48 protein-coding genes and 1 other annotated feature (2 of these 49 running past the window's edge) are annotated in these 57671 nt (G+C 30.7%); of the genes, 45 read left to right on the forward strand and 3 right to left on the reverse strand.

Annotated elements, in window-relative coordinates:
* The 32 genes from ACTNBA_RS04960 to rlmD all read left to right on the forward strand — a co-directional run.
* Window positions 1-632 carry the 3' portion of an NAD(P)H-hydrate dehydratase gene (locus tag ACTNBA_RS04960; protein WP_441072889.1) on the forward strand. It extends 271 nt beyond the left edge of the window, so the window shows 632 of its 903 coding nt (coding positions 272-903); the start codon falls outside the window, past its left edge; its stop codon occupies window positions 630-632.
* Between the two features lie 98 nt (window positions 633-730).
* Window positions 731-1348 carry a germination lipoprotein GerS-related protein gene (locus ACTNBA_RS04965; protein WP_346873746.1) on the forward strand — a complete coding sequence of 206 codons (618 nt, stop codon included), beginning with the start codon at window positions 731-733 and terminating at the stop codon, window positions 1346-1348.
* A gap of 84 nt (window positions 1349-1432) precedes the next feature.
* Entirely contained in the window at window positions 1433-2596 is a 1164-nt protein-coding gene (alr, locus tag ACTNBA_RS04970; RefSeq protein WP_441072890.1) for an alanine racemase, read from the forward strand.
* 126 nt (window positions 2597-2722) lie between these two features.
* A complete protein-coding gene (locus tag ACTNBA_RS04975; RefSeq protein WP_051823997.1) occupies window positions 2723-2986 on the forward strand; it encodes a hypothetical protein in 264 nt (87 codons plus the stop codon).
* 15 nt (window positions 2987-3001) lie between these two features.
* The gene (locus ACTNBA_RS04980) at window positions 3002-3355 is read left to right on the forward strand and encodes a type II toxin-antitoxin system PemK/MazF family toxin (RefSeq protein ID WP_035132183.1); all 354 of its coding nucleotides are present in this window, start codon (window positions 3002-3004) and stop codon (window positions 3353-3355) included.
* A 363-nt stretch (window positions 3356-3718) separates the two neighbouring features.
* Window positions 3719-4546, forward strand: coding sequence for a transketolase (locus ACTNBA_RS04985; RefSeq protein WP_035132181.1), 828 nt, complete (start codon window positions 3719-3721; stop codon window positions 4544-4546).
* Window positions 4546-5484, forward strand: coding sequence for a transketolase family protein (locus tag ACTNBA_RS04990; protein ID WP_441072891.1), 939 nt, complete (start codon window positions 4546-4548; stop codon window positions 5482-5484). The genes ACTNBA_RS04985 and ACTNBA_RS04990 overlap by 1 nt, the downstream gene beginning before the upstream one ends.
* A 116-nt stretch (window positions 5485-5600) precedes the next feature.
* Window positions 5601-5978 (forward strand): hypothetical protein, encoded by a 378-nt coding sequence (locus ACTNBA_RS04995; protein ID WP_441072892.1) that lies wholly within the window; start codon window positions 5601-5603, stop codon window positions 5976-5978.
* A gap of 171 nt (window positions 5979-6149) precedes the next feature.
* Complete coding sequence (gene ftsE / locus ACTNBA_RS05000; protein WP_035132175.1) at window positions 6150-6836, forward strand: cell division ATP-binding protein FtsE; 687 nt, start codon at window positions 6150-6152, stop codon at window positions 6834-6836.
* Window positions 6826-7719 carry a permease-like cell division protein FtsX gene (gene ftsX, locus ACTNBA_RS05005; RefSeq protein ID WP_441072893.1) on the forward strand — a complete coding sequence of 298 codons (894 nt, stop codon included), beginning with the start codon at window positions 6826-6828 and terminating at the stop codon, window positions 7717-7719. Before ftsE ends, ftsX begins: the two co-directional genes overlap by 11 nt.
* 164 nt (window positions 7720-7883) lie before the next feature.
* On the forward strand, window positions 7884-9113 hold the full coding sequence (locus ACTNBA_RS05010; RefSeq protein ID WP_035132172.1) for a S41 family peptidase: 1230 nt from the start codon (window positions 7884-7886) through the stop codon (window positions 9111-9113).
* A 208-nt stretch (window positions 9114-9321) separates the two neighbouring features.
* Window positions 9322-10626, forward strand: coding sequence for a hypothetical protein (locus ACTNBA_RS05015; protein ID WP_441072894.1), 1305 nt, complete (start codon window positions 9322-9324; stop codon window positions 10624-10626).
* A 28-nt stretch (window positions 10627-10654) separates the two neighbouring features.
* Entirely contained in the window at window positions 10655-12640 is a 1986-nt protein-coding gene (gene uvrB / locus ACTNBA_RS05020; RefSeq protein ID WP_441072895.1) for an excinuclease ABC subunit UvrB, read from the forward strand.
* Between the two features lie 11 nt (window positions 12641-12651).
* The gene (gene uvrA, locus ACTNBA_RS05025) at window positions 12652-15477 is read left to right on the forward strand and encodes an excinuclease ABC subunit UvrA (RefSeq protein WP_441072896.1); all 2826 of its coding nucleotides are present in this window, start codon (window positions 12652-12654) and stop codon (window positions 15475-15477) included.
* Between the two features lie 70 nt (window positions 15478-15547).
* A complete protein-coding gene (locus tag ACTNBA_RS05030; protein WP_035132164.1) occupies window positions 15548-15976 on the forward strand; it encodes an FHA domain-containing protein in 429 nt (142 codons plus the stop codon).
* Between the two features lie 16 nt (window positions 15977-15992).
* Window positions 15993-17309, forward strand: a complete 1317-nt coding sequence (locus ACTNBA_RS05035; RefSeq protein WP_441072897.1) for an FtsW/RodA/SpoVE family cell cycle protein — start codon at window positions 15993-15995, stop codon at window positions 17307-17309.
* Complete coding sequence (locus ACTNBA_RS05040; protein ID WP_441072898.1) at window positions 17302-18720, forward strand: peptidoglycan D,D-transpeptidase FtsI family protein; 1419 nt, start codon at window positions 17302-17304, stop codon at window positions 18718-18720. Before ACTNBA_RS05035 ends, ACTNBA_RS05040 begins: the two co-directional genes overlap by 8 nt.
* Window positions 18721-18847: 127 nt before the next feature.
* On the forward strand, window positions 18848-20710 hold the full coding sequence (gene uvrC / locus ACTNBA_RS05045; protein WP_441072899.1) for an excinuclease ABC subunit UvrC: 1863 nt from the start codon (window positions 18848-18850) through the stop codon (window positions 20708-20710).
* 152 nt (window positions 20711-20862) lie between these two features.
* On the forward strand, window positions 20863-21786 hold the full coding sequence (gene murB / locus ACTNBA_RS05050; RefSeq protein WP_441072900.1) for a UDP-N-acetylmuramate dehydrogenase: 924 nt from the start codon (window positions 20863-20865) through the stop codon (window positions 21784-21786).
* A 24-nt stretch (window positions 21787-21810) separates the two neighbouring features.
* Window positions 21811-22995, forward strand: a complete 1185-nt coding sequence (locus ACTNBA_RS05055) for a pyridoxal phosphate-dependent aminotransferase (protein WP_441072901.1) — start codon at window positions 21811-21813, stop codon at window positions 22993-22995.
* A 248-nt stretch (window positions 22996-23243) separates the two neighbouring features.
* A complete protein-coding gene (gene rapZ / locus ACTNBA_RS05060) occupies window positions 23244-24128 on the forward strand; it encodes an RNase adapter RapZ (protein WP_346847672.1) in 885 nt (294 codons plus the stop codon).
* The gene (mgfK, locus tag ACTNBA_RS05065; protein ID WP_346847671.1) at window positions 24125-25468 is read left to right on the forward strand and encodes a gluconeogenesis morphogenetic factor MgfK; all 1344 of its coding nucleotides are present in this window, start codon (window positions 24125-24127) and stop codon (window positions 25466-25468) included. Before rapZ ends, mgfK begins: the two co-directional genes overlap by 4 nt.
* 4 nt (window positions 25469-25472) lie before the next feature.
* The gene (whiA, locus tag ACTNBA_RS05070) at window positions 25473-26423 is read left to right on the forward strand and encodes a DNA-binding protein WhiA (RefSeq protein ID WP_346847670.1); all 951 of its coding nucleotides are present in this window, start codon (window positions 25473-25475) and stop codon (window positions 26421-26423) included.
* Between the two features lie 2 nt (window positions 26424-26425).
* Entirely contained in the window at window positions 26426-27730 is a 1305-nt protein-coding gene (locus tag ACTNBA_RS05075) for a DRTGG domain-containing protein (RefSeq protein WP_346847669.1), read from the forward strand.
* Between the two features lie 32 nt (window positions 27731-27762).
* On the forward strand, window positions 27763-28053 hold the full coding sequence (locus ACTNBA_RS05080) for a Dabb family protein (RefSeq protein WP_346868083.1): 291 nt from the start codon (window positions 27763-27765) through the stop codon (window positions 28051-28053).
* Window positions 28054-28251: 198 nt separating this feature from the next.
* Window positions 28252-28842 carry a class D sortase gene (locus ACTNBA_RS05085; RefSeq protein WP_343826017.1) on the forward strand — a complete coding sequence of 197 codons (591 nt, stop codon included), beginning with the start codon at window positions 28252-28254 and terminating at the stop codon, window positions 28840-28842.
* A 60-nt stretch (window positions 28843-28902) separates the two neighbouring features.
* A complete protein-coding gene (locus ACTNBA_RS05090; RefSeq protein WP_441072902.1) occupies window positions 28903-32466 on the forward strand; it encodes a DNA polymerase III subunit alpha in 3564 nt (1187 codons plus the stop codon).
* Window positions 32467-32585: 119 nt separating this feature from the next.
* Window positions 32586-32923 (forward strand) — a binding site (T-box leader).
* Between the two features lie 161 nt (window positions 32924-33084).
* Window positions 33085-34605, forward strand: coding sequence for a lysine--tRNA ligase (gene lysS / locus ACTNBA_RS05095; RefSeq protein ID WP_441072903.1), 1521 nt, complete (start codon window positions 33085-33087; stop codon window positions 34603-34605).
* A gap of 511 nt (window positions 34606-35116) precedes the next feature.
* A complete protein-coding gene (gene pfkA / locus ACTNBA_RS05100) occupies window positions 35117-36076 on the forward strand; it encodes a 6-phosphofructokinase (RefSeq protein ID WP_441072904.1) in 960 nt (319 codons plus the stop codon).
* Window positions 36077-36184: 108 nt separating this feature from the next.
* On the forward strand, window positions 36185-37942 hold the full coding sequence (pyk, locus tag ACTNBA_RS05105) for a pyruvate kinase (RefSeq protein ID WP_346847661.1): 1758 nt from the start codon (window positions 36185-36187) through the stop codon (window positions 37940-37942).
* Window positions 37943-38263: 321 nt separating this feature from the next.
* A complete protein-coding gene (locus tag ACTNBA_RS05110; protein ID WP_441072905.1) occupies window positions 38264-38623 on the forward strand; it encodes a DUF1540 domain-containing protein in 360 nt (119 codons plus the stop codon).
* 149 nt (window positions 38624-38772) lie between these two features.
* Window positions 38773-40311: a 23S rRNA (uracil(1939)-C(5))-methyltransferase RlmD gene (gene rlmD, locus ACTNBA_RS05115; protein ID WP_441072906.1), complete on the forward strand. Its 1539-nt coding sequence runs from the start codon at window positions 38773-38775 to the stop codon at window positions 40309-40311.
* 370 nt (window positions 40312-40681) lie between these two features.
* On the opposite strand, the gene ACTNBA_RS05120 is transcribed toward rlmD, so the two are convergent.
* The gene (locus tag ACTNBA_RS05120) at window positions 40682-41008 is read right to left on the reverse strand and encodes a hypothetical protein (protein ID WP_441072907.1); all 327 of its coding nucleotides are present in this window, start codon (window positions 41006-41008) and stop codon (window positions 40682-40684) included.
* A 141-nt stretch (window positions 41009-41149) separates the two neighbouring features.
* On the reverse strand, window positions 41150-41458 hold the full coding sequence (locus tag ACTNBA_RS05125; protein ID WP_441072908.1) for a hypothetical protein: 309 nt from the start codon (window positions 41456-41458) through the stop codon (window positions 41150-41152).
* Window positions 41459-42131: 673 nt separating this feature from the next.
* Here ACTNBA_RS05125 and ACTNBA_RS05130 point away from each other — a divergent pair.
* The 7 genes from ACTNBA_RS05130 to ACTNBA_RS05160 all read left to right on the forward strand — a co-directional run bounded on the left by ACTNBA_RS05130 (window position 42132) and on the right by ACTNBA_RS05160 (window position 49187).
* The gene (locus ACTNBA_RS05130; protein ID WP_441072909.1) at window positions 42132-44576 is read left to right on the forward strand and encodes an ABC transporter permease subunit; all 2445 of its coding nucleotides are present in this window, start codon (window positions 42132-42134) and stop codon (window positions 44574-44576) included.
* Window positions 44577-44604: 28 nt separating this feature from the next.
* Window positions 44605-45585 (forward strand): ABC transporter ATP-binding protein, encoded by a 981-nt coding sequence (locus tag ACTNBA_RS05135; protein WP_346847657.1) that lies wholly within the window; start codon window positions 44605-44607, stop codon window positions 45583-45585.
* On the forward strand, window positions 45575-46519 hold the full coding sequence (locus ACTNBA_RS05140; RefSeq protein WP_441072910.1) for an ABC transporter permease subunit: 945 nt from the start codon (window positions 45575-45577) through the stop codon (window positions 46517-46519). The genes ACTNBA_RS05135 and ACTNBA_RS05140 overlap by 11 nt, the downstream gene beginning before the upstream one ends.
* A gap of 11 nt (window positions 46520-46530) precedes the next feature.
* A complete protein-coding gene (locus tag ACTNBA_RS05145; RefSeq protein ID WP_035132123.1) occupies window positions 46531-47493 on the forward strand; it encodes an ABC transporter ATP-binding protein in 963 nt (320 codons plus the stop codon).
* Between the two features lie 220 nt (window positions 47494-47713).
* A complete protein-coding gene (locus tag ACTNBA_RS05150) occupies window positions 47714-48394 on the forward strand; it encodes a YeeE/YedE thiosulfate transporter family protein (RefSeq protein ID WP_441072956.1) in 681 nt (226 codons plus the stop codon).
* A 19-nt stretch (window positions 48395-48413) separates the two neighbouring features.
* Window positions 48414-48647 carry a sulfurtransferase TusA family protein gene (locus tag ACTNBA_RS05155; RefSeq protein ID WP_035132122.1) on the forward strand — a complete coding sequence of 78 codons (234 nt, stop codon included), beginning with the start codon at window positions 48414-48416 and terminating at the stop codon, window positions 48645-48647.
* A gap of 12 nt (window positions 48648-48659) precedes the next feature.
* Window positions 48660-49187, forward strand: a complete 528-nt coding sequence (locus tag ACTNBA_RS05160; RefSeq protein ID WP_035132120.1) for a YeeE/YedE thiosulfate transporter family protein — start codon at window positions 48660-48662, stop codon at window positions 49185-49187.
* 31 nt (window positions 49188-49218) lie between these two features.
* Here ACTNBA_RS05160 and ACTNBA_RS05165 read toward each other — a convergent pair whose 3' ends face one another.
* Window positions 49219-50109, reverse strand: coding sequence for a LysR substrate-binding domain-containing protein (locus ACTNBA_RS05165; RefSeq protein ID WP_035132118.1), 891 nt, complete (start codon window positions 50107-50109; stop codon window positions 49219-49221).
* A gap of 278 nt (window positions 50110-50387) precedes the next feature.
* Between ACTNBA_RS05165 and ACTNBA_RS05170 the strand changes: the two genes are divergently transcribed.
* The 6 genes from ACTNBA_RS05170 to ACTNBA_RS05195 all read left to right on the forward strand — a co-directional run.
* Entirely contained in the window at window positions 50388-51656 is a 1269-nt protein-coding gene (locus ACTNBA_RS05170; RefSeq protein WP_441072911.1) for a YeeE/YedE family protein, read from the forward strand.
* Between the two features lie 17 nt (window positions 51657-51673).
* Window positions 51674-53371, forward strand: a complete 1698-nt coding sequence (locus tag ACTNBA_RS05175; RefSeq protein ID WP_441072912.1) for an FAD-dependent oxidoreductase — start codon at window positions 51674-51676, stop codon at window positions 53369-53371.
* Window positions 53372-53383: 12 nt separating this feature from the next.
* Complete coding sequence (locus tag ACTNBA_RS05180; RefSeq protein WP_441072913.1) at window positions 53384-54721, forward strand: APC family permease; 1338 nt, start codon at window positions 53384-53386, stop codon at window positions 54719-54721.
* 255 nt (window positions 54722-54976) lie between these two features.
* On the forward strand, window positions 54977-55699 hold the full coding sequence (locus tag ACTNBA_RS05185) for a GntR family transcriptional regulator (protein WP_441072914.1): 723 nt from the start codon (window positions 54977-54979) through the stop codon (window positions 55697-55699).
* 82 nt (window positions 55700-55781) lie between these two features.
* The gene (locus ACTNBA_RS05190) at window positions 55782-57542 is read left to right on the forward strand and encodes an NAD(P)/FAD-dependent oxidoreductase (protein ID WP_441072915.1); all 1761 of its coding nucleotides are present in this window, start codon (window positions 55782-55784) and stop codon (window positions 57540-57542) included.
* A protein-coding gene (locus tag ACTNBA_RS05195; RefSeq protein ID WP_441072916.1) for an NAD(P)/FAD-dependent oxidoreductase crosses the window boundary here: on the forward strand, window positions 57529-57671 show its start. It continues 1141 nt past the right edge of the window; the window shows 143 of its 1284 coding nt (coding positions 1-143); the start codon lies at window positions 57529-57531; the stop codon falls past the right edge of the window. Before ACTNBA_RS05190 ends, ACTNBA_RS05195 begins: the two co-directional genes overlap by 14 nt.

A 57671-nucleotide genomic window follows, 5' to 3' on the forward strand; every position in this document is an offset into this window, starting at 1 on the left:
TAAAGTTAAATGAGGCTATGACAATCAATTTTGAACAAAGTGAAAAAATAGGTAATATTATGGTTAAGTCTAATTGTATTGCTATTGGACCAGGAATGGGAAATACTAAGTTAACTTTTAATATAGTGAAAAGTATGATTGAAAATGCAGAATGCCCTATTGTAATAGATGCGGATGGACTCAATGTACTACAGGGAAAACTTGAATTGCTTCATAGTAAAAATAATAGCATTATATTAACACCTCATTATGGAGAGATGGCAAGATTAACTGGATTATCTGTTGATGAAATAAAAGAAAATAGGGTAGAAGTAGCAAGGAATTTTGCTTATGAGTATGATGTAATAGTTTTATTAAAGGACCATAGAACTGTAATAACTGATGGAACACAGGTTTTTGAGAATACTACAGGAAATAGTGCAATGGCATCAGGTGGAATGGGAGATACTTTGACAGGAATTATAACTTCATTTATTGCTCAGGGATATGATGCTCTAGAAGCTACATGCATTGCTACATTTATACATGGATATTGTGGTGATAGGCTAGCAGAGAATATGTTTTGTGTCAATGCTACCCATATTATAGAAGAATTACCTTTTGGAATAAAAGAAATTTTGGATAGTAATTGATACATAGAAATAACTGTGGATTATAATAAAATAAATATGGTTATAGAGAGTAGAAAACTATAATAAACATATAGTGTAATAAGTAATTGGAGGAATTTATGAAAAAAAGACTAACTTATACACTATTTATTATAGCTATATGCCTAACCATTGCAGTGGCTTTATTCATTAAAGGAAGAACAAGGACTTTAGATGAGTATAATGTAATTGATTCCTTAAGTGAGATTAAAGCCTATAAGAGTGATATAACTATAGAGGTCGTAAATGACAGAGAAACAAATAAGTATGAAGGGTTTCAAACCTATAAAAAAGATATAGGATATAAACTGGATTTAAAGGATAAGAGATCTTTTACTTTTAAAGGCGATGAGATACTTGTTAAAGATAAGGAGAATATCAAAGAGTATACCTTAGATAAAGGGTTTGATGAAGTATTTAAATATGGATTTATTGGTGAATATATAGGATTAATATATACAAATGAAGAATTAGAATTTGAAACTGAAACAATAAATAATAGTGAGTGCTTTGTGATAACAACAGTGATTCCTGGAAGTAATAACAACATTTGCCAAGGTAGCTTATTTTATGATATTAAAAATAATAGACCGAAGAAAATAATAATCTATGATAATAAAGGTAGAGAAAGAATTATATATACTTATGAAAACTTTAACTGGACTGATAAGGTTGAAGATGTGGAGTTAGATTTATAACAATGATACAAAACAGTAAGAGCGAATCTAGTATTTACTATGAGGTAGTTCTTGACAACTGGAAAGGTGAGCAAGGTGAGTAATATGGGAAAAAAGATAAGACCCTCTTGGGCAGAAGTGGATTTAGATGCTTTAAGGAATAATGTAAGGGAAGTAAAAAGGGTTTCAGAGGGGAAGGAAATAATTGCTACAATAAAAGCTGACGGATATGGCCATGGAGCTATAGATATATATAAGTCTATGATTGATGAAGGTATAAATAGATTTGCAGTAGCTATTGTTACAGAAGCTGTAGAACTAAGAAAAGCTGGTGTGGAAATTCCTATTATTATATTGGGATATACACCAAAGGAATTTTATGATGAAGTTATTGATCTAAACCTAGAGCAAACTATATATGATTATGAAGATGCTAAAATACTTTCAGACATAGCTGTAAAGAAGAATAGTATAGCTAAAATTCATATAGCTGTAGATACAGGTATGGGGAGGATTGGATTTTTAACAACGAGGGAGCAGGCTAGAGAAGTACATAGGATAACTAAGTTAAAAGGAGTAAGAATTGTAGGAATATTTACTCATTTTGCTACTGCTGATGAGAAAGATAAAACTTATGCTAATTTTCAAATTGAAAAATTTAATATATTTAATAAATATCTTGAAGAATTAGGTGTAATTATACCATTTAAACATGTAAGCAATAGTGCTGCTATAATAGATTTTCCTGACTTACCATATGATGGAGTTAGAGCTGGTATTATGCTTTATGGATATTATCCTTCCAAGTATGTTAATAAAAATAATGTTAACTTAATACCTGTTATGTCGTTAAAGTGTAAAATTGTTCATTTGAAAATAATACAGGAAGGCGATTATGTAAGCTATGGTAGATTGTATAAAGCACCTGCAGAACGGATAATTGGAACTCTTCCTATAGGATATGCAGATGGCATTTCAAGAGCATTAACAGGGATAGCTAAAGTAATTGTGAATGGCAAAGTAGTACCTGTTGTAGGTCGTATTTGTATGGATCAATGTATGATAGATGTAACAGATGTATCTGGTGTGAAAATTGGGGATGAAGTTATATTAATTGGAAAAGATAATAGAGGGAATGTTATAACAGCAGATGATATAGCAGAATCTATAGGCACGGTCAATTATGAAGTAATTTGTGATATAAGTAAGAGAATTCCAAGAATATATACAAAAGATGGTAAAATTCTCAGCGTAAGAAACTACGTATAGTAAAAAGTATAAAAAAATGTTGTAAAAAGTAGAAATTGAGGATAATTTCTTTGACATAATAACAATTGATGATTTATAATTAAGTTGTACATAAAGTTGTTATTTAAATTGGAGGTAATGAAATCCATGGGTAGCTCAAAGAAATTTATTCTGAATTTTGGTAGTAGTTTTTGTGAAAAATTTAATGATGTAGATAAAAAACAATTTATAACAAATAGTAAATTAATTATGGATTATGGAATAGTATATAGTGAAGGCTATAATAGTAATAGCTATATAGAGAAAATGAAACAAGGATATTTAGCTATGAGAGAATTAAATTTAGAATTATCAGAATATGGCTTTGAGAGTTATATTAATGACTTAAGTGAATATGAAGCTAGCCTTTAGGAGTGTGAATGCCTAATGACAATTGTTATAAAGAGAGGCGATATATTTTATGCTGATTTAAGCCCAGTGGTTGGATCAGAACAGGGTGGAATAAGACCTGTAATAATTATACAAAATGATGTGGGAAATAGATATAGTCCAACTGTGATAGTTTCAGCTATAACCTCTCAGATAAATAAGGCAAAACTTCCAACTCATGTAGAGATTTCTTCTGAAGAATACGGATTAAATAAAGACTCGGTAGTTTTGCTAGAGCAAGTTAGAACTTTAGACAAAAGAAGATTAAAAGAAAAGATAGGTCATATGACCGATGAAGATATGATTAAAGTTGATGTTGCTCTTAAAATTAGTTTAGATTTAAAAATGTAAAAATAAACTTAATATTAAGGGGCTGTTTCAAAATACACTAAATCTTAATTGGATGTGGAGTATGCACTAACAACAATATTTTAGTGAAACTTAACATTTTATAAAGATTAGTGAATTATTTTGAAATAGCTCCTTTTAAATTAAATCGGTAGATGGACAAAAAAATATAAAGTATTTATTACTTTTATAATCATAGAAGGATAGTTGTATTTAATTGAAGTGTAAGGTGAATAATATATTAATAATTATTGGAGATTTCTTATAATGAAATGTATTGATAAAAGGAAAATTTCAACTAAATAGTTGAGAATAAATAAATTATTGATATAATGAGTTTAGAAGAAAATCAGGGAGGGATAAGCAATGGAAAAGTCATTAATAGCATTAGAGAATATAGCGAAAGTTTTAAGAAAAGATATTATAAAGATGGTAACAGAGTCAGCATCTGGTCACCCAGGCGGTTCTCTATCAGCTGTAGAAATCATTACTACATTATATTTTAATGAAATGAATATTGATGTAGAAGACTCTAAGAATCCTAATAGAGATAGATTTGTATTATCAAAAGGTCATGCTGCACCAGTTTTATATGCAGCTCTTGCGGAGAAGGGTTTCTTTAATAAAGAAGAACTTATGAAATTAAGAAAAACTGGAGCAATGCTACAAGGTCATCCAAATATGAATTACATACCAGGAGTAGATATGTCTACAGGTTCATTAGGTCAAGGAGTTTCCGCTGCGGTAGGTATGGCACTAGCAGGAAAGCTTGATAATAGCTCATATAGAGTATATACCCTACTAGGAGATGGAGAATTAGAGGAAGGTCAAGTTTGGGAAGCAGCGATGTGTGCAGCTCATTACAAACTAGATAATTTAACAGCTTTTGTAGATTATAATGGACTTCAAATAGATGGAGATATTGATAAGGTTATGAATCCTAATCCTATAGCAGATAAGTTTGTAGCATTTGGATGGAATGTGATTTATTTAGAAGATGGTCATGACTTAGTTAAGATAAAAGATGCTATAGAAGCTGGAAAAGGAGTAAAAGATAAGCCTACAATGATAGTTTGTAAAACAATTAAAGGAAAAGGTGTATCTTTTATGGAGAATCAGGCAGGTTGGCATGGTTCAGCTCCAAGTAAAGAGCAATGTGAAATAGCATTAAAAGAGATAGGGGGAGAAGAATAATGAAAAGTGTTGCAACTAGAGAAGCCTATGGAAAAGCATTAGCAAGAATAGGTAAAGAAAATGAAAATATAGTAGTTCTTGATGCAGACTTATCTAAGTCTACTAAAACTGCTGATTTTAAGGCTGTATGCCCAGAGAGATTTATTAATATGGGAATTGCTGAAGGTAATATGATGACTGTGGCAGCAGGAATGGCAGCTTGTGGGAAAATTCCTTTTGCATCTACTTTTGCTATATTTGCAACAGGAAGAGCTTTTGAACAAATAAGAAATTCTATATGTTACCCTAAACTAAATGTAAAGGTATGTGCTACTCATGCTGGTCTAACAGTAGGAGAAGATGGTGCTTCTCACCAATCTGTAGAGGATATTTCATTAATGAGAAGTATACCTAATATGGTAGTAATTAGTCCAAGTGATGGAATTGAGGCTGAAGCAGTAATAGAAGCTATAATAAAATATGAAGGTCCTTGCTATGTTAGACTTGGTAGAAGTGCAGTACCTATAATAAATGATAATGAAGATTATAAGTTTGAAATTGGTAAAGGAATAACTTTAAGAGATGGAAAAGATGCTACTATAGTTGCAACTGGAATTATGGTAGAGGCAGCATTAGAAGCGTACAATATTTTGGCTGAAGAAGGCATAAGAGTTAGAGTTATTAATATACATACAATAAAGCCTATAGACGAAGAATTAATAACAAAAGCTGCAAGAGAAACAAATCTTATAGTTACAGCAGAAGAGCATAGTATCATAGGTGGCCTTGGTTCAGCAGTGGCAGAAGTAGTAACTACACATTGTCCAGCTACAGTTTTAAGAGTTGGAATAAAGGATACTTTTGGTGAAAGTGGTAAGCCTGCAGAATTATTAAAAGCTTATGGATTAACTGCCGTAGATATAGTTAAAGCAGTTAAGACTGGAATTAGTATGAAATAAACAATAAAATTAAATAGGGAAGAAATCTAAGGATATCTTAGGTTTCTTTTTTTTATAGCCTATGATATAATTTATAAATAATTTGAAAATTCGATTTACTAAGGAGAGCGTTATAGATGAAACAAGATGTTAAAGGATATATGAGTGATGTAGTCTTTTGTTTTAAATTGTCTTTAAAATTAGTCATTATACCCGTAGTCTTAGGTATAGTTATTAGTTGTATATATCTATTAATTAAAGGTCAAGCTATGGACCTTTATCGAATACTTAGGGCAATAAGAAATACAGGAATTATATTTTCTTGTGGAGGATTATTTGTATCAGCATTAGCATTTTTACAACCGACAAAGTTATTGAGACCTTTAAGCTATGAGAAAACTTGGAGACAATATCTTTATAAATTTGGTTTAGTAGGAACTATATTCTGCACCTTTGCATTATTAGCAACATATTTTTTGGTATATGATATACTAATTCACAACTTATATGTGTAGTTAACATACATAAAGAAGCATGAGTGGAAAAAAATATATATGTTTCCACTCTTTTTTCATGAAGAAAAATAAGAATTTATTATTTTTTAACTTATGTAGGACTTGCATTTTAAATTTTTATGTTATAATATACACAGATAAAAAGTAAAAAGTCGAGGAGAGTTAATAATTATGATAGATTTTAAAAATGTTACTAAGGTTTATAATAACAATGTACTAGCTTTATCTAATTTAAATGTACATATTGACCAGGGTGAATTTGTTTTCTTAGTAGGCCCAAGTGGAGCAGGAAAATCTACCTTTATAAAGATGTTATTAAAAGAAGTTGATCCAACAGCGGGTTCGGTTATAGTTGCAGGATCAGATTTAACAAAGCTAACAAGGAAAGAAGTGCCTTATTATAGAAGAAAAATTGGAGTAGTGTTTCAAGATTTTAGATTGATACAAAGTTTGAATGTATTTGATAATGTAGCTTTTGCACTAAGAGTTATAGGATCAAGCGAAAAGGATATACAAAAAAAGGTTCCAGCAGTGCTTTCAATGGTAGGATTATCAAAAAAGAGAGATGCTTTACCTACAGAGTTATCAGGTGGAGAACAACAAAGAGTATCTATAGCTAGAGCTATAGTAAATAGTCCATCATTATTAATTGCTGATGAACCAACAGGTAACCTAGATCCTGAAACTTCATTAGAAATTATGGATATTTTAAGTGATATTAGTAGAGCAGGAACTACCATTGTTATGGCAACCCATGCAAGAGACATAGTTGACTCTATGAAAAAGAGAGTTATAGCTATTGAGAAGGGTGTTATTGCCAGAGATGAGGAAAGGGGGAAATATGGTTATGAAATTTGATTCTTTTAAATATTCATTTAAGGAAGCACTTAAAAGTATAAAAAGAAATAAAACTTTAAGTATAGCATCTATAGCTACAGTAACAGCTACACTTTTTTTATTAGGAGCTATAACACTAGGAGTTGCTAATGCAGATAAATTAATTACGCAATTAGGATCCATGGTTGAGGTGAAAATCTACTTAAAAGAGGGTATAAGTGATAATAATAAAAATGCTATAGAGAATAAAATTAAAGAAGTAGAAGGTATTGATAATATAACTTTTCAAAGCAAGGATGATGCTTTGAAGGATGTAAAGGAACAAATGAATGATGAATTGGGTCAGTTAACATCTGGATTTGAGGACAATAATCCATTCCCAGCTTCCTTTACGGTAAATGTTAAAGAGCCGCTAGTAGTAGATAAAGTTGTAAGTGGTATTAAAGATATGGATGGTATTGATGAGATAAAAGATGCAAGATCCATAATTGCAAAAATTTCTAAGCTTACAGATTCATTTAAAATAGGAGCTGCAGTAGCATTTGTAGTTTTTATTATGATTTCTCTATTCTTAATAGGAAATACCATAAAAATTACAGTGTTTACGAGACAAAAGGAAATAGGAATAATGAAGTATGTAGGAGCTACTGATTGGTTTATTAGATGGCCATTTATAATAGAAGGTATGATACTTGGAATATTTGGAGCAGCCATTTCAGTATTAGCACTAGGCTTCATATATGCTATTATAATTAATAATTTAAGTGCCGATACACTATTTGGATTTGATTTAGTAGGTATTTCTTATATATTGAAGGTGATTATTTGGGAATTCCTAGGATGTGGAGTTTTCATAGGTGCTATTGGAAGTATAATATCCATGAGAAAATTCTTAAAAGTTTAAATTATAAAGAACAAATAAGACTAAGAATTTATTTCTTAGTCTTATTTGTGTATAATATAATATATTGGTAATAGAAAGGATTAATAAAATAATTTAAATTTCATAGTATTATTATCGGGGATAAAAAGTAATAATAAATATATGAGAATGAGAGGGTGATTTTTATGGATGGTAAGAAAAATAAATGGAAAAGAGTAACGGGTATAGTGGCTCTTTTGATAGTGACAAATTTAATTACTTTAGGATTATCTAACTATATATCTTTTAAGTTACCAGATGGTAAAGTTATAGTTAGTAGAAAAACATATGAAAATATAGTAGACTTTGAAAAGTTATATACTATAAAAGATAAACTAGATAGATATTATTTGGGTGAAATTGATATTAATAAACTTATAGATGGAGCAGCAGCGGGAATGACAGAAGCTGTAGGAGATCCATATACAACATATATGAATGCCGAAGAGTTTAAAGACTTCTATTCTCAAACAGAAGGAAATTATGTTGGATTAGGAATACAGGTAGGAGTTAAGGAAGATAAGATAGTTGTAGTAGCTACCTTTGAAAATTCACCTGCAGAAAAAGTGGGAATACTTTCAGGGGATATAATTGAAAGCGTAAATGGTACAAAGGTTGAAGGCAAGGACTTAGAAAAAGCAGTGAAAACTATGAAAGGTGAAAAAGGAGAAGCTGTAGAACTTACTTTATCTAGGGAAAACAAAGGTTCTTTTAATGTTAAAGCTGTAAGAGATGAAATAGAAATGATAACTGTAAAAAAAGAAATGATTGATAGTCAAGTAGGATATATTCAGGTAACTATGTTTGATGAAAATACATCTAGCAATTTTGAAAACGCAATTAAAGATTTAAACTCAAAAGGAATGAAGAGTTTAATAGTAGACCTAAGAGAAAATCCAGGAGGATTATTAGATCAAACTGTGAATATGTGTTCACAATTTATTCCTAAGAATAAGAATATAGTTTATACGGAAGATAAGAATGGAAATAGGAAGGATTATAATTCTGTAGGTGGAATTGCTGAAGGACTACCACTTACTATATTAATAGATGAGGGGAGTGCAAGTGCTTCAGAAATATTTACAGGAGCTATAAAAGACTATAAGTTAGGAACTTTAGTAGGTACTAAGACTTTTGGTAAGGGTGTTGTTCAAACAACTTTTTATAGGGATAGAGATGGATTTAGAGATGGAACTGCATTGAAGGTTACTATATCAAAATACTATACTCCTAATGGGCAGAATATCCATGGTATAGGAATAGAGCCAGATATTTTAGTTGAGTATCCAGAAGAACTAAAAGGGAAAGCCTATGATAAATCAGTAGATCCTCAATTTGAAAAGGCTTTGGAAGTGGCAAAAGAAAAGATTAAGTAATAAAATATAGGGTATTATAATAGATATTAGTATTTTTATTATAATAAATACTAATTAAAATAAGTTAACATATAGAAAAATTAATAAAATTAATTTTATAGTTTCAAGTAGATAAATGATGATGTAAAATTAAGTATCTATTATAGTAGATACTTAATTTTACTTATGCACATCTACTCTTTGTTACATAATGAGAAGGAGAAAAATAATGGAACTTTTAAAGTATACTTTGCAGCAGGTGTCCTATGCTATTGTGGAGCCGTCTTATGCGCTTATATTAATAATGATGGCTGTTGTATTCTATATGAAAAATAAAAAAACTACAGTGATGGAAAGATTAATTATGGGTAAAAACTCATCAACTGCTTTTGAACTTACTGTGTCACAAATAGTTATGGGAATATTGGGAGGTGTAGTAGCTAGTTTAATTCTTACATTTTTAGGAATTACTTTTTATGAAACTTCTAATATATTTCTGATATTTATATTATCAGTAGCGTTAATGTTCTTTAGTCCCAAATTAGTTTGTCTTTCATATTCAGGAGCTATTTTAGGACTATTATCAATACTGTTGTATTTTATATCATTAATTTTGGAGAATCCAAGTTTAGATGTAATAAAAATGGATATAACTAATTTATTGGTGTTGGTTGCAGTAATGCATATTGTTGAAGGGTTATTAGTAATCTTTGATGGAAAAAGAGGCGCTATACCTGTATTTGGATCAAGAGATAAAAAAATCATAGGTGGATTTGCATATAGAAGACAATGGATATTACCAATGATAATATTATTAATGGTACAGGCTACTAGTGCCAATACAGTTATGGGGGGAAGTGTAAACACTCCAGAATGGTGGCCAATAATTAATCATAATAAAAACATGTTGATATTTGCTACTATGGTAATTGGTGCACTACCGATTTTTGCAGGAGTTAATTATGCTACCATAACATTTACAAAAAGTAAAAAAAATAAGCCAATATTCTCAGGACTATTAATTTTAGGCTATGGTACTGTGTTAATTTTATTATCTTTTCTTGGGGATATAAATAAGATTTTAGATGTTATAATTCTTACATTGATGCCTGTATTACATGAATATATGTTATATATTGATCGCTTAGCAGAAAAGAAAGGTAAAATAAAGTATGTGAGCAATGAAGAGGGAGTATGTGTTCTAGATGTAGCTCATGATTCAATAGCTAAAAATATGGGAGTTAAAATGGGAGATTTAATATTAGAAATAAATGATATTAAATTATATAAGGATGAAATTATATTTAATATGTTAGAACGTCTTCCAGATATTATAAATATGAAGGTTAGAAGAGAAAATGGATCTATTGAAGAACTAGAATGTAAAGTAAAAAACAATAAAGAAAAATTAGGAATTGTTATAGTTCCAAGAGAAGTTCCAAAACATGCTACTGTAGCAAAGCCAAGCAGTTCTAGTTTTTCGGATATTCTAAATAAAATTAAAGAAAAGAAAGATAGTAACGATAAAGATTAATTTTTAAAAAAAGATGAGGTGATGTATCATGGGTCAGTTTAAGATTCATTCAAAATTTAAGCCAACTGGAGATCAACCTGAAGCAATAGATAGTATAGTTAAAGGAATCCTTGAAGATAAAAAATATCAAACTTTACTTGGAGTAACAGGATCAGGGAAGACATTTACTATGGCAAATATTATTGAGAGAGTTCAGAGACCAACTTTAATTCTTGCTCATAATAAGACTTTAGCAGCTCAATTATGCTCTGAATTTAAAGAGTTTTTTCCGGAAAATGCTGTTGAGTACTTTGTTTCTTACTACGATTACTATCAACCAGAAGCTTATATGGCTCAAACTGACACCTATATAGAAAAGGATGCATCAATAAATGAGGAGATAGAAAAGCTACGACACTCAGCTACTTCAGCCTTGATAGAAAGACGAGATGTTATAGTTGTGGCTTCTGTATCATGTATATATGGGCTAGGAAATCCAGAGGATTATAAAAAGCTTACTGTATCTTTACGAGAAGGTATGATTAAAGATAGAAATAGTGTTATTAGTCAGCTAGTGGATATTCAATACGAAAGAAATGATATAAATTTTGTAAGAGGAACCTTTAGAGTTAGAGGAGACGTGCTAGATATATTTCCAGCATCATCAACTAATAAAGGGATAAAAGTTGAGTTTTTCGGAGATGAAATAGACAGAATCCGTGAGTTTGATGTATTAACAGGCAATATAATTAGTGGAAGAAAACATGTATCTATATTCCCAGCATCACACTTTGCTACATCAAAGGAAAATTTAGAAAGAGCTATTTCTCAAATTGAATTTGAATTAGAAGAGAGATTAAGGGAGCTAAAGGATGAGGATAAGTTATTAGAAGCTCAAAGATTAAAACAACGAACCAATTTTGATATAGAAATGATGAGGGAAGTAGGTTATTGTACTGGAATAGAAAATTATTCTAGAATATTAGATGGAAGAGCAAAAGGAACACCACCACAAACTCTTATTGACTATTTCCCAGATGATTTTCTTTTCTTTGTAGATGAAAGTCATGTTACACTACCACAAATTAAGGCTATGTATGGAGGTGATAGATCTAGAAAAACTTCTTTAGTAGAGTATGGATTTAGACTTCCATCAGCCTATGATAATAGACCACTTAGGTTTGAAGAGTTTGAAGACAAATTAAATCAAGTATTATTTGTAAGTGCTACACCTGGAGTTTATGAGAATGAACATTCTGCAAATATAGCAGAGCAAATAATAAGGCCAACAGGACTTTTAGATCCTGAAATTATAATAAGACCAGTAAAAGGTCAAATTGATGACTTATATGGTGAGATTAATAGAACTACTGAAAGAGGATTTAGAACTTTAGTTACAACTCTTACAAAGAAGATGGCAGAGGATTTAACTAAATATCTAAAAGAGTTAGGAGTAAAAACTACTTACTTACATTCTGATATAATTACTATGGAAAGAATGGAAATAATAAGAGATCTTCGAAGAGGAGATTATGATGTACTAATTGGAATAAATCTTTTAAGAGAAGGGCTAGATATTCCAGAAGTAGCATTAGTTGCTATATTAGATGCAGATAAGGAAGGCTTCTTAAGGAGTGAAACATCTTTAATTCAGACTGTAGGTAGAGCTGCAAGAAATTCAGAAAGTAAAGTAATAATGTATGCTGATAATATGACAAAGTCTATGGAAAAAACTATAAATGAGACCAATAGAAGAAGAAGTATTCAAAAAAAATATAATGATGATCATAATATAGTACCTACGACTATAATCAAGGAAATAAGAGATGTTATAGAAATTTCTACAGTGGCAGAAGATGAAGCTTCATATATCAGTGAAGCAAGTAGTGATTTGCTTTTAGATAAGAAGGAATTGACTAAGCATATTACTAAACTAGAAAAAGAAATGAAAGAAGCAGCTAAGGACTTACAATTTGAAAGAGCAGCGATTTTAAGAGATGAGATAGAACGTATGAAGAGAGAATTTAATTTGTAAAGGAGAAATTTATGAGAAATAGTATTTATATAAAAGGTGCAAAAGTACATAACCTTAAAAATGTAGATCTAGAAATACCAAGAGATAAATTTGTTGTTTTTACTGGACTTTCAGGTTCAGGAAAATCTTCTTTAGCCTTTGATACTCTTTATGCAGAAGGACAAAGAAGATATGTAGAGTCGCTTTCAGCTTATGCGAGACAGTTTTTAGGCCAAATGAATAAACCGGATGTAGAGTATATCGAAGGACTATCACCAGCTATATCTATTGACCAAAAAACTACAAGTAAAAATCCAAGATCTACAGTAGGAACAGTAACTGAAATTTATGATTATTTAAGACTGCTTTATGCAAAGATAGGTATACCCCATTGTCCGAAATGTGGCAAGGAGATTACCCAGCAGACTGTAGACCAAATGGTAGATCAGGCAATGGCTCTGCCAGATAGAACAAAGGTTCAAATCTTAGCACCTGTAGTTACAGGAAAAAAAGGAGAACATGTAAAAATCCTTGAGAACATTAAAAAAAATGGATATGTTAGAGCAAGAATTGATGGTGTTCTGGTAGATTTAGAAGATGAAGATATCAAACTAGAGAAGAATAAAAAGCATACCATTGAAATAGTAATAGATAGAGTAGTTATTAAAGATGGAATTGAATCAAGAATTACAGACTCTTTAGAGTCAGCATTAAAAATAGGTGAAGGTATAGCTATTTTAAATGTTATCCATGGAGAAGATATACTTTTAAGTGAAAAATTTTCATGTGTAAGTTGTGGAATAAGTATTGGTGAAATTGAGCCTAGAATGTTTTCCTTCAATTCTCCCTTTGGAAAGTGTGATGAGTGTGATGGACTTGGGACTTTAATGGAGATAGATGAGGATTTGGTAATTCCTGATAAAAGCAAATCCATATTAGGTGGAGGAATTTTAACTTTAGGTGAAGGTAGCCTAAAGGAAGATTCATGGACTCGTGCCATATTAGAAGCTCTCGCTAAAAAAAGAGGTTTTACTTTAGATACTCCTATAGAAGAACTATCAGAAGAGAATTTAAATTCCGTTTTATATGGAACAAATGGAGAAAAATTACGAATAGAGTATACCAAGGAATTTAAAACTGGTATATATAATTATGCTTATGAAGGTATAATAAATAATTTAAAAAGAAGATATATGGAAACTAACTCAGATTACATAAAGAGAGAAGTAGAAGAGTATATGAGTGATAATCCTTGTCCTAAGTGTAAGGGAAGAAGATTATCTAAAGAAGCTCTATCTGTTACTGTAGGTGGTAAAAATATAAGTGAATTTTGTACTATGTCTATTATAGAAGAACTTGATTTTGTAGACACATTAAAATTATCTAAAAAGGATGAAATTGTAGCAGAACAAGTATTAAAGGAAGTTAAGAGTAGACTTAGTTTTTTAAAGGATGTAGGACTTAGTTATCTTAACTTAAGTAGAGCATCAGGTACTTTATCAGGAGGAGAAGCGCAAAGAATTAGATTAGCAACTCAAATTGGCTCTAGTTTGATGGGGGTTTTATACATTTTAGACGAGCCGAGTATTGGGTTGCATCAAAGAGATAATGATAAATTAATAAAGACTTTAAAGCATCTTAGAGACATAGGAAATACTTTAATTGTAGTTGAGCATGACGAAGATACTATGCGAGAAGCGGATTACTTAGTAGATATAGGTCCAGGAGCAGGAGAGCATGGAGGGAAAATAGTAGCTGCAGGTACAGTAAAGCATGTGATGAAGTGCAAAGAGTCCATTACAGGACAATATTTAAGTGGGCATAGAACTATAGACGTGCCTGAAAAATATAGAATTATGGATAAAAATAGAGTTATAAAAGTTAAAGGTGCAAAGGAAAACAATCTAAAAAATGTAAGTGTTGAATTTCCATTAGGATTATTTACATCTGTAACAGGAGTTTCAGGGTCAGGGAAAAGTACTTTAGTTAATCAGGTTTTATATAAGGGGTTAAATAGAAAATTAAATGGTTCTAAGAAATTACCAGGAAAACATGAGGAAATTATAGGTGCTGACCAGATTGATAAGATTATAAATATAGATCAAAGTCCAATAGGAAGAACACCGAGAAGTAATCCTGCTACATATACAGGAGTATTTGATTTAATAAGAGAAATTTTTACTATGGTTCCCGAGGCTAAAAGTAGAGGATATAAACAAGGTAGATTCAGTTTTAATGTTAAAGGTGGAAGATGCGAAGCTTGCAAAGGTGATGGAATAATAAAGATAGAAATGCAATTTTTATCTGATGTCTATGTTGAATGTGAAGTGTGTAAAGGAAAGAGATATAATAGAGAAACATTAGAGGTAAAATACAAAGGAAAAACCATTGCAGATGTTTTAAATATGACTGTAGAGGAAGGGTTAGCTTTCTTTGAAAATATACCTCGTATAAGTAGTAAACTTCAAACTCTTATGGATGTTGGATTATCCTATATAAGATTAGGTCAACCATCAACCACATTATCAGGCGGAGAGGCACAGAGAATAAAGCTTGCCTATGAATTATCTAAAAGAAGCACAGGAAAGACTTTATATATCTTAGATGAACCCACTACTGGATTACACATTGATGATGTTAGTAAACTTATAAAAATTCTCCAAAGACTTGTAGAAGGAGGGAATACTGTAATAGTAATTGAACATAATTTAGATGTAATAAAGTGTTCAGATTATATTATAGACTTAGGACCAGAAGGTGGAGATCAAGGAGGAACTATTATAGTTAAAGGAAATCCTAAAGATGTAATTAAATGTTCTAAATCATATACAGGACAGTACCTAAAAAAGATGATATAATTACTTATAACTAGCATCATAGTTTATAATGATGCTAGTTATGTTATATATGTATAAAGGAGTTTTGCTTATGAATATTTTAAAATTCGCATTGAATTTAGGAATAATAGCCATAGTTTATTTTATTATAATCTACGCTTTAAAAATAATGTATACAGATACTAAATCAGTGGGTAAAAGAAGGAATAGAACTAGAAAGGCTACTTCTGGGTTAGAAATAATAGTAGCTGGAGAAAATACAAATCTAAAAAATGGAGGAATACTACCAATAGTAGATAACTTAACTATGGGAAGAAAAAGTGATAATACAGTAATCTTAGATGATAAATATGTTTCTTCTCATCATGTTAAAATTTTCAGAAGAAATAATGAGTATGTGTTGGAAGATTTGGAGAGCACTAACGGAACTAAGGTTAATGATATTAGAATAAAGAATTCCCTTATATTAAAATCAGGGGATATAATAAAGGTGGGAACTGCTACCTTTAAATTTATGTAGTTATTAGGAGGCAAGTATGAAGGGTATAAAACAAGAAAAAAGAGTGCTTAGATTTACTTATTTGCTTGTAATGGCACTATTTTTTAATGTAGCAATTCTAACTCCAACTATTGATAAGGGTGCAATAATTATAGGAGCAATAATATGTGGTTTATTATGTTATTCCCACTTTGTAATAAGAAGATTTTATCCAGATGGGGATAAATTTATATTATTATTTTCAAATATCCTTGCTGTTATAGGGATTGCTATGATATATAGGTTGGATTTACCCATATCAGGAGGTAGTTATATAGCGGAAGGTACTAGAAGTTTTTTAACAGCGAAGCAAATTATATTTTTTGCTTTAGGTATGACTATGTTTATATTAGTTGTTGTAATACTTCCAGATTTAAAAAGATTTAGTAAGTACAAATATTTGTATCTAATAATAACATTATTATTTATGTCCATGGGTACCTTTTTTGGAAAAGAACAGTTTGGAGCTAAAAACTGGGTAAATTTATTTGGGTTCGGTTTTCAACCTTCTGAGTTTGGAAAAATTGCCTTAGTAGCTTACCTTGCTTCAGCATTAAAGGATTATGAAAAGCCTTCGAAGTTTTGGATTAAAATAGGAAAGGCAATTGGATTTAGGAAAGAAAGCTCATATAAATATATAAGTTTAATAGAGCCTGCTATGGTAATGATGATATCATTGCTATTTATGTTAGCTCAAACAGACTTGGGTTCAGCGCTAATTTTCTTTGCCATAGCACTTACTATGCTTTATATTGCTACATCAAATAAAAAGTATGTAATAATAGCATTACTGTTATTTGTAGTTGGTGGTGTCATAGGATACTACTTATTTTATCATGTTCAAATAAGGGTTATGATATGGAGAAACCCGTGGAAGTATGGATATGATGAAGGACATCAGCTGGTTCAATCCCTTATAGCTATAGCAAATGGAGGATTCTTTGGGGTAGGACTTGGAAATGGGTATCCAGGATATATTCCAGTAGTGGAATCTGACTTTATATTTGCAGCTATTTGTGAAGAGCTAGGGTTACTTATTGGATTTGCAGTTATAATTTTAAATTTTCTATTATTCTATAGATGTATAAGGGCTGCACTTTACATAAAGGATAAGTTCTCAAGGCTATTAGCCGTTGGATATAGTACTATGATGGTATCTCAAACCCTAGTAATTATTGGTGGTGTAACTGGAGCTATACCTCTTACAGGAATAACTTTACCTTTTGTTAGTTATGGAGGAAGTTCTATGCTGATAAGTTATCTTTCATTAGGTATAATACAAAAAATATCAGAGGAGAGTAGTAATTATGAATAATCTACAAAAGAACATAAAAAATGTAATGATTGTATTTCTGTTATTATTTATTGCTCTAATCTCTTATATAAGTTATAGTACATTATTTAAAAATGAAATAGCTTTGGATAGTGTTTATAATAAAAGAAATCAAGCTGAGAAAAATAGAGTTCTTAGAGGAACTATTTATGACAGAGATATGAATCCTTTAACTACAGGTGAAAAAACAGGGGAGTTTTCTCAAACAAGAAAGTATGTTGGAGGAGTAGCTTTTTCTCATGTGGTTGGTTATAATGATGCTAAGTATGGGGCTAGTGGAATTGAAAAGAAGTTTGATAAGGAACTTTCAGGACAATCAGTAAATTCTATAAAGGATATATTTTCCAATAAAAAGGATGAGAATAAAGTTGGAAATCATGTGGTGACTACCTTAAATTCTAAGTTACAACAAAGAGCCTTTGAGGTTTTAGGTAATAGAAAGGGATCAATAGTAGCATTAAATCCTAAGACAGGAGAGGTTCTTGCTATGGTGTCAAAACCAAGTTTTGATGCAAATACAATACAAGAAGACTTTGAAAAACTGTCACAACAAGAGGATACACCTTTCTTGAACAGAGCGGTTTCAGGTCTTTACCCACCAGGCTCAACCTTTAAAGTTATTACAGCCATAAGTGCTTTGGAGAATATGTCAGATATAACTAATAGAACCTTTAATGATGAGGGGAAAATTAGTTTTAATGAAAGTGAATACCTAGAAAACTACAAAGGGTATGCTTATGGAAGCATTGGACTTAGAACAGCTTTTTTAAAGTCTAGTAATGTGGTATTTGGTACTTTAGCTATGGAACTTGGAAATGATAATTTAAAGGGAACATCAGAAAAGTTCTTCTTTAATAAAGATATTCCATCAGAAACTCTTACCATTGATAATAGTATTTTCCCAAAATATAAAAGTGATGAGGTTGGTAATATAGCTCAAAGTGGTATAGGACAAAGTGGAGTACTAGCAAGTCCAATAGAAATGGCGTTAGTAGCTAGTACTATAGCTAATAATGGTGTAATGATGGAACCTAATGTAGTAAAGGAAATCATAAGTCCGGAAGGGAAAGTAGTTAAAAGCTATGAACAAAAGGAAGCAGCTACAGTTACAACTCCTGAAAATGCAGCATTGCTAAAGGAATATATGAAAGCTGTAGTCAATGAGGGAACTGGTCAGGCAGCAAAGTTATGGAACGTTCAAGTATCAGGAAAGACTGGAACTGCAGACCATGACTCTGGAGATAAGGAGCCACACACTTGGTTTATAGGTTTTGCAGGTTATGATGACCCAGAAATAGCCTTTGCTATAATTGCAGAAGAAGGTGGAAATGATAGCTTTAATGCCAGCGCTATGGCAAAGGAGCTTATGAAATCTTATTTTAATACAAATTAATATTAAAACTTTTGAAATATAATTATATAATATACCTTATGAGTATTTATCATTGCATTAAAAGTGAAGCTCAATAAGTATTATACTAAAGATGAAACAACTTTTGGATGAGAAGTGAGGTGATTTAATGTTTGATTTTGAGTATCATCTAAAAAATCTTCCAGACAATCCTGGAGTTTATTTAATGAGAAATTCTTTGAGAGAAGTAATATATGTAGGGAAAGCAAAAAATCTTAAAAATAGAGTAAGACAATACTTTCAGAATTCTAAAAATCATAGTGAAAAAGTTAGAGCTATGGTTAAGAATATAAGTGAATTTGAGTATATAGTTACAGATTCTGAAGTGGAAGCTTTAATACTAGAATGTAATTTAATAAAAAAGTATAGTCCTAAATATAATATTTTGCTAAAAGATGATAAATATTTTCCTTTTATTAAAATTACTAATGAAGAATTTCCAAGGGTATTAATTACAAGAAATTATGGAAATGATTCATCTAAATATTTTGGACCATATACGGATGGAAGTGCAGTATATACTATAAATGAACTTATAAAGAAGGTATTTCCTCTTAGAACATGTAGAAGAGTTATAAAGGAAAATGGGCCTAAAACAAGGGTTTGTCTTAACTATCATATAAAATTATGTAGTGGACCATGTGAAGGATTAATTTCTAAAGAGGAATATAAAAAAATTATCAATGACGTGGTGGATTTACTTACAGGGAAGGATACAAAGATTACTAGTAAGATTAAGGCTGAAATGGAAGAAGCAGCAGAAAATTTAGATTTTGAAAGAGCGGCTTCTTTAAGAGATAAGTTGATAGCCATAGATAAAATAAATGAAAAGCAAAAGATTATTAGTAATAATTTTGAAAATGAAGATTTTATAGGTATTTCTCAAGATGAAAAAGATAGTTGTATTCAGATATTCTTTTTAAGAGATGGTAAAATCGTTGGAAGAGAAGATTTTATTTTAGACAATACAGGAGGAGAAGAGCCTGCCTATGTCATAGAGGAATTTATTAAAAACTTTTATGGTGGAACTGCTTTTATACCTAAGACTGTATATGTAAGTCATTGTGATGAAATTGATATCTTAGAGCAATGGTTATCTATAAAGAAGGAATATAGAGTGACTATAAAGGTTCCACATAAAGGCGAAAAGAGAAAGACCCTTGATATGGTAGAAAAAAATGCTAGCCATGCTCTCGAAATGTTTAAGATTAAACATAAAGTAGACAAGGAACTTAATAATGTGGCACTTTCTGAAATTCAAGAGGCTCTTGGTATTGAAGATATACCTAGTAGAATTGAAGCATATGATATATCTAATATCATGGGAATGGATTCTGTAGGAACCATGGTAGTATTTCAAGATGGAGTAGCTAAAAATAGTGATTATAGAAGATTTAAAATTAAAACTGTAGAAGGTGCAGACGATTATGGCTCTATGCGAGAGATATTAACAAGGAGATTTACCCATGGATTAGAAGAAATAAGGAAGATAAATAATAATGGTATGGATTTTAAGTCGGGTAAGTTTTCTATTTTTCCTGATTTGATTATGATGGATGGTGGAAAGGGACAAATTAATATAGCACTTCAAGTATTGGAGGAATTAAATATTAATATACCTGTATGTGGTATGGTGAAGGACGATAAGCATAGAACAAGAGGACTTATTTATAAAAATAAAGAAATTCTGTTAAAGCCATCTTCCAAGGCCATGCTTTTAATAACCAGGATTCAGGATGAAGTTCATAGATTTGCTATTACATATCATAGAACTTTAAGAGATAAGCGTACTTTATATTCTATATTAGATGAAATACCTAAAATAGGAGAAAAGAGAAGGCGTGAGCTTCTAAAGAAATTTGGTAGTATTGAAAATATAAAAAAGGCTACCTATGAAGAGTTAATGGCTACCCCTTCTATGGATGGGAAAGCTACTGAAAGTATAATTAATTATTTTAAGAAAAATAATTAATAACCATATGTCAGCATAAAAATATTGAATTAGAGTGTTTATACTATTAATAGAATAGTGTACTTAAAATGAAAGAAATATGTAATAACTGTTGATATATATAACGTAAGTATTTTATACTTAATATATAATAATATAGTAAGAGGTATACAATGAAATTAAAGGATAGTTTTATAAGAAGTGTTTTAGATGTAGCAGGGAATGAAAATGTAAAAATAGATGAACTAATGAAGAATCATACTTCTTTTAAGGTAGGTGGACCAGCTGACCTATTAGTTTACCCTTCTAATTATGAAATGGTAAAAGACTTAATTAACATATGCAAGGAAAATAAGGTGGATTATTTCATATTAGGAAATGGATCTAATCTCATAATAAGAGATGGAGGAATAAGAGGAGTAGTCATAAAACTAGGACACATAAATAAAATAGTAGTAGATGAAAATTTAATATCTGCACAATGTGGAGCTAAGTTATATTCAGTTGCAGATCAGGCTTTAAAGAATAGTTTATCAGGGCTAGAATTTGCGTCTGGGATACCAGGATCTATTGGAGGTGCTACTGCAATGAATGCAGGTGCCTATGACGGAGAAATGGCAAAAGTAATTGAAAGTTCATTAGTAATTGATAATGAAGGGACCATTAGAGAATTAAATAAAGAAGAACTAGAATTTGGATATAGGAATAGTGCAATTTTAAAGTATGGATATATAGTTCTGGAAACAAGAATGAGATTGTCTCATGGAGATAAAGCTTTGATCAAGGAAAGAATGGATGATCTAGCAGAAAGAAGAAAAAGTAAGCAACCCTTAGAATATGCATCAGCAGGAAGTACATTTAAAAGACCTGAGGGATATTTTGCAGGTAAGCTTATTCAAGATTCAGGATTAAAGGGTACTAGCGTTGGGGACGCACAGGTATCTGAAAAACATTCAGGATTTATCATAAATAGAGGCAATGCAACGTCAAAGGATATTTTAGATCTTATTGAAGTTGTAAAAGCTAAAGTTTATGAAAAATTTAAGGTTGAATTACACACTGAAGTTAGAGTTATAGGTGAAGATAGTTTAACCTAATATAAAAAATAGGGAGATGGGGATATGATTTCAAAAAAAATGGTGGATTATGTTAATGGTAGTTCATTAATCAGAGCTATGTTTGAAGAAGGTAAAAGACTCGCATCAATTTATGGTGCAGAAAATGTTTATGATTTCAGTTTAGGAAATCCAAATCTTGAACCGCCAAGCACTGTAAAGGAGGCAATTGTAGATATTTTAAATAATGAACCTAATACTATGGTTCATGGTTACATGAGCAACTCAGGATATGAGGATGTTAGAGAAACTATTGCCAACTCAATTAACAAAAAATTTGATACAAGTTTTACAGAAAAGAATATAGTTATGACTGTAGGTGCAGCAGGTGGTTTAAACGTGATTTTTAAAACTCTTTTAAACCCAGAAGATGAAGTAGTAGTATTTGCGCCATATTTTGGTGAATATAGAAGTTATGCAGCTAACTATGATGGAAAGCTTGTAGTAGTATCACCAAACACTACAGATTTTCAACCTAATTTAGATGAGTTTAAAAGTAAAATTACGGATAAGACTAAAGCTGTTATAATTAACTCTCCAAACAATCCTACAGGCGTTGTTTATTCAGAAGAGACTATTATAAAACTTACTAATATCTTAAAAGAGAAACAAAAGGAATTAGGAACTGACATATATCTAATATCAGATGAGCCTTATAGAGAGCTTGTATACGATAACATTCAAGTGCCATATTTAACAAAATATTATGAAAATACAATTGTTGGATATTCATATAGTAAATCTCTTTCATTACCAGGAGAAAGAATTGGATATTTAGTTATTCCAAATGAAGTATCTGATTTTGAAAATGTTGTATCTGCCGCTAATGTAGCTACTCGTATTTTAGGATATGTAAATGCACCATCACTTTTCCAAAGAGTAATAGCTAGATGTTTAGATGATAAAGTAAATATTGATTTTTATAATAAAAATCGAGAACTACTTTATAGTGAACTTACTTCTTATGGATATAATTGTATAAAGCCAGAAGGTGCTTTCTATTTATTTGTTAAATCACCTATAGAGAACGATATTGAATTCTGTAATATGGCAAAAAAATATAATATTTTAATAGTTCCTGGAACTTCTTTTGCTTGTCCAGGATATATTAGAATTGCTTATTGTGTAGCTTATAGTACTATAGAAAATGCCTTACCTGGATTTAAATCATTAATTGAGTCTATAAAATAAGTAAATATAAAAATAATATTGTTAATTTTTAAAATTTTATGTGAAAGATATAGGATAAATAAATATTTATCCTATATCTTTTTTAGTAATATAAATTACTATATGATATAATTAATGTGTATAATATATAGATATTAGTGTTAATTTTTATTAAAAATATTAATTTAAAAGAAGTATAATTTTAAATTAAAATAAGATTAAATTTAAAAGTTTTACTGGAATTAAATATGCAAAAGAGGTGTGATAGAATGAAATTTTTGATAGTTACAGGTATGTCAGGAGCAGGTAAGACACAAGCAATAAGATCACTTGAGGATTTAGGATTTTACTGTGTAGATAATTTACCACCAACCCTTATAATAAAATTTGCTGAAGTATGCTTTAAAACTGAAGGTAAAATAGATAAAATTGCCATAGTAGTAGATATTAGAGGGAGAACATTTTTTGATGACTTATTAGGTAGTTTGTCCACTCTTGATAAAGAAGGTTATCTATATGAAGTATTATACCTTGAAGCTACAGATGAAACTTTAGTTAAAAGATATAAAGAATCAAGAAGAAAACATCCTCTTGCACCAGATGGAAGGATTATTAATGGTATAAGTATAGAAAAGAAAAAACTAAAAGGAATAAGGGAAAGGGCTAGTAAAATAATAAACACATCAAAACTAACTAATAAAGAGCTAAATGAAGAAATAACTATGGCCTATGGAGATGAAGGTCAAATTGAAAGTCCTTTACTTATTAATGTAATATCCTTTGGATTTAAATATGGAATACCTTTAGATGCGGATTTAGTTATGGATGTAAGATTTATTCCTAATCCATATTATATTGCTGATCTAAAGCCTTTTAGCGGACTAGATAAGCCGGTAAAAGATTATGTATTATCTAAAGTTGAAACACAGCAATTTGTAGAAAAATTTATAGATATGCTTAAATTTTTAATTCCTAATTATAAAATAGAAGGAAAAAGACAATTGATTGTTGCTATTGGTTGTACAGGAGGTAGACATCGTTCTGTAGCTATTGCAAATAAAGTATATGAGACTTTAAATCATAATGGTAATAGTGTAACTATAGATCATAGAGATATAAATGAGGATGTAAGTAGAGGAGCTGGAAAGCGATGAAGCTTAAGGACGGGTTAATGCCTGGTGTGGGAATTAAGAGGTGGATATGTCAAATTATTTTAGGTGTATTTTTAATTTCCTACTCTATAATTGAGCTTATAAGAAGATGGGGTGAAGGTATTTCTATTAAAATATTTTTAGTAGCAATACTAGTTTTAGGGTGTGTATTGACCTATATAAGTTTAGAGAAGTATACTAAAAAAGTAATAGATATAATAAAGTTTGAAGCGTTGAATTTTTCTATGGGAAAGAAAAATTTTGATGATGATTTTTTTAAAAATAGTATATTAGTAAAGGGTCCTAAGGTGGTAGTTATTGGAGGCGGAACAGGGCTCTCCAATATGCTTAGCGGACTAAAAAGATATACCACTAATATAACCGCAGTAGTTACAGTGGCTGATGATGGAGGTGGTTCTGGAGTATTGAGGCAAGATTTAGGAATGCTACCACCAGGAGATATTCGAAACTGCATAATAGCTTTAGCAGATACTGAACCTTTGATGGAACAGCTCTTTAGGTATAGATTTAAGGATGGTTCTTTAGAAAATCAAAGTTTTGGTAATTTATTCTTAGCTGCTATGAATGGGATTTCCGATAATTTTTTAGAGGCAATTAAAAAAACTAGTGAGGTTTTAGCAGTAACAGGAAAAGTACTGCCTGTTACTCTAGAAAATGTGCAATTATATGCAAAACTTAAAAATGGAGACATAATAAAAGGAGAATCCTCAATACCTACTGAGAGCTTAAATCGAAAATCACCTATAGATAGAGTATTTATAGAGCCTAAAGATGCTAAGGGAGTTCAAGAGGCCGTTGATGCTATAAGAGATGCTGATGCAGTTATATTAGGTCCAGGAAGTGTGTATACTAGTATAATCCCTAATCTAATGGTAGGTGATATAAGAGAGGCTGTAAAAGCCACTAAAGCATTAAAAATTTATGTATCAAATATAATGACTCAACCAGGTGAGAGTGATAACTTTAGTGTTCAAGATCACATAAGAGCTATAATGAAACATTGCCAAGGTATGCCTATTGATTATGCTATTGTAAATAAAGGACTCTCAAAGGAAGAAGAAAATATAAAAGAAAGATACTTACAAAAAGGCTCAACCTTTGTTCAACTTGACCATGGTGACAAAGATAAGCTAAATGTAAAATATATAGAATTTGATATGATAAAGATTAAAAAAGAACTCATAAGACATGATGAGGATAAACTTGCTAAAATACTTATAGAAACTATATTAAAGAAAAAAATGATTAATGATGAGAAAAGAATTTTTGAATATATATATTTATCACAGAGATTAAGAAGAGAAAAAAAGGATAGGGAGTAGAGAAATGTCATTTTCACTAAAGGTAAAAAATGAAGTATGTAGAAATAGTGAATTATCTAAAGATGAAATAGCTGCCCAATTATCAGCTATAATGAAATCAAGTGGAACATTGGGTTTTGGATTTAACAGATCTATTACTTTTAAGATAGTAACTGAAAATCCAGCTATAGCAAGATGGATTTTTAAGAATTTAAAAGATTTCTATGATATTCACACTAAATTATTAGTAAAGAAAAGCAATTCGTTAAAGAAAAATAATATATATATGGTTTTAATACCAGAAGAAGTAGATGTAAAGGGACTCCTTCAAGAATTGGGAATAATAGAAAAGGATGGCTTATTTAATATACACTACGGAGTACCTAGTGAAGTTATAAAAAATGAAAATTGTAAGAGAGCATATATAAAGGGAGCTTTTTTAGGGGGAGGAAGTATTAGTAACCCAGAGAAAACTTACCATCTAGAGTTTGTAACTCATGATCAAGATTATGCCAATGAACTTAGTGATCTTATTAACAGTTATAAGCTTAATTCTAAAGTAATACAAAGGAAAAATAGTTTTGTAATATATTTAAAAGAGGGAGAGCAAATAGTAGATCTTTTGAATATAATAGGTGCACATAATGCATTATTAGAGCTTGAAAATATAAGAATCATGAAGGAAATGAGAAATAATGTAAATAGAATTGTTAACTGTGAAACTGCAAATCTTAGTAAAACTGTTAATGCAGCTGTAAGACAGGTGGAAAGTATAAAGCTTATTGAAAGTGAAATTGGACTTGATAGGCTACCTAAAAATTTAAAGGAAGTAGCTAAATTGAGGCTTGCCTTCCCAGATGAATCCTTAAAGGAGTTAGGAGCTATGTTAAATCCGCCTGTAGGAAAATCAGGAGTAAATCATCGTCTTAGACGAATTGAAAAAATAGCTGATGAGCTTAGGAAAGAGGGTAGATAGGCATGTCAAAACATGAAGAAATAATTAAATATATTCTATCCTTAGATATAAATACTAAGATATCTGTTAGAGGAATTAGTAGTAAATTAGGTGTCAGTGAAGGAACGGCATATAGAGCAATAAAAGAGTGTGAATCTATAGGAATTGTCAATACAATTCCTAGGGTTGGTACAGTAAGAGTAGAAAAGTTAGAAAAAAAGAATATTGACAAGATATCCTTTAGGGAAATTGTAAACATGGTAGATGGAACCTTAATTGGTGGTAAGGGTGGAGAGAATAATTTTCTTGAAAGATTTATAATAGGAGCCATGGAAGTTGAAACCATTAAGAGATACATAAGCCCAGGTTCGTTACTTATAGTAGGAAATAGAGAAAAAGCTCAAAGACTAGCTCTTGAAAATCAATGTGCTGTGCTTATCACTGGGGGCTTTCAATGTAGTGATGAAATAAAGACTCTAGCAGATAAAACAAATTTGCCTGTAATATCCTGTACCTATGATACCTTTACTGTTGCAAGCATGATAAATAAGGCTATATATGAAAATAATGTTAAGAAGGAAATTGTATTAGTAGAAGATGTTATGGATAAAAATCCAGAATACTTAAATGTATGGGACAAGATTAAAGCATTAAAAGAATTATCAGAGAAAACTAGGCATGAAAGATTTCCAGTTTTAGATGAGGAATCTAGAGTTATAGGTCTTGTAAGTATAACTCAAATAAATAATCATGATGACAATGAGATCGTAAATACCATTATGACAAAGAATCCTATTGTGTTAAACCCTACAAGCACAGTTGCCTATGCAGCACATATCATGGCTTGGGATGGAATTCAAATATGCCCAGTAGTATATAAAAAGAAATTAATAGGTATAATTTCCAGAGGAGATGTAATAAAGGCATTACAAATAGTTACAAGACAGCCTCATGTAGGTCATACTATGGATGATTTAATTTTAAAGAATTTTGAATTTGAGTCTAGTAAGAATAAGATGCATTTCTGGGGAGAAATTGTGCCTGAAATGCTTGACTCTATAGGTACTGCATCGTGGAATGCATTAAATATGCTTTTATCAACTATGGGAACTATGGTATTAAGACAAAATGGTATTACAAATGTAGCTATAGATAGTTTCACATCTTATTTTACTAAGCCAGTTCAAATGGGTAGGATAATTGATGTATATTCTGAAGTAATAGATAGAGGAAGATATTATTCAAAGGTAGAAGTAACAATGTATAATCAAAATAAAGAGATTATGGCGAAGGCTATGCTATCAGCCAAGGTACTAAAAAATAATTAAATAAAATAGGTTAATGTATAGGGGGTAAAAAGTTGTTTACACATGTGGTTTTATTTAAGTTAAAAGAAAATACAAGGGAAAACGTAAAGTTTGTAGCAAATACTCTTAAAGCTATGGAAGGAAAAATACCTGAGCTTAAGGAGATAGAAGTAGGAATAGATGAGCTTCATACGGATAGATCTTTTGATGTATGTCTTATAACTAGATTTGATTCTGTAGATGACATGAATGAATATCAGATACATCCATATCATGTTAATGAAGTTTTAGGTAAAATTAAGCCCTATATTGAGGTTTCTAAAGTGGCTGACTATATTAAATAAAGTATTATTTTAAAGATAAAAAGAACTCTGTTTATAATGGAATGTCTCAAAATCATTACTTTTTAGATCAGTTTTATAGGTTAATTACTAGGACTAAAAAGATTAATTATGTAAGACATTCCATTTTTGAGAATGTTACAAAACATATGTGTGTATAATTACTTAATAGTTTATAATTTTAAGTAAAGAGGTGTTTTAATGAAGGGGAAGATTAGAAACATTATAAGTATACTTTTAATTTTAGTGGGGATTGGATTATTACTGTTTGCTTTTAAAGGAAAGTGGGAAACAAAAAAAGTTCAAGATCAGCTTTATGACAAATTTGTATCAGAAGAAAAGCAAGAAGTTAATCATGAAAAAAATAAGAAAAGTAAGGAAGAAAAACTTCCTTATATAGATATGGTAAATCCAATTGCAGTTTTAGAAATACCAAAAATAAATTTGAAAGTAGTAGTAGCAGAAGGTACTGAGGATGAAATAATAAAATATGCAGTAGGACATTTTAAGGATACTGCTATGCCAGGGGATATGGGTAACTTTGCACTAGCAGGACATAGAAACTATGATACAGGAGAATTTTTTCTAAGACTAAACAAATTAGAAGTTAATGATGATATAATAGTATCTACTCATGATAAGACCTTTACTTATAAAGTTACAGAGAGCTTTACAGTTGCTCCAGAAGACACCTATGTTTTAGATAAAAGTGAGGATGCAACAATAACCCTTGTAACATGTACTTATGATGGTAAGGACAGATTAATAGTAAGAGGTAAGTTAGAAAGATAATATAAAATAAGTATTTTAAAAGAATTTAGTTTTGTTACCAAGGATGCAGGGGGTGAAAATATGAAGGATTTTGTACATCTGCATGTGCATACAGAGTATAGTCTCTTAGATGGTTCCGGGAAAATATCTAAACTTATTAAAAGAACTAAGGAATTAGGTATGAAAGCTATTGCTATTACTGATCATGGAACTATGTACGGTGCAGTAGATTTTTATAAAGAAGCTATAGAAAATGGTATAAAACCTATAATTGGATGTGAAATATATGTGGCAGGAAAATCAATGTACATTAAAGAACCTCAAAAAGACAATGATACCTATCACTTAGTTTTGTTAGTTAAAAATCAGGTAGGTTATGAAAATCTAATGAAAATAGTATCTACTGCTTCTATAGATGGGTTTTATTATAAACCAAGAGTAGACTATGAATTTTTAAAGGAAAATTGTGAAGGATTAATTGCTACTAGTGCTTGCTTAGGTGGTGAGGTTCAAAAAAATTTACTTAGAGATAATAAAGAAAAGGCCAAGGAAGTTGCTTTAAAATATAAGGAAATATTTAAAGATGATTTTTATTTAGAATTACAATACCATGGAATTTCCCAGCAGTTACAAGTGAATGAAATGTTATTAGAGTTGTCTAAGGAATGTGATATTCCATTAGTATGTACTAATGATACTCACTATATAAATGAAGAAGATAGTAAATCACATGATGTATTACTTTGTATTCAAACAGGCAAGACCGTAGAAGATAAAACTAGGATGAGATATCCTTCAAATCAATTTTATCTTAAGTCACCTGAAGAAATGTATGAGACTTTTTCTTATATACCAGAGGCTATGGAAAATACGCTAAAGATAGCAGAAAAGTGTGATTTCGATTATAAATTTCATGAATCTAAGTTACCTAAATTCCCTTTGCATGAGGGGGTAGATCCCTTTGAATATCTTAGAGAAAATTGCTATAAGGGACTTATTGAAAGATATGAAGTATTCTCAGCTTTAAATGGAGTATTGGATGAAGAAAAAGTAAATAAAATAAGAGAAGAAAATGAAGAAGGAAAACTTCTGTGCGATAGATTAGATTATGAGTTAGGAATAATCAAGAAAATGGGATATGTTGATTATTTTCTAATTGTTTGGGATTTTATAAAATATGCTAATGAAAATGGGATTCCTACAGGACCAGGAAGAGGTTCAGCAGCAGGAGCTATAGTTGCTTATACATTGGGAATAACCAAAATAGATCCAATAAAGTATGCTTTAATTTTTGAGAGATTTCTTAATCCAGAAAGGGTAAGTATGCCTGATATTGACTCAGACTTTTGCTATGAAGGACGTCAAAGGGTAATTGATTATGTAGTTGATAAGTATGGAGAAAATAATGTATCACAGATAATTACCTTTGGAACCATGGCACCAAGGGCATGTATCAGAGATGTAGGAAGAGCAATGAATTATTCCTATGCTGAAGTAGATAAAATTGCAAAGATGATACCTTCAGTATTAAATATAACTATAGACAAAGCACTGGAAATGAATAGTGAGTTACAAGAGCTTTATGATGTAGATGAGAGAGTACGTGAACTTATAGATGTAGCTAGAGATTTAGAAGGTTTACCAAGACACTCCTCTACCCATGCTGCTGGAGTAGTTATAGCATCTCATCCTTTGGTAGAATATGTTCCATTACAAAAGAATGAAGGTATGATAGTAACTCAGTTTACCATGGGTACATTAGAGGAATTAGGACTTTTAAAGATGGATTTCTTAGGGTTAAGAACCCTTACAGTAATGGATGAAGCTATTAAGAATATATGGGAAAATAAAGGTATAAAAATAGATATAGACCATATAGATTTTGAAGATTCAAAAGTTTATCAAATGGTTGGCGAAGGAAAAACAGTAGGAGTATTCCAGTTAGAATCTGCAGGAATGACTTCTTTTATGAGAGATTTAAAACCAGACTGTCTTGAAGATATCATAGCAGGAATAAGTCTTTATAGACCAGGCCCAATGGCAGAAATTCCAAAATACATTGAAGGAAAAAGAAATCCAGACAAAGTAGAGTATGTAACTCCAGAATTAGAAGGTATATTGGATGTGACATATGGGGTAATGGTGTATCAGGAACAAGTAATGCAAATAGTTAGAGATCTTGGAGGATATTCCCTGGGGAGAAGTGACCTTGTGAGACGTGCCATGTCGAAGAAGAAACATAAGGTCATGGAAGAAGAGAGAAAAAACTTTGTACATGGGATAGTAGATGAAGAGGGGAAGATTGTAGTACCTGGATGTATTCGAAATGGAATTACAGAAGAAGCAGCTAATAAGATATTTGATCAGATGATGGATTTTGCATCCTATGCTTTTAATAAGAGTCACGCTGCAGCTTATGCAGTAGTTGGATATCAAACAGCATATTTAATGTATTATTACCCAGCAGAATTTATAGCTGCCATGCTTAATAGTATAATGGGAAACAATGAAAAGGTAGCATACTACATTAGGTTTGCAGAAGAAATAGGAATAAAAGTACTTCCACCAGACATAAATGAAAGCTTTAGTAAGTTTACAGTACAAGGTAACACTATAAGATTTGGTCTTTCAGCCATAAAAAATGTTGGAGTAAATGTTATAGAATCAATAGTGGAAAGACGTAAGGAAAAAGGGAAATTTAAGAGCTTTAGCGATTTTTGTAACAAGATTGATTCTGGAGCAGTAAATAAGAGAGCTGTAGAGAGTCTTATAAAAGTTGGAGCCTTTGATAGTTTAGGAGTATACAGATCTAAATTAATAGCTGTATTTGAGAAAATTTTAGATGGAATAAACAATGAAAGAAAGAGAAATGTCCCAGGACAAATCAGTCTATTTCAAGGAGCTGAGGATGAAGATAGTGCCTTTAAAATAGTTTATCCAGAAATTCAGGAATTTAATAAAAAGTATTTATTAGCTATGGAAAAAGAAATGACAGGAATATATTTATCAGGTCATCCACTAGATGATTATGAGAAGACTTTAAAACATGTAACCTCTCACAAGATATCAGACTTAGTTTTAGCAGATACTTTAGAAGATGGAAGTACAGGTGTAGAAGGACTTATTAGCGAGAGAGTTTCAAAGGTAAAAGATAAACAAAAAGTAATTTTAGGGGGACTTTTAACATCAGTTTCTAAAAAAATTACAAGAAATAATCAGGCTATGGCCTTTGCGACCTTAGAGGATTTATTTGGAACCATAGAACTAGTCATATTTCCAAAGACATTTTCAGCTTGCAGAGAATTTATTGAGGAAGATGAAATAGTCACTGTGGAAGGACGTATAGCCCTGGAAGAGGAAGAACAACCTAAAATATTATGTGAAAAAATATCGCCATTAGTTAAAGTGAGTACGGATAAGATATATATAAGGGTTGAAGATGATAGGAAGCTAAATAGTGCAATGAAGCTTATAAGAGACAATTTTATGGGGGAATTTGGTTCAGCACCAACTTACTTATTTGCTGCTAATACGAAGAAAAAATATCTTATAAATAAAAATAGTTGGCTTAATAATGATTATGATACTACATCTAAACTGAGAGAAATCTTTGGGGATGATAATGTTAAAGTTTTAGAAGATTAAGGCTAACATTATAATAAAATAAATTATTTTAGGCACCAAGCAATTAGCTTGGTGCTTTGTATAACATAAGTTTTTTAAAAATTCTTGACATTATATATTGAGTATATTAAAATATACTCAATAAAACTATGAAGAGAAGAGTAATCAAACTCAATTTTTTTACAGAGAGCTTTAGATGGTGAGAGAAAGCAAAAAACAGTTTGGTGAAAAAAGCCTCGGAGTTGTACACAGGATCTTTACTTCACTAGAGTTTATCTTAAAGTGAGGTTGCTTCTTAAAAAAGAAAGAAGTTTCCTTTAGGAAGAGAGATGGTGTAACGGGTGCTCCCGTTATAGAGCTAGGGTATAAGCTTAATATATTTTATTGTAAAGCCGTACTTGAAAAGGTTAATATGGTGACATATTAATAAACTGGGGTGGTACCACGAAGTTGAACTTACCAAACTCTCGTCCCCAAGACTATTGTCTTGGAGGTGAGAGTTTTTATTTTGCAAAAATATAATAATGGACGAAAGTAACGTAACTGAGTCTACTAGAAAATACTATAATGAGGTGTTATTTAGCTTCATAAAAGTTATGAGAAATTAAAAAGCAAAATTGAAAGGTGGTACTATTATATATGTACAATGATTATGTAGAATTAGATAACTTACAAGAAATAATGCAAGATGCCAATGAATTTAACGTAGAGAGAATAAAAAAATTAAATGAACTTTTAAGCAGAGGAATCAATCCTTATCCCTATACTTTTGAGCCAAACACTACTTCAAACTATATAACAAAAAACTTTGATAAAATAGATAGTGAAGAGAGATTTATTTTATCAGGAAGAATAATGCTTTTAAGAAGAATGGGTAAAGTAACATTTTTAAATTTAAGGGATCAGAATGGAAATATTCAAGTGTATATAAGTAAAAATGATCTTGGTGAAGATGCCTATGGAGTTATTAAACTTCTTGATGTAGGAGACATAATTGGTGTAGAAGGATTCGCATTTAAAACAAAAACGGAAGAAATAACTATTAAAGCTCTAAATGTTACCGTGCTTTCAAAATCTATAAGACCTCTTCCAGAAAAATATCACGGAATTCAAGATATGGATTTAAGACAAAGACATAGATCCTTAGATATGATAATGAATGAAGATGTAAGAGATAGATTTGTAAATAGAGCTAAGGCTATGTATGCCATAAGAGAGTTTATGAATTCTAAAGGGTTTATGGAAATGGAAACCCCTATTTTAGATACAAAATATGGTGGAGGAGAAGCTAAACCATTTATAACTAATGTAAATGCATTAGACTGTGAAGTATTTATGAATGTATCTCCAGAGTTATACTTAAAAAGATTGATGGTTGGAGGCATTGATAGAGTTTTTAGTATGGGACGTTCCTTTAGAAATGAAGGAATAGATAGAACTCACTATCCAGAATTTACATTGTTTGAATGTTACATGGCTTATGCTGACTATAATGATATGATGAGAATTATGGAAGATTTATATGAGCACGTATTTACTAAAATCAAAGGAACAACTAAGGCTGTATATGATGGTGTTGAAATTGACTTTAAAGCCCCTTGGAAGAGAGAAACTATGTGCAATCTAGTTCTTAAAGATACAGGGATAGATGTGGAGAGATTAACTAAGGAAGAAATAGTACCTCTAATTATAGAAAAAGGATTATTAGAAGGGGAGCAAAGGGTCGGATTTAATATTAAGGAAGCAAATAAAGGAGACTTAATACTTACATTATTTGAGGCTTATTGCGAGGATAAATTAATAGAGCCAACCTTTGTAATAGATTTTCCATTAGATTCGTCTCCACTATGTAAAGTTCATAGAGAAAATCCAGAGTTAATAGAAAGATTTGAACCTTATGCCTTTGGAGTAGAACTTGGAAATGCATATTCAGAACTTAATAATCCATTAAGACAAAGAATTTTACTTCATGAGCAAGCAGCAAAATTAAGAGCAGGACTTGAAACTGCTAGCCCAATGGATGAAGAATTTGCAGTAGCTATAGATGTAGCTATGCCACCAGCAGGAGGTCTTGGAATAGGAATAGATAGAATGATGATGTTTTTAACAAACTCATCATCTATAAGAGATGTAATTGCTTTTCCATTAGTAAAAAGATAATTAAAAGATAATATAAGAAGAGTTAGTTCAAATTTTACTTAGATTTAACCTTAATTTGCATGAAGATATAAGAAAACTTTATTAATATTAGATTGCAAATTGAATTGTTGATAAAACTTAGTTTAATTATAGAGGTAGCTCTTCTTAATTTTGCATGTAAATTTTAATGAAATTTATTAATTATAAAGGATAAAATGGGGAAGAATAAATTATAAGAGACTTTATTAAAAGTTGACAACATTTACAATGGAAAATTTATCGTTATTCATTTAAATGCATTTAATAAGAGGTTGCAATGAGTAACTTTAGACATTAAAATTAACTTAAGTAATTAGAGATTAAATAGTATATTGATTTTTTATTAATGCAGTAGTTGGATAAACCTAGATGGATATATTGTTGTGAAAAAAATTCATATTTTAAGGGTTGAATTATTTATAAATATATTATTAAAATACATGAAAAGAGATGATTATAAATATCAACCACAATAAAGCTAGGGGGTAATATCATGAAAAGAATTGCAGTATTAACTAGCGGTGGAGATTCACCAGCAATGAATGCAGCAATAAGAGCTGTGGTTAGGATTGGAATTGAAAATGAAGTCCAGGTATTTGGAGTACATAGAGGATTTAATGGGCTTATTAATGGAGAAATATTTGAGATGGATAGACATTCTGTTTCTGATATAATTCAAAGAGGAGGTACTATCCTAAGGACTGCTAGAAGTGAAGAGTTTAAAACACCAGAGGGAAGACAGAAGGCACTTAATGTTATTAAAGTCCTAAAAATAGATGGAATTATAGTCATTGGTGGAGATGGATCCTTTAGAGGAGCTAAGGAATTAAGTGATTTAGGCATACCAACAGTTGGAATACCTGGTACTATAGATAATGATTTACCATATACAGATTATACAGTTGGTTTTGATACAGCTTTAAACACGGCTATTGATGCTATAAATAAAATTAGAGATACCTCTAGCTCCCATGAAAGAGTGAGTGTAATTGAAGTTATGGGAAGAAACTGTGGAGATTTAGCTTTATTTTCAGGTATTGCTGGTGGGGCGGAACAGGTAATAGTTCCAGAGAAAAAATTTACTATTGAAGATATATGTGAGAATATTTTCAAAGGAAAACGTAATGGTAAGCTTCACAATATTATAATCTTAGCTGAAGGTGTAGGTGGAGCACAGAAATTAGCTAAAAGCGTAGAGGAAATAACGGGTATAGAGACTAGGGCAACGGTGCTTGGATATATACAAAGAGGAGGAAGTCCAAGTGCTTTTGATAGAATTTTAGCTTCAAGAATGGGTAGTAAAGCCGTAAAAGTGTTGCTAGAAGGAAAGACAGCAAGACTTATTGGTATAAAGGCAAATAAAATTATAGATATAGATATAAAAGAAGCCTTAGATTTAAAATCATGTTTTAATGAAGAGTTATACAAATTAAGTGTAGATTTGTCTAATTAATGTGTCATAAATAATGTAGAGTTACAAATTTTTTAATATAATTTTATACATTAATAAAGTTATCTAGGCAAAAAAATTTAAATCTATGAAATATAAGGGAGGATAACTATGAAGAAAACTAAAATTGTTTGTACAATGGGACCTACTACTGATGAAAAGGAAATTATAAAAAAGTTAATTGAAAATGGTATGAATGCTGCCAGATTAAATTTTTCTCATGGAAGTCATGAAGAACATAAGAGAAGAATAGATATGGTTAAGGAAGCAAGAGCTGAATTAGAAAAGCATATTGCTATATTACTTGACACAAAGGGACCAGAGATTAGAACTGGAAACTTTGAAAATGGGACTGTAGAACTTAAAGAAGGAACAACTTTTATAGTTCATTGTGGAGAGGATATTATAGGAGATGAAACTAAATGTTCTATTACTTATAAAAACCTCTATAAAGATGTAAAACCAGGAAACATACTTTTAATAAATGATGGATTAGTGGCATTAAAAGTATTATCTATAGAAGGTAAAGAAATAAAAACTCATGTTGAAAATACAGGAGTTATAGGAAATCACAAAGGAATGAATGTGCCAGGAGTTAAATTAAATCTTCCAGCATTAACAGAGAAAGATATAGCAGATTTAATGTTTGGTATAGAAAGTGAAGTAGATATAGTAGCTGCATCTTTTATAAGAAAAGGTACAGATGTACTAGATATAAGACATCTTCTTGATAAGAATGGTGGAGATTATATTCAAGTATTTTCAAAGATTGAAAATAGAGAAGGCGTAGATAATATTGATGAAATTATAAGATATTCTGATGGAATTATGGTAGCAAGAGGGGATTTAGGAGTAGAAATTCCTACTGAAGAGGTACCAGTAGTTCAGAAGATGATTATACAAAAATGTAATGAAGCTGGAAAGCCCGTAATTACTGCAACTCAAATGTTAGATTCTATGATTAGAAATCCAAGACCTACTAGAGCAGAAGCTTCAGATGTAGCTAATGCGATCTTTGATGGAACTGATGCTATAATGCTAAGTGGAGAGACTGCCAGTGGTAAATATCCAGTAGAAGTTGTAAAAACTATGTCTCAAATAGCTATGAAGGCAGAGGAATATATAAACTACGAGGAAAGTTTTAAGAAAAGAAGAAAGTTACATGTTGCTAATGTGCCTAATGCTATAAGTGTAGCTACATGTACAACAGCAATGGAGTTAAATGCATCAGCAATAATTACAGCGACTCAAAGCGGTCAAACTGCAAGACAAATCTCTAAATATAGACCGGAATGTGAAGTAATAGCTTGTACTCCTTATGAAAGGGTTGCAAGAAGTTTAGCACTAAATTGGGGTGTGTTCCCTGTAATAACTCCAAAATTAAAAGATACAGATGAATTAATAGATAAGACTTCAGAAATTGCATTAGCAGCTAATTATGTAAAGAAGGGTGATCTTGTAGTAATTGTTGCAGGAATACCAATGAACTACATAGGTAGTACAAATATGATGAAGGTTCATATTATAGGAGATGTACTTTTACAAGGTAAAGGAAGTAATTCTGGTACAGCCTTTGGAACAGTAATGCATGTAAATAATTCTAAGAAGTTTTTTAATTCTCTAGATGAAAAGCAAATTATTATAGTAGATAAATTAAGCAGAGATTTTTCAGATGTGCTTAATGAAGTTGGTGGAATAATAGTAGAAAGCGATGAGATGAGTTCTAGTGTATTACTAGAATGTGCATCAAGAAACATTCCTATTATATATAATGCACAAAACGCATCTTCAATTATAAAATCTGGATGCTTTATAACTATGGACTCAAAAGTAGGAATGGTATATAGTGGCAAAGCTAATATTAAGTAGTTTCATCCCATGAATTATTTTAAAATTAAGATAATTATGGTATTTATGTAAAATTTATAAAAAATATTGAAATTATCTGAAATTTAATGTATAATTAATAATCCAATGGATAAGACTTAAAATATAACATTTTTGGCAACTGATTCATTATTGACACCCGTTAAGGGTGTCTTTAATTTTTTCGAGAGTTTTAATTTAGATATATTAGCATTAAGAAGTAGCTATAATTTTAGGCCTACCCCGTGCATAAAAAAAATATTTTTCCACATAATAGTATTATCTAATAACTTAAGAAAATAATTTAGAATAGGAGTGCTATGAATGAGTGGAAATTTAGCATGTAATGCAACTAATTGTACACACAACAACTCTGGAATGTGCACCGCTAACACTATCCATGTACAAGGAGCGAATGCTCACTCTAGTGAGTATACTCAGTGTGGAAGCTTCACAGAAATGGGAATAAAAAATTCTCTTTCAAATGTATATAATATGAATATTGGAGGAGAAGTAAAACAAAGCTTTAATAATTTCGCTGGAGGTACAGGACCAAGAATAATATGTGATGCAATAAACTGTAGGTATAATATCAATAAGGATTGCGTTGCAAACTTTGTACACATCAATGGGGTAGGTGCAATAAGTAGTAATAGAACAGACTGTGAAACTTTTAAGATTTAATTCACTATAGTAAGGGTAACTTTAGCTAATTTTATTAATAATCTAAAGTTGCCCTTACTTTAATTTTATATTATGACTACTTATTATGGTTAATTGACTAGTTTTCTGATAAAATTAAAATTAATTAGAAGCTAATAAAGGGTGGTTTTATGAAAATACGTAAAGAGATAAGTAAGGTTAAAGTTATAGAAGAAGCTGAAAAAGAAGAGAGAGAAAGAGTGAAAGCTTCATTAGAAAAAGAAAGATTTCTAAAAGAGGATAGGGAAAGTGAAGAAAGAGAAGCAGAGATAGAAAATCTTATTTTAGAATTAAACAATAATCATGTAGATATAGAAATTGCAAAGAATAAGGATTATATAATTAAGATAGAAGGATATGGACATGAAGGAGAAGGGGTAGGTAAAATAAATAACTTTACTGTGTTTGTTAAAGGAGCCATAAAGGGTGAAACAGTAAAGATAAAGCTTATAAAAGTAAGTAAAACCTATGGAATAGGTAAACTATTAGATGTAATTCTCTCATCTAAATATAGGACAGAACCCATATGCCCAATTTATAAGAGATGTGGAGGCTGTAATCTTCAACATATATCCTATGAAGAACAACTTAACTTTAAAACTCAAAGAGTAAAGGATGTTATGGAAAGAGTAGGAAAGATAGAAGGATTAAAGGTACATAATACTATGGGTATGGATTTCCCATATAACTATAGAAATAAGGTTCAGTTACCAGTTGGAAATAATGATGGAAATATAGTAGTAGGATTTTATGCACCAAGATCTCATGAAATAATCAATATGGATCACTGTTATATACAAAGTAAAATAGGTGATAAAGTTGTTAAGATCCTTAAGGAATGGATGAAAGAGAATAAAGTAACTCCTTATGATGAAAAAAATCATAGTGGTGTAGTTAGACATATAATGATTAGAGAGGGTTTTCAGACTAAGGAGGTAATGGTTGTAATAGTTACTAATGGAGAAAAGTTACCTAATATAAAACCACTTATAAAATCTCTTAGAGAAGAAATTTTAAATCTTAAATCTATAATACAAAATGTAAATAAGGATAAAACAAATGTGATTTTAGGTAACAAATCTATTACCCTATGGGGAACAGATACAATATCGGATTATATAGGTGAATTTAGATTTAATATATCACCATTATCTTTCTTTCAAGTAAATCCTGTACAAACAGAAACTCTATATAAAAAAGCATTAGAATATGCAAGTCTTACAGGAAACGAGGTTGTATTTGACGCATATTGTGGTACAGGGACTATATCACTGTTCTTATCTAAAAAAGCTAAAATGGTATATGGAATTGAAATAATACCTGAAGCTATAGAAAATGCTAATGAAAACAAAATAATTAATAATGTAAAAAATGTGGAATTTATAGTAGGAAAATCAGAAGAAGAAATTCCAAAACTAATTGAAGGTGGAATACACCCAGATGTAATTATGCTAGACCCTCCAAGAAAGGGCTGTGAGGAATCACTTCTACATGCCATAGCAGAAGTAAAACCTAAAAGAATTGTTTATGTATCCTGTGACCCTGCAACCTTGGCAAGAGATTTAAGGATTCTTGAAGAATTAAATTATAAAGCAGTGGAGTTACAGCCAGTAGACATGTTCCCTCAAGGACATCATGTAGAATGTGTAGTCAATCTAATTAAGCAATAGGGCAATTTATAAGAGTTAAACAAGATGGAATAGTTTAAACTTCAGACATTCTTCCGACATGTTTTTTATATGTCGGAAGTTTTTGTTTTTAGAACAGATTCTAAGATATCAACAGTATCATATTTAATCCTTTTAGTTATAGAATATCATTGACTATTTTTACTTCTTTCAAAATAACAAAATCTCTGAAACACTTGAGGCCACAACAACTATTTAACTAGTTATATAGTTTCCTATTAACATATATAAATAGTTTAATATATAACTATTCATTATATGAAAATATAAATTAAGATTAAGAATAAGGTCATATGAGAGCACTGCTGTAAGGCGGTATTCTCATATGACAATGAAATAGTAAATGTATATTTTATTTTGCTGGTTTTATAAGTACTTCTCCAGCACCAAATATAACAATTCTATATTTTGGCGTAAGAGGAATTAAATCATGTATTGGGGATTTAGGTTCTAAACGTAGAAACTGTAGTGAAGTAAGATTTTCATCCATAACTATTAAGTAAGAATTATCTTTTGATGAAATGTTACGAATAGTATAAAGATTATCTTTTGTAGGAGCAAAGTCTGATAATGTGTAAATACCTTCTTTATAAGTAGCGTTGTCAGATGCAAGAGCTAGAATAGAAGTACTAAGTATTAATGCAATCAAAATTACTAATGTGGTAGTAAATTTTTTCATATAATAGCCACCTTTCCATAATAGTTTATGTAATTAAAAAATAATGTAAAATAAAAATTTTATAGTAATTGTAAAGGGAATGCATGTCAATAATATACATTTTATTTATTACTAATGTAAGATTAAATAGAAAAATATATATTAATCAACACCTTTAATGAATATTTCGCCATCTCCAACTATAAAAACTTTATATTCTGATTTAAGAGGAATTAGATTATATCTTGACGATTTTGGAGTTAGGTATATAACTTGTAATAAGGCATCATTTTCACCCATAACTGCGAAGTAACAATTACCTTTTGATGAAATATTCTGAACGAAGTAAGAATTGTTTTTTGCAGGAACGAAGTCTGATAACTTATATGAGCCTTCTTTGAATAGATTTTGGGCAAATGCATGAGTAGAAGCAGATGCAACAAACATTAGAGTTATCAAGATTAATAGCATAACAGTAAATTTTTTCATATAATAACCACCTTTCAACAATAGTTTATGTAGTTGAAAAGATAATATACAGATTTACGATTTAGGAAGTACGTTAGATAAATCGATCTTTGAAAATTGAATAGTACGGTGTTTACAAAGCATGTTATGATTATTTATATTTGTGTATAATTTATATTGAGTACCTCCACTGATAATTATTAATTAGGTATAAGAATTACAAGTCCTTATATCCAGCACTTTATCAGTGGAGTTTCTTTTTTAAAAAGTTTATTTAGATTTATAACAGGAATGTTATTTAAATAGCATTACAGGTGTATAGTTGTATTAATAATCATTTTAAAATGTTAGAGAACAAAATTAAATTTTAGTATTAAATTTAAATGTGATAAGAAATCAGAAGTAATATACTAGAATATCACAATAACGCTAAAGAAAGTTATACAAGAATCCATGTATAAACCAGTAAAGATTAAAAATAATAATCTTTACTGGTTTTTTATGTTGAAAAAAATATTTAGGTTTTACGATTAATGTTGAAATGTGGCAAATGAAATTCATTGATGAAACTTTGACAATTAGATAGAATTGTAGATAAGTATATTACTATAGATTTACATATAGTATAAAAATATACTTATGAGTAAAATATTATTTGAGGGGGAGTAACTATACAATGAAAAAAATAAATTTTCCATTATTTATTGGAAGTATAATTGTAATATTTTTATCAATTGTAGCTTTATACCCAGGATTTTTCGCGTCAAAGGATCCTCTTTTTGAAGAAACACCTAAGTATATAGAATACAAAGAGGATGGTAAATTGGTAGAAAAGTTTGCGTACAATCCAATGCCACCTAATAAAGATAATATTCTTGGAACAGATGATGCTGGAAGAGATGTATACTCAAGACTTATATATGGAACTAGAAACACATTAAAGTTGGCACTTCTTATAGCTATATTTAGAATGATCTTAGCCCTTCCACTTGGATTAGCTGCAGGAATGGGTATAAAGTTTATTTCAAATATAATAAAAATATTTAATACATTTTTTACTGCAATACCTATGCTTTTATTTAGTTTTGTTATTTTGAACATAGGATATTTCAGGAATCTACAAATGGATAAGTCAATTTTTGCTTTTGCAATAGTACTTACCATTGTGGGATGGGCAAAACTAGCTGGAATAATTGAAGATTCAACTAGGATGGTTATGGAAGAAGATTTTATAGAAGGTGAGATAGCTATAGGGAAGACAAAACTGCAGATAGCACGGCAAAATGTGTTACCTCACATATTACCAACTAGTGTAAGCTTGTTTTTTAAAGAAATGGGTATGGCGTTGTTTTTAATTGCTCAGTTAGCAGTTCTTTATATTTTTGTTGGAGTAGCAAGACAAGTTAAGGCACTAGCCTTTAGAGCAAATTATGAAATGATTTTAGAGCCAGAATGGGGAGGTACTCTCTCCAGAATTGCAATAAACGTTAAAAAATATGAAACAACATATTGGATGACTCTTTATCCTATATTGGTTTTTAGTATTGCAATAATTGGAATAAATCTTACAGGAGAGGGACTTAGAATAGAATTTCAAAAGAGAGAGTCTAGAGTTATTAGTTCTATTAGAAAGATTTCTTACCTAATATCACCAAAAATATTTATCTCACAGCTTAAGGATATTAAGAAATACTATAAACCTGTGATTATAAAGAGTTCAATTATAATAGGTGCTATTGCATATATAGTAATACCTTGGCATCCAAGCCTTTATAAATTTGACATAAATCAAGCTAAACTACATGTTGAAGAACTTACCAGTGATAAATATGGAGGAAGGGTAGCTGGAACAGAAGGAGGACATTTAGCTGGAGAATATATAATTAACACTTTAAAATCATATGGTTATGAAGTTAATACTTTAGAAATTCCACTAACAACTACTATAAAAAGTTCAGAAACTAACACTGAAGAAACTATTCCTGAAATTCTGTCTCCTGTGGTAATTGAATCAGGATGGATAAAGGTTACAGATGATAATGGAGAAGAAAAGACCTACCAGCTGCATAAAGATTTTACAATTGCAACTGTAAGTAAAAATATATTTATGACTAAGAAAAAAGAAGAATTGCATTACAAGGGAGTTGCAGCAGACCTTAAAAATGTAAATAATATACCGGAAGGTACAGAGTTCTTTTCTATTAAGAGGGAATATACTGGTTTAGAATTTAATTCTTTTGGTACCCAAAATCAGATAACAAATGAATCAGGAGAAAGTTTTGATTATGATATACAGTTTATATTAGGTGAAGGCTACAATACAAGTAATAATACCTACTTCTTTAATTCCACGGATATCATTCCTTTTGATGATTTAAGGGAAGTATTAGAGAAGGGGTATAGAGAAGTTGAGATAAGCTTTGATTATCCCAAGATACCAAAATATAAGGGTCGTAATATCACTGCATTTTTGCCAGGGAAAGGCAAAACCTATGAAGAACCAGGTGAGTTAATAATTATAGGGGCAAGCTATGATGGTGTCTATATAAATGGAACTGACAGTGCCTACGCTATGTCATCAACTTCTGCTGCAACAGCATTGGAAGTGGCAAGAATGTTATCTCTTACAGAAGACCCATTGGAAAAGTCAATTCAGTTTATATTTTGGGATAATGAGTATGACATGTTTAAATATTCAAAGGTTGATGGTTCATATCATTACAGTGTAATAGAAGGTATGCCTGTAAATATGGCAATGTCACATGGATATTATTATTTTGATATAAGCTATCCAGGATATCAAGAAGATAAAGATTTAAATCTTATAACCTTTCCAGCTCAAATAGCAGAGAATAGTAATTATCTAATGGGATTGGAGATAGAAAAACGATTTAAGCAACTAGATGTTAGATATCAAAGATTTCACGAAAATTATGCAACTACAAATGCTTTAATTAACATGAGATTAAATGCATTCTCAAGTGTTGGAATAGGAAATCCTTCAACAGAGGGAGTTAATAGTAGTATTGATAATATAGAAAATATAAATTATAAAAGAATGGAAAGTATTGGACAAATATTAGTAGATACCATGACAATGAATTCTTATATGATGGATTAGTAAGAAACCTTTGAAAAGGAGAAAAACCATGATAGAAGTAATAAATCTAACTAAACAATTTTTAATAAAAGACAAAATTTTTGGTGTGAATAAAGGGGTTGTACATGCAGTAAATGGTGTTAACTTTAAAATAGAAAAGGGAGAGACTTTGGGTCTTGTTGGAGAGTCAGGAAGTGGTAAATCAACCATAGGGAGATTGATGTTAAGACTCTTAGAACCAAGTGACGGAAAGATATTCTTAGAAGGAAGAGATATTAGTACCATTAGCAACAAAGAATTCCGAAAGCTAAGAAAGAATTTACAAATAGTTTTTCAAAATCCCTATTCTGCATTAGATTATAAAATGACTATTGAAGATATTTTGATTCAACCACTTCAAATACACAATATAGTTAAGCCATTAGAATACAAAAAAGAGGTGTTAAGATTACTTGAAATGGTAGGATTATCAGCACAGGATGCTAATAAGTTACCTCATGAATTTAGTGGAGGTCAGAGACAAAGAATTGCAATAGCCAAAGCTTTGGCAACAAGACCTAAGTTTGTAGTATGTGATGAATCTGTATCAGCTTTAGATGTATCTGTTCAATCACAGATACTCAATCTTATTATGGATCTTCAAGAAGAGTTTGGTTTATCATATTTATTTATATCCCATGATCTAAGTGTAATAAGGCACGTTAGTAACAAAGTAGCAGTGATGTATCTTGGAAAAATAGTAGAAAAAGGTAGTGTAGATGATATATTTGACTCTCCAAAGCACCCATATACTGAAGCATTAATGTCTGCTTCACCAGTACCAGAGCCTAGCAGAAGCATTGATAGAATAAAGCTTCAAGGTGAAATACCTAGTGCAATGAATATACCATCAGGATGTGCATTCCACAATAGATGTCCTAAAAGAGTGGCTAAATGTGAAACTGTTGAGCCAGAACTTATAGAACTTGATAATGGAAGGTTAGTTTCTTGCCATTTATATGAAGATGGGAGGAGTAAAAATGAAAGCTGAAATATTAAAGGTGGTAACTAAAAAAGTTCTTATGAATATATTAATACTCCTTGTAATTGTATTTCTTGTTATAGCTGTAACAGGAATACCATTAGATTTTGATATAGTTTCATACAATGGAAAACACACACCTAATATGAATGTGGATGGAGTTATCGAAAACATAAGAAATAACTTTAAAATATTTTTGCGTGGTGAAGAATTTAATATTAAGGTTCAGGGAGAAACTATAGGACAACTATTACTTAAAACAGCAACTAAAAGCTTATTTATATTATTTTTTGGAACGCTTTTAGCAGTTGTTATTGGAATTCCTAAAGGAATTATAGATAGTAGAAAGAGGGAGAGGAGTGGAACAATAAAATTACTGCAATCTCTAATACCTCTTTCAATCCCAGATATATTAACAATAGTACTTGTACAGATGGGTGCTATATACTTATATAACAACGGAATTTCATTATTGGGTTTAGGGCCACTGCCAGCATTGGGAGATGAAGGATTTGTAAATGCAATTTACCCTATAATATCAATATCAATACTTCCAGCAGCATATATTGCAAGGATAACAGCTACTACAATAGAAGAAAATTTTGAAAAGCCATATATACTGGCAGCTAGGGGAAAGGGATGTTCTAGGGTTCAAATTATAAAAAACCACATGATGAAAAGCATAATTTATGGAGTGTTATCTGGATTTCCAACAGTTATGGGTATAATGTTTTCAAGTCTTATTATAGTAGAAAGATTATTTTACTTTAGAGGAATGGGATTTTATATGATACTTTTTTATACAACAGATTTGATTCCACCATATGAAGGTGGAATAGCCTTTACTACATTTATTTTATTTCTGGCGATTTTTTACTATTTTATTTTTCTGATTTTTAATGTGTTAAAAGATATTATATTACCTAAGACAAAATTTCATTAAGGAGGGATAAGATGACATTACTTCAGGTTAAGAATTTAAAAACATATTTTTATTTGAATGGAAAGGAATATCCTGCAGTAGATGATATAAACTTTACCCTAGATGAAGGTAAAACAATGGCGATTATCGGAGAGTCTGGAAGTGGTAAAAGTGTGACTGCTTTATCTATCATGGGGTTAATTGATGCTCCAGGAAAAATAATTCATGGAGAAATACATTATAAAGGAGAAAATTTGCTTAAAAAGAGTGAAAAGGCAATGAGACAAATAAGGGGAAATGAAATATCTATGATATATCAGGATCCAATGACAACATTAAATCCTATGAATAAGGTAGGAGAACAGATTGCAGAAGCTCTCATAATTCATAAAAAAGTTAGTAAGAAGGAAGCTCAAAAGGTTGTTATAGAGTTAATGAAAGCCGTTGGTATTACGGATGGAGAAGAAAGATATCATCAGCTCCCTAATCAGTTTAGTGGGGGAATGAGACAAAGACTTATGATAGCCATGGCAATAGCTTGTAATCCTAAAATATTAATAGCAGATGAACCTACAACGGCTTTGGATGTTACAATTCAAGCAGAAATTTTAGATCTATTACGTAAACTTAATAGTGAATACAATATGTCCATAATATTAAATACCCATGATTTGGGAGTAGTAGCAGAGATGGCAGATGAAGTGGTGGTTATGTATTGTGGAAAAATCATGGAAATTGCATCTAATAAAGAATTATTTGAAAATCCTATAAATCCATATACTAAAAAGCTTATGGAGTGTATTCCCAGAATAGATGATAAAAAAAGGAGATTAGATACAATTGAAGGATATGTTCCACATCTATCACAATTATCAAAGGGATGTAGATTTTCAGATCGTTGTCATGAAGCCTGTGATAAATGCAGAAGTGAATTGCCAGATTTAAAAGAGGTTTTTAAAGGACATTGGTCTAGATGCTGGCTTCATGAAGATTAGTTTAGGGTGTTTTTAAATAAATCATCTGAAAAAATAACATTTTATATAAAAGAAAATTCATGTAAATATAAATATGATTTGCTACCACAATTTTAGTGTTGGTAGCAAATTGTTTTTTTATTAAAATATTGACCAATATATATTATTGGTTTATGATATGGGCATAATATATAATTTTGAGGCACGAAATATTAATTTTATTTAAAGGGATGATAATATGTTGTCAAAAGAAATGGATGAATTGATTAAGCAACAGCAAGGTCAAGTGAAGAAGGAAAATTCTCAGATTCCTTACGGTGTTGCATTGCTTTTAATTACATTAATAATGTGTTCTATACTTTGGAAAAGCAAGTATAATTATGCTGTATGTTTAGGTGTAGGTGTTATAATTGGTATTATTTTAAGATATTCGAGATTTTGTTTTACAGCAGCATTTAGAGATCCTTTTATTAGTGGAAATACAAGAGGGTTAAGAGGGATGATACTAGCTATGATTGTAAGTACTGTAGGTTTTGCTGTAATTCAATCTGGATATATTCATAATAAAGGTATTGATTACAATTTGATTCCAGGAGCAGTTAGTTCAGTAGGTATTCATGTAATGATTGGTGCTTTTATATTTGGTATTGGAATGGTTTTAGCTGGAGGCTGTGCTTCAGGTGTATTGATGAGAATAGGAGAAGGACATGCTTTACACTGGGTTGTCCTTATAGGATTCATAATTGGAACCATACTAGGAGCTAAGGACTATTCTTTTTGGTATGAGCATTTTATTAAGGATGCTAAGACCATTTACTTTTTAGAACATTTTGATTTGAAAATTGTTGTTTTAGCGCAGATAGTTGTATTAATAATTTTATATAAATTAGCATTAAGGTATGAAAATAGACAGTTGAAATAATTGTAATGGAGGAACTTATATGACAGTAAGAAAGGTAGATTGTTTAAGCGAATTATGTCCTATTCCTTTGCTAAGGGCAATGCAGGAGCTTAAAACAATGGAGCCAGGAGATATTTTAATTCTTAATTGCGATCATAGTTGTGTAGCAATTGATATAGAGAAGTGGGCACTAGAAAAGGAATATCCCATACAGCTTGTGGAATTAGGTAGAGGAGAGTGGGAAGTATATATTCAAAAGCCAAAAGGAAAATAGGGGAGAGATAAAATGAAGTCTATAATAAAATATCTTAAGAAACCTTGGCCTTATTGGGTAGGTGGAATTTTATTAGGAGTAATGAATGTAATTTTACTAGGTCTAATTGGTATAAGTTGGCAAATAACTAGTGGTTTTTTATTATGGGGTATTGGCATACTACAATGGTTTGGGTTAGACCCTTTTAAATGGGAGTATTTTAGTCATTTTCAATCTTATTACGGTCCTATAATTTCCAATGGAAACATATTTATTAATCAATATACAATTTTAAATATAGGTGTTATTTTAGGAGCTTTAGTTGCAACGTTATTAGCTTCTCAATTTAAATGGAAGAAAATAAAGAGTAAAAAGCAGTTTATAATTGCACTTTTAGGAGGAATTATGATGGGATATGGAACTAGGCTTGCTGTTGGTTGTAACATTGGTGCTTTTTTCAGCGGCATACCATCATTTTCCTTACACGCTTGGGTTTTTGGTATTTTTGTAATGTTGGGTACATGGGTAGGAGTTAAGATTTTAGTTAAATTCTTTATATAAAAATGGAAAAGAGGACATGTGTCCTCTTTTTTTAACAAAAACCTCTTTTATTAGAAATTATAAAATCTACAAACATTTGCTCGTGCTTTGTAAGTGTATATTTTTTTCTTGAAGCTATATAATAACTGAAAGAAATTTTAAAATCCTCTACTTCAACGATTTGAATAGACTGTTTTTTTAGTTCTTGAGCAACTGTTAATTTTGGTAAAAAAGAAAAACCTTTTCCCGAAAGAATAGAAGACTTAATAGATTCGGGAGAATTTAAATCATAAATCACATTTAACTCTTCTACAGTTACATTTTTTTCTTTTAATGATTTTTCAATTACATATCTAGTTCCAGAATTTTGTTCTCGTAAAATTAGTGGAATATGTTTTAATTCTTCCATAGAAATTCTTTTAGGTGAATTATCACTATTTCCTACTAGCAAAAGCTCATCCGAAATAATAGGTTGAGTAGAAATATCATTTAACATTGGATCATGCTGAATGATTCCAATATTAATATCGTGTTCTTGTAGTTTTTGAATAACTTCCCTTGAATTTATTACCTCCATACGAATATCAACTTCTTCATGGAGATGTTTAAAGGTAAAAATACTACAAGGAAGAGCATATTCACCCACACTTTTGCAAGCACCAATCATTAACTTTGGTTGCTCTTGATGCAAGTTAATCAAATCTCTTTTAATATTTCCTTGAATAGAAAGTAAAGTATCTGCATAGTTAAATACTACTTTTCCTTCTTCTGTTAATTCTACACCTTTATTACTTCGATTTAAAAGATTTACACCTAATTCATTTTCTAAGCTCTTAAGCTGACCACTGAGACCAGGTTGGGTAAGGTGAAGAATTTGTGCTGCTTTTGAGATACTATTATATTTCACTGTTATATAAAATGATTCAAGATATTCAAGATTCATATAGTCACATCCTAAAAATAATTATACATATATTCTATTTTACTAGTATATTACACAGAAATAAATATATTTATTTTTATTAGGCATATTTTACAATTGGTTAAAGGAAAGTGTTATGGTATATAGCATTTAGTTTCTATGGAAAAAGAATAATATGTAATAGAATTTTATTATAAAGATAACACGTCATGATGTAAACGAAAACACAACCACTTTGCACCAAATATTGTTAAAAAAATCACACTGAATTTTAAATTAAAAGTATAAGGAGGAAAAAAATGAAAAAGACTGAACAAATTTTAGGATTTATAGGAATTTTAATAGTATTACTTTTAGGAAAGACATTATTAAAAACTGACATGCTATTTTTTAGACTTTTAGTGGGTGTGGGATTAGGTTATGCTTTATCTAGGGCTTATACAGGATTTGCAGGTAGTGTTAATCGTGCATTTAATACAGGATCAACAAAATTAATGAGGACACTAATGTTCTTGTTCTTTATCTCATCTTTATTGACTACTGCATTTTTATTCAAGGTAGATCCAGCTAGTTACGATCTGTGGATAAACCCAATTAACTTTGGTCTTATATTAGGGGCAATACTATTTGGGTTTGGTATGTCATTTTCATCATGTTGTGCATCAGGAGTACTTACGGACTTAATAACAGGTCTTCCTAGAGCGTTTATTACATTAATCTTCTTTGGGTTAGGAGTATTCTTAGGATTCCCTATACAAAATACTGTAGGATGGGTTAAGAACTCTTGGTTTTCAACTCCAGTAGGTGAAAAGTTGGCAGGAGGTGTATTCCTACCAGATCTATTTAAATGGGATGGTCTTGAAGGATATCTAGGTGCCTTAGTATTAATGGCATTATTTTGCGGATTAGTTGTGTTTATATCATACCGTTACGAGAGAAGTCGTAAGCAAAATAATACTTATACTGGTCACTCAATGGAAAAGGTACAGGATGAAAATGAAGTGTTAGACACTAAGAATTACAAGCTTTTAAGTGAAACAACATACAACAGATTATTTGTAAAACCTTGGACATTAGTGCAAGGGGCTGTAGTTATAGGGATATTATTTGCTTTGTTAATGGGAATTACTAAGGCTGGATGGGGCGCATCTACTCCTTATGGAATATGGTTTGGTAAATTCTTGATGATATTTGGAGTTTCACCAGAATCTTTGGCAGCCTTTACTCAAATGCCAGCAAAGGCGTATCTTGTTCCATTCTTTGAACATGCTGTTTCAGTGCAAAACTTTGGAATACTCATTGGAACTAGTATATACTTGTTAACTGCGGGTAAGTTTAAGAAAACATTTATGTCAGAGATGCACATTACAGTAAGAGAAGTATTACTATATGCACTAGGCGGAATTACTATGGGATTAGGTACTAGACTTGCTAATGGATGTAATGTAGGAGCATTATATACTCCAATTGCAAATTTCTCACTTTCCGGTTGGATTTTCTTAATTTTCATGGTAATTGGTGGTATTGTAGGAAATACACTAGCTAAAAGACTATTTAAGCAACATTAAAAGGAGGTATCATTGTTATGGGTAAAAGAATTTTAATTATTGGAGGAGTTGCTGGAGGAGCTTCAGTTGCAGCAAGAGCACGTAGAATTGATGAAGAAGCAGAAATAATTATGTTTGAGAAGGGACCTCATGTATCTTTTTCTAACTGCGCTTTACCATTTCATTTAAGTGGCATGGTGGAAAATGGTGACGATTTAGTTTTAATGTGTCCAACACAGTTCAAAAATCAATATAATATTGAAGCTAGAGTTAATAGTGAAGTTATAAAAATTATAAGAGAAGATAAAAAAGTAGTAGTTAAGAACCTTCTTACAGGAGAAGAATATGAAGAGTCCTATGACAAATTAGTTTTATCTCCAGGAGCTAATCCAATATTGCCAAGAAGTATTGAAGGAGTAACAGGTTCCAATGTATTTACAGTAAGAAATGTAGTTGATATAAAGAAATTAAAGAATTATATTGATAGTAACAATATTAAGGATATTGCTGTTGTTGGCGGTGGTTTTATAGGGGTTGAAGTAGCGGAAAACCTATGTTTAGCAGATAAGAATGTAAGTCTTATAGAAGCACTTGATCAAATAATGAGTCCTTTTGACTATGATATGGCCCAAATACTTCACAAGGAAATGATGGATAAGGGAGTAAACCTTATATTAAGTGATGGAGTTAAGAAGATAGATGAAGACTTTGTAGAATTACAATCAGGTAAAAAGGTGGCTGCAAAAGTTGTAGTAATGGCAATTGGTGTTAGTCCGGAAACAGGATTAGCTAAGGATGCAGGACTTGAAATTGGAGTAACTGGAGGCATTAAAGTTGATCATAACTATTTGACTAATGATAAAGATATATATGCTGTAGGTGATGCTATAGAAGTTTATAATCGCTTAACACATAAAACTTCAAGGCTGGCTTTAGCAGGACCAGCTCAAAGACAGGCTAGGGCAGCAGCTGATAATATGTATAATATTCATCACAATAATAATGGAGTTATAGGATCATCTGTAGTTCAAGTATTTGATCTAGGAGCAGCTTCTACAGGATTAAATGAAAAAGCTGCTAAAGCAGCAGGTATTTCTTATGATTTTGTATACATTATTCCAGGAGATAAAGTTGGCTTAATGCCAGATAGTAATCCAATGCATTTCAAATTAATATATGAATATCCAACAGGAAGAATTCTTGGAGCACAGGCTATAGGAAAAGGAAATGTAGATAAGAGAATAGATGTAATTGCAACAATGATAACAATGGGTGGAACCTTAGAGAATTTAAAGGAATTAGAGTTATGTTATGCTCCTTTATTTGGAACAGCAAAAGATGTAGTTAATTTTGCAGCTTTAGTAGGACTAAATTTATTATATGGTAAGTTTAGACAAGTACCAGTAACAATAGTTAGGGAGTTAGTAGAAAAGGATGAATTCATTGTAGATGTAAGAGAGAAGCATGAATATGAACAAGGACATCTTAAGAATTCAGTAAATATTCCATTAAGTGAAATTAGAGAAAGAATGTCTGAAATTCCAAAGGATAAACCGGTATATTTACATTGTCGTTCAAGTCAAAGAAGTTATAATGCAGTAATGGCACTACAAAATAGTGGATATGATAATGTAATCAATATATCTGGTTCTTATCTAGGTATTTGTTGCTACGAATATTATCAAGATCAAGTAACAGGAAGAGCAAAGATAGTTACAGAATATAATTTTAATTAAGGATTGAATTTTATGAAGAAAAAGTTGAACAGAATAGACATATTAGCCTTAGCATTAGGAGCTATTATTGGATGGGGCTCATTTACCTTGCCAGGTTCAAAGTTTCTCCATGAAAGTGGTATTATTAGCACGGCCATCGGTTTTATACTTGGTGGTCTTGCTATTGTTTTTATACAAAAGGGTTATCACATAATGATGGAGAAGCATAATGAAGATGGGGGAGAATTCTCTTATACTTACAATAACTTAGGAAAGGGAAATGGATTTATAGTAGGCTGGTCCTTGACATTGTGTTATATAAGTATGGTTCCACTTAATGCCACAGCCTTTGTATTGGTGCTTAAAAGATTATTTGGTTCAGCAGTGGATTTTATATATCTATATCAAGTAGCTGGTTATCCAGTATACTTGTCAGAGGTTATCATTGCCAGCTTGATAATTCTTGTATTTGCTTATATTAATATCAAAGGATTGAAATTGAGTTCCATGGTACAGAACATCTTAATTTTATTAATGGTGGTAAATGTAATTATAGTGTTTGCTTTCATGTTTATGAAGGTAGACCACAGCTTGATTAGGGATACCTATATTAATAACTATAAGTTTAATATTACTGAAGTAGTAAAGGTTTTTGCTATAGTACCCTTCTTGTTTGTTGGCTTTGATGTAATACCGCAAGTATCCACAGATTTGAATTTTGAAGCACCAAAAGCTACAAGAATGGCATTACTAGCAATATTTGCTGGAGCACTTTTTTATAACCTATTAAATATTACAACAGGTCTAGTTTATACTCCAGAGAAAGCCTTATTGGAGCAGTGGGCTTTAGGGTCGGCAGTACTTGATAATATGGGATATATAGGCTTTATTCTACTAATAATATCCCTAGCTGGTGCAGTAGCAGGGGGTATAAATGGGTTTATGTTAGGGAGTAGCAAGTTAATTGGAGCTTTATCGAGATATAAACTTATCCCAGCAAAGTACAAAGAGAAAAATAAAAATGGTGTTTTCGAAAATGGAGTTAAATTTATAGCCGTAGTAAGTTTAATAGCACCATGGTTTGGTAGAGAAGTTATTATCTATATTGTAGATATGTCATCCTTACTAGCAGCAATTGCATATTTTTATGTATGTTATATTGGGTTTAAAAATTCAATAGGAGTTGACAAATATTTTTCAGCATTGGGGGCTTTTATAGGGCTAGTATTCATAGGATTATTGATAATACCAGGCTCTCCTGCAAGATTAAGTAAACCTTCTATGGTATTGGTGATTTTATGGGCAGTGTTAGGATATTTTTACTATAAGAAGTATTCAAAGACAATGAAATCAATTGATAATCATATATAAGTTTAAAAATAATTTCAAAAGTAAGTTATTCTTGAGAAATATGTTCATTTTTAAATATCATAGGAAAGTTAAATAAATTGGTGTTAGTATATTATAAAATATTATATAAGGCAGCCTGAAAAGTAGTTTCAGGTTGCCTTTTTATAGTTTAACAATATAAATCATAAGATATAAATAATCCTCAACATGTTAATAAATTGGTAATCATATAAATCATCCAGCATATAAATATAAAAAACATTGGAGGAATTAATAATGATAGATAGATATAATAAAACACCGTTATATATACAAGTAAAAGAAGAAATAACCAAGGCAATTATAAGTGGTAGATGGGAGGTTAATTCTCGAATTCCAACTGAAAGGGAACTGATGGAGAACTATGAAGTAGGTAGAGCTACAATAAGACAAGCTGTAGACTTATTAGTTAGTCAAGGGTATCTATATAAGAAACAAGGAATTGGTACCTTTGTTTTAAGAGATAAGCCTTCTTTGGGATTTGAGCCACTTATTAGTTTAACTTTTACATTAAGAACTAAGGGAATAAAGATTAGCAACAAAATACTAGATGAGAATTTTTTTATCCCAGGCGAGGAATTAACAAATAAGATGAGATGGAAAATGAATCAAAAGTGCCTTTATGTAAAAAGGTTAAGAACTGTTGAAGAAATCCCAGTAGCCATTGAGAATTCATATTTTTCACAGCGGTTTTCTAATGATAATAGTAAATTTGATTTTGAAAAATCCTTGGCAAGCATGATTATAAATGATTTAAAGGTAGATATATCAAAGGTAGATCAGACGATAACTATTAGAATTCCTAATAGCGAAGAAAAAAGTCTGTTAGAAATAGATGAAACTACAAGAGTATTAGTTATGGAAAGATGGATATATGAAAAAAATAATGAAGAACCATTTTATTATTTAAATTTTATAGTTCCAGAAAATTTATACTATGTACCTATGATAAATTATTGAAAATAAGTATTTATTTTATAGTTAAATCATAGTATATACAGAGAAGTTAAGATGTCCGAACATCCTAAGGAAGGGATATGTAATGATAAAAAAATATGAAAAGGTTCAAAGACTTATACAAAAAGAGGTTTATAAAGAGATTTACTGCAGGGAATGGAACTCTTCCATTATTTTAGAAGGACAGGTAGAGAGTTGGGATATGGTTATTAAAGCTGGTAAACTTGCATCTAAAAGAGGATACAAGGGTGTAGTAAATAAAATAACTGTGAAAGGTTTAAAAATACCTCTAATTAAAGCGCCAATTATAAGAGATTCGCATTTAAATGGAAAAAGGGTAGATGTACTTATTATTGGAGGAGGAGTTATAGGGTGTGCTATTGCCAGAGAGCTTGTAAAGTGGGAAATGTCTATTTTATTGCTTGAAAAAGAATCAGATTTGGCAATGCACACATCATCAAGAAATGATGGGATGATACATCCAGGTATAGAAGCTCCTATAGGAAGTAAAAAATCCATATTTAATGTTAGAGGTAATGAGCTTTATTCAAAGATTACAAAGGAGCTAGGGGTACCTTTTGAAAGATGTGGCTCTACAGTGCTTTTTGATAGAGGATTTATAAGGTTAGCTAAACCTTACCTTATGAGTAGAGCACGGAAGGCTGGAGTAAAGGATGTAGTTATTTTAAATAAGGTACAGGTAAAAAAAATAGAACCAAATGTGACGGAGAATATAGTTGGGGCAGTTCATTTTGGAACAACAGGTATATTATCTCCTTATAGGATGACCTATGCTTTTGCAGAAAATGCAGCTATGAATGGAGTCGATTTTTCCTTAGATACCTTAGTAGAATCATTCCTTATGGATGGAAATGAGATTATTGGAGTAAATACAAATAGAGGATTAATATATCCTAAGGTAATTATAAATGCAGCTGGAATCTTTGCTGATAAAATTGCTAACATGGCAGATGATCAGTTTTTCACAATACATCCAAGAAAAGGAGAGACGCTAATACTAGATAGAAAGAAAGGTTCTTTAATTAATGGAGTGGTAGCTAAGCCAAGCTTAAATCTGACTAAAGGAAATACTAAGGGTGGAGGTATTATAAAAACAATAGATGGAAATATATTGGTAGGGCCTGATGCTTATGAACAACCCTTTAGAGAAGATTATTCTACAAATTCAACAAATATAGAGAATATACTAAGAAAGCATTTACCTGTAGTACCTAAATTATCTAATGGTGATGTAATAACATATTATGCGGGAATAAGAGCAGCTACTTATGAAGAAGATTTTATCATTGAACGCTCTGAACGTGTTGATAATTTAATTTATGCAGCAGGTATCCAATCACCAGGTCTTGCATCTGCACCAGCTATAGCAGAGGAAATTGAGAAGATAACCTGTAGATTATTAGCTGAAAAAATACAGATAAAGAAAAAAGATTATTGGAATCCAATAAGAAAAGGAATACCAGAAGTAAGAAATATGTCCTTTGAGGAAAGGGCTAAGCTAATAAAAGAGAAACCAGAATATGGTGAAATAATTTGTAGATGCGAGGAAATAAGCAAAGGTGAAGTTCAAGATGCTTTAAGAAGTCCTATAAAAGTCTATACAGTAGATGCTATAAAAAGAAGAGTTAAGGCTGGAGCAGGCAGATGTCAAGGAGGATTTTGTTTACCACAGGTGTTAAAGATTATTAATGAGGAATCTGGTAAAAGTTTTGATAAAACAACTAAGAAAGGTAAAGATTCTAACATTCTTATAGAAAAAGTACAAAGTAAATATAATAATCTTACAATAAATGATAATGAGGTGAAATTAAATGAAAGACAATAAATTTCACTTTGATGTAATAGTTATAGGTGGAGGTCCAGCGGGGCTTGCAGCAGCATTAGCATCTAATGAGAAGGGAAGTAAAACATTAATTGTTGAAAGAGAAGAAAAATTAGGTGGAATATTAAAACA

Origin of the sequence: Clostridium sulfidigenes, from assembly GCF_052067195.1 — a bacterium.
Lineage (GTDB): Bacteria > Bacillota > Clostridia > Clostridiales > Clostridiaceae > Clostridium_J > Clostridium_J sulfidigenes.

What these genes read in the sequence shown, in the direction of transcription:
- ACTNBA_RS04965 (WP_346873746.1), top strand. Translation starts at nt 731, where the DNA reads ATGAAAAAAAGACTAACTTATACACTATTTATTATAGCTATATGCCTA.
- alr (WP_441072890.1), top strand. Translation starts at nt 1,433, where the DNA reads ATGGGAAAAAAGATAAGACCCTCTTGGGCAGAAGTGGATTTAGATGCT.
- ACTNBA_RS04975 (WP_051823997.1), top strand. Translation starts at nt 2,723, where the DNA reads ATGGGTAGCTCAAAGAAATTTATTCTGAATTTTGGTAGTAGTTTTTGT.
- ACTNBA_RS04980 (WP_035132183.1), top strand. Translation starts at nt 3,002, where the DNA reads ATGACAATTGTTATAAAGAGAGGCGATATATTTTATGCTGATTTAAGC.
- ACTNBA_RS04985 (WP_035132181.1), top strand. Translation starts at nt 3,719, where the DNA reads ATGGAAAAGTCATTAATAGCATTAGAGAATATAGCGAAAGTTTTAAGA.
- ACTNBA_RS04990 (WP_441072891.1), top strand. Translation starts at nt 4,546, where the DNA reads ATGAAAAGTGTTGCAACTAGAGAAGCCTATGGAAAAGCATTAGCAAGA.
- ACTNBA_RS04995 (WP_441072892.1), top strand. Translation starts at nt 5,601, where the DNA reads ATGAAACAAGATGTTAAAGGATATATGAGTGATGTAGTCTTTTGTTTT.
- ftsE (WP_035132175.1), top strand. Translation starts at nt 6,150, where the DNA reads ATGATAGATTTTAAAAATGTTACTAAGGTTTATAATAACAATGTACTA.
- ftsX (WP_441072893.1), top strand. Translation starts at nt 6,826, where the DNA reads ATGAAATTTGATTCTTTTAAATATTCATTTAAGGAAGCACTTAAAAGT.
- ACTNBA_RS05010 (WP_035132172.1), top strand. Translation starts at nt 7,884, where the DNA reads ATGGATGGTAAGAAAAATAAATGGAAAAGAGTAACGGGTATAGTGGCT.
- ACTNBA_RS05015 (WP_441072894.1), top strand. Translation starts at nt 9,322, where the DNA reads ATGGAACTTTTAAAGTATACTTTGCAGCAGGTGTCCTATGCTATTGTG.
- uvrB (WP_441072895.1), top strand. Translation starts at nt 10,655, where the DNA reads ATGGGTCAGTTTAAGATTCATTCAAAATTTAAGCCAACTGGAGATCAA.
- uvrA (WP_441072896.1), top strand. Translation starts at nt 12,652, where the DNA reads ATGAGAAATAGTATTTATATAAAAGGTGCAAAAGTACATAACCTTAAA.
- ACTNBA_RS05030 (WP_035132164.1), top strand. Translation starts at nt 15,548, where the DNA reads ATGAATATTTTAAAATTCGCATTGAATTTAGGAATAATAGCCATAGTT.
- ACTNBA_RS05035 (WP_441072897.1), top strand. Translation starts at nt 15,993, where the DNA reads ATGAAGGGTATAAAACAAGAAAAAAGAGTGCTTAGATTTACTTATTTG.
- ACTNBA_RS05040 (WP_441072898.1), top strand. Translation starts at nt 17,302, where the DNA reads ATGAATAATCTACAAAAGAACATAAAAAATGTAATGATTGTATTTCTG.
- uvrC (WP_441072899.1), top strand. Translation starts at nt 18,848, where the DNA reads ATGTTTGATTTTGAGTATCATCTAAAAAATCTTCCAGACAATCCTGGA.
- murB (WP_441072900.1), top strand. Translation starts at nt 20,863, where the DNA reads ATGAAATTAAAGGATAGTTTTATAAGAAGTGTTTTAGATGTAGCAGGG.
- ACTNBA_RS05055 (WP_441072901.1), top strand. Translation starts at nt 21,811, where the DNA reads ATGATTTCAAAAAAAATGGTGGATTATGTTAATGGTAGTTCATTAATC.
- rapZ (WP_346847672.1), top strand. Translation starts at nt 23,244, where the DNA reads ATGAAATTTTTGATAGTTACAGGTATGTCAGGAGCAGGTAAGACACAA.
- mgfK (WP_346847671.1), top strand. Translation starts at nt 24,125, where the DNA reads ATGAAGCTTAAGGACGGGTTAATGCCTGGTGTGGGAATTAAGAGGTGG.
- whiA (WP_346847670.1), top strand. Translation starts at nt 25,473, where the DNA reads ATGTCATTTTCACTAAAGGTAAAAAATGAAGTATGTAGAAATAGTGAA.
- ACTNBA_RS05075 (WP_346847669.1), top strand. Translation starts at nt 26,426, where the DNA reads ATGTCAAAACATGAAGAAATAATTAAATATATTCTATCCTTAGATATA.
- ACTNBA_RS05085 (WP_343826017.1), top strand. Translation starts at nt 28,252, where the DNA reads ATGAAGGGGAAGATTAGAAACATTATAAGTATACTTTTAATTTTAGTG.
- ACTNBA_RS05090 (WP_441072902.1), top strand. Translation starts at nt 28,903, where the DNA reads ATGAAGGATTTTGTACATCTGCATGTGCATACAGAGTATAGTCTCTTA.
- lysS (WP_441072903.1), top strand. Translation starts at nt 33,085, where the DNA reads ATGTACAATGATTATGTAGAATTAGATAACTTACAAGAAATAATGCAA.
- pfkA (WP_441072904.1), top strand. Translation starts at nt 35,117, where the DNA reads ATGAAAAGAATTGCAGTATTAACTAGCGGTGGAGATTCACCAGCAATG.
- pyk (WP_346847661.1), top strand. Translation starts at nt 36,185, where the DNA reads ATGAAGAAAACTAAAATTGTTTGTACAATGGGACCTACTACTGATGAA.
- ACTNBA_RS05110 (WP_441072905.1), top strand. Translation starts at nt 38,264, where the DNA reads ATGAGTGGAAATTTAGCATGTAATGCAACTAATTGTACACACAACAAC.
- rlmD (WP_441072906.1), top strand. Translation starts at nt 38,773, where the DNA reads ATGAAAATACGTAAAGAGATAAGTAAGGTTAAAGTTATAGAAGAAGCT.
- ACTNBA_RS05120 (WP_441072907.1), bottom strand. Translation starts at nt 41,008, where the DNA reads ATGAAAAAATTTACTACCACATTAGTAATTTTGATTGCATTAATACTT.
- ACTNBA_RS05125 (WP_441072908.1), bottom strand. Translation starts at nt 41,458, where the DNA reads ATGCTATTAATCTTGATAACTCTAATGTTTGTTGCATCTGCTTCTACT.
- ACTNBA_RS05130 (WP_441072909.1), top strand. Translation starts at nt 42,132, where the DNA reads ATGAAAAAAATAAATTTTCCATTATTTATTGGAAGTATAATTGTAATA.
- ACTNBA_RS05135 (WP_346847657.1), top strand. Translation starts at nt 44,605, where the DNA reads ATGATAGAAGTAATAAATCTAACTAAACAATTTTTAATAAAAGACAAA.
- ACTNBA_RS05140 (WP_441072910.1), top strand. Translation starts at nt 45,575, where the DNA reads ATGAAAGCTGAAATATTAAAGGTGGTAACTAAAAAAGTTCTTATGAAT.
- ACTNBA_RS05145 (WP_035132123.1), top strand. Translation starts at nt 46,531, where the DNA reads ATGACATTACTTCAGGTTAAGAATTTAAAAACATATTTTTATTTGAAT.
- ACTNBA_RS05155 (WP_035132122.1), top strand. Translation starts at nt 48,414, where the DNA reads ATGACAGTAAGAAAGGTAGATTGTTTAAGCGAATTATGTCCTATTCCT.
- ACTNBA_RS05160 (WP_035132120.1), top strand. Translation starts at nt 48,660, where the DNA reads ATGAAGTCTATAATAAAATATCTTAAGAAACCTTGGCCTTATTGGGTA.
- ACTNBA_RS05165 (WP_035132118.1), bottom strand. Translation starts at nt 50,109, where the DNA reads ATGAATCTTGAATATCTTGAATCATTTTATATAACAGTGAAATATAAT.
- ACTNBA_RS05170 (WP_441072911.1), top strand. Translation starts at nt 50,388, where the DNA reads ATGAAAAAGACTGAACAAATTTTAGGATTTATAGGAATTTTAATAGTA.
- ACTNBA_RS05175 (WP_441072912.1), top strand. Translation starts at nt 51,674, where the DNA reads ATGGGTAAAAGAATTTTAATTATTGGAGGAGTTGCTGGAGGAGCTTCA.
- ACTNBA_RS05180 (WP_441072913.1), top strand. Translation starts at nt 53,384, where the DNA reads ATGAAGAAAAAGTTGAACAGAATAGACATATTAGCCTTAGCATTAGGA.
- ACTNBA_RS05185 (WP_441072914.1), top strand. Translation starts at nt 54,977, where the DNA reads ATGATAGATAGATATAATAAAACACCGTTATATATACAAGTAAAAGAA.
- ACTNBA_RS05190 (WP_441072915.1), top strand. Translation starts at nt 55,782, where the DNA reads ATGATAAAAAAATATGAAAAGGTTCAAAGACTTATACAAAAAGAGGTT.